The organism is Sphingoaurantiacus capsulatus (assembly GCF_042648405.1).
GTDB classification, from domain to species: domain Bacteria; phylum Pseudomonadota; class Alphaproteobacteria; order Sphingomonadales; family Sphingomonadaceae; genus Sphingoaurantiacus; species Sphingoaurantiacus capsulatus.
Map to the genome: position 1 here is coordinate 834,590 of NZ_JBHRXV010000011.1, position 52,500 is coordinate 887,089.

Below are 52,500 nucleotides of genomic sequence, written 5' to 3' on the forward strand. Positions count from 1 at the left end.
TGGCGCAGACCGCCGAAGGCGCGCTCGGCGAAGTGTCGAACATGCTGCAGCGGGTTCGCGAGCTGGCCGTCCAGTCTTCGTCGGGCACCTACAGCACCACCGACCGCGCCAACCTCGACGCCGAAGTCGATGAGCTGCGTCTGCAGATCGACGACGTCCTCACCAACAGCAAGTTCAACGGCGTCACGCTGTTCAGCAAGACCACGGGCACCGACGTGTCGGTGGCCGTCCAGACCGGCTCGGCCGCGGCGGACAAGGTCACGCTGACGGTGAAGGCGATCGACGGCACCAACCTGACGGCGGCCGGCCTCGACGTGACGTCGGCCACGGCGGCGGGCACGACGATCACCAACGTCGATGCGCTGATGACGGCGGTGAACACCACCCGCGCCACGCTCGGCGCCGGCCAGAGCCGCCTGGAGTCGGTGGTCAACAACCTGACCAACAACGTCACCAACCTGTCCGACGCCCGCTCGCGGATCGAAGACGCCGACTTCTCGTCGGAGACGACCAAGCTGGCGAAGGCGCAGGTGCTCAGCCAGGCTTCGACGGCGATGCTCGCCCAGGCCAACCAGAGCGCCCAGGGCGTGATGAGCCTGCTCCGCTAAACCAAGCGAAGCTTGAAAAGATGAACCCCGCCGTGGCGACACGGCGGGGTTTTTCTTTGCTTAGATACCGAGGCGGCGAATGACTTCGGCCGCGGGCAGGTTCGGATCGGTGAGCGGATTCTCGCCGTTGACCTGCGCGTACCATTGCCGCGCGCCATCGCTGCGCGGCGCCTTCCAATAGTCGAGCCCGACCGAGGGCGGACGCTGCCCCCTCACCCAGTCGACCTCGAACAGCGCATCGACCTTGGCGGTCGTATCGAGCGTGCGGTTCTCTTTCGCCGCATCCTCGGGCGCAGGCGGCACGTCGGGGCTGGTGGTGTAGGCGATAAGGCCGACCTGCATGAACGGGTTCATCTCCATGCGGTAGAAGCGGTCGCGCAGCTGCCAGGGGCCGCCGCCGTCGGGCCGGGCGAGCGCGAACAGCGCGGTGCCGACGCGCACCAGCCGCAGCTCGACCCAGCCGCCGGGGAACGGCCGCAACTTCAGCGACGAATAGCTGTTGTAGGTGCCCTTGGTCTCGATCATCGGCTTGCCGGCCTCATGGCCGACGCCGGCGGTGATGAAGTGCCAGTTCTCGCGCCGTGGCTCCCAATTCTTTTCGGTCATGCCGTTGGGCAGCCGCGCCATCAGCCCGCCGAGCGACCAGGTGCCGCCGGCGATCGGCCCGTCCTTGCCGCGCATGCGGACGCGCGCGCGGATGTCGAAGTCGCCCTCGACGGTCTTGAACAGGAAGGGCGCGTTGAGGTCGCGCACCCAGGCGCCGTGGTAGGGCTCCAGGTGGAGCGCGCCGGCGGTCGAGGTGCCGACATCGAGCGCCTTCAGCTTGTTGGGCCAGCCGTAGCGGTCGTGGAAGATTTGCCAGTCGGCGCTAAGCGCCTTGCCGTCGAACTCATCGCCGAACGCCTCGGGGGCGACCGGCGCCGGTGGCGGCGATGGAGGTGCTGCGGCCAGCAGGAAGGGAAGCGTCGCGGCGAGTGCCGCGCGGCGCAGGATGGTGATGGTCATGGAAGCCCCCGCAATGCGATCGACGGATCGCTGCGATGGCTAGATCAGCGCCGCTTTGCCTCGAAGCGGGCGACGACGAACGGGTCAGCCGTTCGACGAATGGCATTGGCGATCGACGAGAGCGGTCCCCCTCCCCCCACCCGTCATCCTGACGAAAGTCAGGATGACGGACTCTCCTTTAGGCGAGCGCGGAGCGGCGCCGATCAACGCCAGCCGGCGAGCTTTTCGCGCAGGCGGTCGGTGGCGGCTTTCTTCAGCTGGCAGACGCGGGCGGCGCCGACGTCGAGGACCTGGCCGATTTCCTCGAGGTTCATCTCCTCGACGAAATAGAGCTGCAGCACCATCGCCTCGCGCTCGGGCAGTTCGCCGATGCAGCGGGCGAGCGCGACCTTCATCGCGTTCTTCTCGAGCGTGGCGTCGGCGAGTTCCTCCTCGTCGGCGAACCACATCGACTGGTCCGAATAGAGATCGTCGATCGAATTATGCTGCGCCGCCTGGCTGCTATCGACCAGTTCGCGATACGCGGCGGGCGCCAGCTGCATCTCGGCGGCCATCTCGGCTTCGCCCGGCGCGCGGCCGAGGCGGTTTTCGAGGCGCGCGCGGACGGCGGCCAGCTCGCGGCGGCGGACCATCGCCGAGCGGCAGATGGTGGCCTGCCGGCGCAGATGATCGATCATCGCGCCGCGGATGCGGATGGTGGCGTAGGTGGCGAAGGCGTGGCCCTGGTCCTGATAGGAGTTGGCGGCCTCGACCAGCGCAACCATGCCGATCTGGATGAGATCCTCGACCTCGATCGCCGAGGCGACGCTGCCGTGGACATGCCAGGCGATCTTGCGGACCAGCGGCATATGCTGCCGGGCCAGCACCTCGGGGTTCGGGCGCATCGCCGGCCGCCGATGATAGGTCATCGGGGCGTCGATGGGATCACTGAGCGCCATTCACGGCCTCCATGAGAGAATAGGCGTTGCGATCGGTCATGCCGCCAACTCCTGGTGCGAGAGCTGCGGAGCACCGCCGCCGCCGATCACCGCCACCACCTCGACGGGCTTGCCGTCGGGGATTTCGAGGAAGGAGAGCACCGGCACGTCGCGCAGGTGCGGCGCCAAGAGCCGTGCAAGTGCGCGGCGCGCCACCGGCGAGGTGACGATGGCGAAGCGCTGCGCCTGCGACAGCAGCGGCCCCGCCGCCTCGCCGACCGCCTGAACGATTCGCTGGCCGAGCGCCGGCTCGATCGGGTGCGCCGCGCCCTGCCCCGCCCGGATCGCCTGATGGATCAGGCTTTCGAGGCCGGCGTCGAGCGTCAGCACCGGCAGCGGCATGCGGATCGGCACCACCGTCTGGACGATGAGCGCGCCGATGCGGTGGCGCACGCCTTCGAGCAGGCGGATCGGATCGGCGTCCTCCGCCGCCGCGTCGACCATCGCCTCGGCGATGCGACGGAAATCCTTCAGCGGCACGCCTTCGGCGAGCAGCGCACGGCAGAGCGCGGCGATCGAGGCGAGCGGCAGCGGATTGGGCGTCAGGCCCTGGACGAGCTGCGGCGAGATTTCCTTCAGCGCGTCGAGCAGCTTCTGCGCCTCGTCGAGGCCGAACAGGTCGGCGGCGGTCGTCGCGATGATGTGGTTGAGGTGCGTCGCCACCACCGTCGACGGATCGACGACGGTATAGCCGGCGACGACGGCGTCGGCGCGCTTCGACGGCGAAATCCACACGGCGTCGAGGCCGAAGGTCGGGTCGCGCACCTCGCGTCCCTCGACCTTTTCGAGCGCACCGCCGGCGTCAAGCGCCAGCAGATCCTCCGGCCAGATCTCGTCCTCGCCGGCGACGACGCCGGCGACGGTGATGCGGTAGCTGTTCGGCCCGAGGCCGAGTTCGTCGCGGACGCGGACCAGCGGCACCACGAAGCCCAGCTCCTTCGACAGCTGGCGGCGGATGCCGGTGATGCGCGCCATCAGCGGCGCGCCCTTGCGCTCGTCGACGAGGGAGATGAGGCCGTAGCCGAGCTCGAGGCCGATGATCGCATTGTCGCTGACCTCGTCCCAGCCGATGGCGTTGGGCGACGGCGCGGGGGCGAGATCGACCTCGCTGACGACGGGCTTCGCGGTCTCCGCCTTCCGCAGCTTCCACGCGACATAGCCGGCGAGCGCGGCGGCGGGCAGCACGATCAAATGCGGCATGCCGGGCAGCAGGCCGAGCAGGGTCAGGATGGCGGCGACCGGGATCCAGGCGCGGCTGGAGCCGAACTGGCTGGAGATCTGCGTCGACAGGTCCATCGGCGACGACACGCGCGTGACGATGGAGGCAGCGGCGATCGACAGCAGCAGCGCCGGCACCGAGGCGACGAGCGCGTCGCCGATGGCCAGCAGGATATAGGTCTCGGCGGCTTCCGACAGCGACAGGCCATGGCTCATCGTGCCGAGCACGAGGCCACCGACGATGTTGATGATGAGGATGAGCACGCCCGCGACGGCGTCGCCCTTCACGAACTTCGAGGCGCCGTCCATCGAACCGTAGAAATCGGCCTCGGTCGCGACTTCCTGGCGGCGGTGCTTCGCCTCGTCGGGCGTCAGCAGACCGGCGTTCAAATCGGCGTCGATCGCCATCTGCTTGCCGGGCATGGCGTCGAGGGTGAAGCGCGCCGACACTTCGGCGACGCGGCCCGCGCCCTTGGTGACGACCACGAGGTTGATGATCATCAGGATGAGGAAGACGAAGATACCGACGGCATAGTCGCCGCCGATCAGGAAGTGGCCGAACGCCTCGATGACGTGGCCGGCCGCCGCGGTGCCTTCATGGCCGCTGACCAAGACGACGCGCGTCGAGGCGACGTTCAGGGCGAGGCGCAGCAAGGTCGCGAACAGTAGCACGGTCGGAAAGGACGAGAAGTCGAGCGGCTTGGCGGCGTTCAAGGCCACCATCAACACCGCAAGGCTGATCATGATGTTGAGCGTGAAGCCGACGTCGAGCAGCGCCGCCGGGATCGGCACCACCATCAGCATCACGAGCATCAGCGTGGCGACGGGGAGCACCGCGCCCTTGCTAGCGCTGGCCCACACGCGGAGGTTGATCTTGTTGAGCATCAGGCTCCCATCTCCGCGAGCATCAGGTATGCGAGCTTCGCATATTGCGGGGTCAGCGCGTTGGCCGGCATGGCGCTCGCCGCCGCCGTTGCCGCCGGCCGGATCGGCAGGAATTCATTGGTCGCGAGCTGCATCTGTCCGCCGCTGAAGCCGTCGAGGCGCGGCGCGATCGATGGCAGCGGCGCCGAGCCGCCGATCTTGGCGGCGAAGCGGTCGCGGATTTCGGCGAAGCTCTTCGGTGCGCCGTCGCGATCGTAGAAAACGTTGCGATTGGCGCGCGCCGCCGCCGGCATCAGCGCGGCCGCCGAGGCATCGGGGTTCGCGTCATGCGCGCGCAGGAAATCACTGGCGCCGCCGGCGCCGAGGAAATGCGCGAGATAGAGGTCGACCGATTCAACCGGGCGGCCGAGGCTCGATTCAAGGCTGTCCTGATTGTCGCGCGCGAACTCGGCCGCCATCGAACTGGCGGCGTTCGGGTCTTCGCGCAGGTCGAGGATGGCCTGGCGCAGCTCCGGGTCGGCGACGCTATGGCGGCCGCCGTTGCTGCGGATGGCGTTGGCCGCCCACTCAAGCCCGTGCGCGGCGCCGTGCTTCTTGACGGTGCCGAGCCAGGTCTGGTCGATGAACTGGAAGAGGCCGCTGGCGCTCGACGTGCGCGCCTTCGCCTCGGGGTTGAGGCCGCTTTCGACCTTCGCCTGGTTGAACAGGTAGGAGAAGTCGACGTTCGTCCGGGCCGCGGCATTGCGGATCGCGGACCCGATACGGTCGCGCGAACTGCTGACGCCTTCCCTGAACTCCGTCGGTATCATGACACTCCTCTGGCCTTCAGAGGAGCAATCGCAAGGGGCGTGCCAATCGCCTTAAGCGGCGTTAACGCCCGGCCGGGCTACGCCGCCCGGCCGGTCCGGCCATAGACGACAACATTCTCGCGGCCCCGCGCCGCGGCCAGCGCGTCGATGCGCTGCTGATTGAGGTCCGTCAGAAAATTGACTCGGATGCGCGCCGCTTCCGACAGCGCGTGGATGCGCGCGACGCTGTCCAGCACGCCCGCCTGCCCGTGCCAGGCGCCCTTGGCGCGCACGTCGTCGAGCGCCATGCGGAATGCCTCGATCGCTTCTTCCAGCCCGTCGATATCCTGCGCATCCAGCGCATCGATCAGCGCGTGGTGGCAATCTTCAAGCCGCTGCAGCGAAGCCGGGATCATTCGCTGGCCTGACCGAACTTGACCATCGCGTCGGCGATCTTGTCGGGATCGACCGGATAGCGGCCTTCCGCGATCGCCGCTTTGATGGCCGCCACCTTGGCGTTGTCGACGGGCGCTCCTTGCGCCGCCATGTCCGCCGCCGGGCTGACCGGCGCGCCGACCTGGCTCGGCTGACCGCCGACGGGCGCGGCCTTCGCCGTCGCCGCCGTACGGTCGAGGCTGACGCGCGGCGCGTCGACCCTTCCGAACTGCTTGTCACCAACCGACTTGATCATCTGCTTACCCTTCCGAACCCGGAGGAGAGCGCCCCGGTGGAGCGCGTACCTGCCACTATAACGGCGCGGCCGCGCATCCTTTAATTTTTAGTTGAAACGCGAGACGACGACGCGGCCCGGCGAGTCCACCTGCGCGAAGAAAGGCGTCGCCTTCCCGTCGCCCTTCAGGCGGATGCGGTCGCCCGGCGCGCCGTCCTGCTGCGCCACCGCCACCGTGCTGACGGTGAAGGTGGTGCCGACGGCGACGACCTCGACCTGGTCGCCCTTCTTGATCACCGGCTCCTCCTTCACGCGCGCGGCCGCGGCTGCGGGCGACGCGATCATGGTGCGGGCGAGCGGCACATGGATGCGCCAGCCGATGGCTTCGCATTCGAGCGTGGCGGCGCCGGTGAACGACATCGCGATCATCGGGGCGTTCGGGCAGCTCGCGAGGCGCAGGCGGCGGTCGATCGGCCGCTGCGGGCCGCCGGGCTCGCCGATGCCGGCGCCGACGGCGGCGATGACGCGCGCTTCCAGCTTGTCGAGATCTTCGAAACCGGCGGTCGGCGCGGCCGCCAACGGCGTCGCGATCAACAGGGCCGGCAGAATGAGGTGTCGGAAAAGCGTCACTGCAGCGTGCTCCCACGAAGATTACACGCAAAGAGGCAACAGCCGTGCCAACCGGAAAACCGACACTCGGCGGAACGTCGCGCCCCGAGAGAAAGGGCATGGCGCCGCCAGCTCGCACGCCGATGACCACGCAACTGGCACGCGACTTGCTGGACACCTGACCGATCGGGTCCGTCCGTCGGAATAACGACAGATCGGGCCGCGGATTTAGGAGGAATTTTCAAGATGGCGAACGAAGGCTTGTTCGGGGTGCATGGAGCGGCGCTGTCGCTCCGCTCGCAGCGCCTCTCCATGCTCGCGTCCAACATCGCGAACGCGGCCACGCCCAACTACAAGGCGCGTGACCTCGACTTCGAGACCGCGCTGGCGAGCGTGTCGCGCGGCGGCAGCGCCGAGGACGCGGCGGAAGAAGCGGTGTCGTACCGCATTCCGATCTCGCCCTCGCTCGACGGCAATACCGTCGAACTGTCGACCGAGCAGACGCTGTTTGCCGAGAACGCCGTCCAGTACCGGACGACGCTGTCCTTCCTCGAAGGCCGCATCGGCACCCTCAAGCGCTCGCTGAAGGGAGAGTAAGCGATGTCGGGTCCGATGAACGTCTTCGATATCGCCGGCCGCGCGATGTCCGCGCAGCTCGTGCGCCTCAACACCACCGCGTCGAACCTCGCCAACGCCGGCGCGGTCTCGGGCACCAAGGAAAGCGCCTTCCGCGCGCTGAAGCCGGTGTTCGAGACGGTGACCGAGCGCGACGGCGTCGCCACCGTGCAGGTGAAGCGCGTCGTCCAGGCCGAAATCGAGCCGACCAAGCGCCACGCCGAGGGCCACCCGCTTGCCGACAAGGACGGCTTCGTGTGGGACGCCGCCGTCGACAGCTCGGCCGAGCTGATCGAGATGGTCGAGACCGCGCGCCAGTATCAGAACAACGTTCAGGTCCTGCAGACGGCGAAGACGCTGACGCTCGACACGCTGAGGCTCGGCCAGTGACGACCGTCAACGCCAACGCCGCGGCGAACGCCGCCGCCGCGACCGCGGGCACCGCGTCGAAGGGCGCGGGGTCGATGGACCAGAAGGATTTCCTGCGCCTGATGACGGCGCAGCTGACCACGCAGGACCCGTTCAACCCGGTCGACAACACGCAGATGGTCGCCCAGATGGCGCAATTCTCGCAGGTCGCCGGCATCGCCGAGATGAACGCCAGCCTGAAGAGCCTTGTCGAAGGGATGGGCGGCGGTCGCATTTCCGACGCCGCGAGCTGGATCGGCCGCTCGGTGCTCGCCGAAAGCGACGTGGCGATGCCGCTGAAGGACGGCAGCTTCGCCGGCGAGGCGGTGATCCCAGAGGACGCCGACACCGTATCGATCGCCTATGTGAACGCGCAGGGGGCCATCCTCCACGAGGAAACGCGTGGCGCGACCAAGGCCGGCACCATCCAGTTCAACTGGAACGGCAAGAACGCCGAGGGCGACGCCGTCCCCGGCCCGGTCAAGCTCGTCGTCACTGCCCGCAAGGGCGCCGACCAGCTGCCGACTCCGACCGCCACCTGGGCAACGGTCACCGGCATCCAGTCTCCCGCCAACGGCGGCTCCACCAAGCTTCTGACCAGCGTCGGCTCGCTCGACCCCGCCGACGCGCTGCGTCTCGCCTGATTTCAGAGAGGAACCACCATGTCCTTCTACACCTCGCTTTCCGGCCTCAAGGGCGCCCAGACCGAGCTGGCGACCGTTTCGAACAACATCGCGAACGTCGGGTCGTACGGCTTCAAGAAGAGCCGCACCGAGTTCGGCGACATCATCTCGCCGTCGCGCACCTCGCCGGGCAACGGCACGCGGCTGAAGGCGATCGAGCAGCAGTTCACGCAGGGCGGCTATGAGACCACCTCGCGCGATCTCGACGTCGCCATCGCCGGCAACGGCTTCTTCGTTACCCGCGACGCGATCGCCGGCGGCAACACCATGTTCACCCGCAACGGCAAGCTGACGATCGACGGCGGCTATCTCGTCGATTCGAGCGGCGGCTTCGTTCAGGGCCTGCCCGTCGACCCGGATGGCAACGTGACCGCGACCGGCCTTGCCGCCGCCACCAACATCTCGATCCCGCAGCGCTCGGGCGTGCCGCGCGCCACCACCTCGATCGACCTGCAGGTGACGCTGCCGGCCAACGCCGACCTGCCAGCGAGCCGCGCCATGTATTCGGCGTCAAACCCCTATGCGTTCGATCGCCTCGACCCGAACAGCTACAACCACTCGACGCAGACGGTGGTGTACGACAGCGCCGGCAACAGCTTCCCGGCGACGGTCTACTACACCCGCACCGCCGAGACCCCGACCAGCACCTGGCAGGCCCGCCTGTTCGTGGGCGCCGAGGAGGCCACGCCGTCGCCGGTCACCATGACCTTCGACGCCGGCGGCAATCGCACCGCGCCGACCAGCGCCGTCGCCTTCGGCGCGGTCTATCCGTCGGGCGCCGCCGGGCCGCTCACCATGTCGCTGAGCCTTGGCACCACCAACCAGGCCTCGGGTCCGTTCACCCTGCGCGTCGCCGAGCAGAACGGCGCCTCGGCGGGTACGCTGAGCGATGTCAGCATCGACGAGAACGGTCTCGTCAGCGCCACCTTCTCCAACGGCGAGACGCAGGCGATCGCCAAGCTGGCGATGGCGAACTTCCAGAACCCCGCCGGCCTGAAGCAGCGCGGCGACGCCAGCTGGTCGATCACCGGCGACAGCGGCCAGCCGACTGTCGGTGAGGCGGGCCAGGACGGCATCGGCCGCGTCCAGTCGGGCGCGCTGGAGCGCGCCAACGTCGACATCACCGAAGAGCTCGTCGCGCTGATCTCGGCGCAGCGCAACTTCCAGGCGAACGCCAAGGCCATCGAGACCGGCACGACGATGACCCAGGCGATCATCAACATGCGGAGCTAAACGTGGATAAGGTCGCCTACACCTCCCTCTCCGCGCTGCGCGGGGCGATGCAGCGCCAGGCTGCCATCGCCCACAATCTGGCCAACGCCAGCACCACCGGCTTCCGTGCGGAGATGTCCTCCGTGCGGTCGCTGTGGGTGCAGGGCGGCGGGCTGGAATCGCGCGCACCGGCGGCGGAGGAAGTGGTGGCGGCCGACATGAAGGCGGGCACCATCGCCGAGACCGGCCGCGACCTCGACATCGCGGTCGTCGGCAATCAGCTGATCGCGGTGCAGGGCCCGGAAGGCGACGAGGCCTATACCCGGCGCGGCGACCTGCTGCGCGCCGACACCGGCCTCCTGACCACCGGCGACGGCCATCCCGTCATCGGCAATCAGGGGCCGATCACCCTGCCCCCGGCGGACTCGGTGAAGATCGACCCCGACGGCAAGATCTGGATCGTGCCGGTCGGCGGCGACCCGAACGTGCCGCAGGAAATCGACCGGCTGAAGCTCGCGTCGGCCGACGGCTTCAAGGTGAAGAAGTCGCTCGACGGCCTGTTCCGCGTCGAGGGCGAGTTCGGCACCGTCCTGCCGGGCGACCCGACCGCCAAGCTGCAGCCGAAGAGCCTCGAAGGCTCGAACGTCGACGTCACCAAGGCGCTGGTCGACATGATCGAGGCGAGCCGCGCCTGGGACCAGCAAGTGAAGCTCATCAGCTCGGCGCAGGAGATCGATGTCTCCGCCGTCGACCTGATGCGCCTCGATTGATTTTGAAGGGGTAAGCCATGACCACCGCTGCTCTCCACGTTGCGCGCACGGGCCTCGATGCCCAGGCGGCGCGCATGCGCGTGATCGCCAACAATCTGGCGAACGTGAACACCACGGGCTTCAAGCGCGACCGCGCCCAGTTCGAGACGCTCGCCTACCAGACGATGACCGCCGCCGGCGCGCCGTCGTCGGCCGATGCGAAATATGCGACGGGCAATTCGCTCGGCTCGGGCGTGCAGATGACGGGCACCGCCCGCCTCAACACGCAGGGCGCGCTGTCGACCACCGACAACCCGCTCGACGTGGCGATCGAGGGCGACGGCTTCTTCCAGATCCAGATGCCCGACGGCCGTACCGGCTACACCCGCGCCGGCAACTTCAACCTGTCGGCGGAAGGCCTGCTCGTCACCAACGAGGGCTATGCGGTGCAGCCGCAGATCCAGGTGCCCGAGGGCACTGAATCGATCACGATCGGCAAGGACGGCACCGTCTCGGCGAAGATGCCGGGCGAGACCGAATCGAACACGCTCGGCCAGCTCGAGATCGCGCGCTTCGTCAATCCGGCGGGGCTCGAGGCGGTGGGCAGCAATTTGCTCGTCGAGACCGCCGCGTCGGGCGCCGCGCAGACCGGCGTCGCCGGCCTCGATGGCCGCGGCTCGATCCAGCAGGGCGCGCTCGAAGCGTCGAACGTCAACGTTGTCCAGGAACTGGTCGACATGATCGAGACGCAGCGTGCCTACGAGGTCAGCTCGAAGATGATCACCGCCACCGACGAGATGCTGCGCAATGCCAACCAGAACCTCTAAGTCACTGGCGTTCCTGCCGATCCTGCTGCTCGCCGCCTGCGGTGCGGGCCCGCGGCCGTCGGCGGAATACCGCCCGACGCTGTCGGCACCGGCGCCGGTGCAGCAGGTCGCGACCGGTGCGATCTTCCGCGGCGAGAACGGCTATGCGCCGCTCACCAGCGGCACCCGCGCCTCGATGGTCGGCGATGTGCTGACCATCGCGCTGATCGAGCGCACGCAGGCGTCGAAGTCGAACAGCGCCGGTACCAGCCGGTCGGGCAGCATCGGCCTCACCGGGCCGTCGACCGGCCCGCTCGACTTCTTCAACCCGAGCGACGTCAGCGCCAGCGGCAACCTCGGCTTCAACGGCAAGGGCTCGGCCGAACAGTCGAACACACTGTCGGGCGAGATCACCGTCACCGTCGCCGAAGTCTATCCGAACGGCACGATGCTGGTGCGCGGCGAGAAGCTGGTCACGCTCAACCGCGGCGACGAGTTCATCCGCATCTCCGGGCTCGTCCGCCCGCAGGATGTGACCACCGACAACCGCGTCGCCTCCAGCCGCGTCGCCGACGCGCGCATCACCTATTCGGGCAGCGGCGAGATCGCCGTGGCCAGCCGCCAGGGCTGGCTCCAGCGCTTCTTCACCGCGCTCAGTCCCTTTTAAGGATACTCCATGCGCTTCGTTCGCCAGCTGCTGATCCTCCTCGCCGCCATCGCCGTCACGGCGCCGGCGCAGGCGGAGCGCATCAAGGACATCGGCGCCTTCCAGGGGCTGCGCGCCAACCAGCTGACCGGCTACGGCATCGTCGTCGGCCTGGCCGGCACCGGCGACGACAGCCTCGACTATGCGACGCAGGGGTTGAAGGGCGTCACCTCGCGCTTCGGGCTGACCCTGCCGCCGGGGGTGAACCCCGCGGTGAAGAACGCCGCCGCGGTGATGATCACCGCCGAGCTGCCGCCCTTCGCCAAGCCCGGCCAGCGCCTCGACGTCACCGTCTCGGCGATGGGCAAGGCGAAGTCGCTGCGCGGCGGCACCCTCATCATGAGCCCGCTGCGCGGCGCCGACGGGCAGATCTATGCGATGGCGCAGGGCAACCTCGCGGTCGGCGGCCTTGGCATCGAGGCGGCGGACGGCTCCAACGTTTCGGTCAACATCCCGTCCGCCGGCCGCATCCCGGGCGGCGCCTCGGTCGAGCGTGAGGTCGAAGCCGGCTTCGCCACCACGCCGCACCTGATGTTCAACCTCGCCGACGCCGACCTCACCACCGCGCGCCGCGTCGCGCAGGCGATCGACAGCGCCATGGGCGGCGGCACCGCGCAGGCGATCGACGCCGTGTCGATCCGCATCCAGGCCGCCCCCGGCGCCGAGACGCGAACCGCGCTGATGAGCATTATCGAGAATTTGAGCGTCGAACCGGCGGCGGCACCTGCCCGCGTCATCGTCAACGCGCGCACCGGCACCGTCGTCATCAACGGACAGGTCCGCATCGCACCCGCCGCGGTCAGCCACGGCAAGCTCACCGTCTCCGTCACCGAACGCCCGCAAGTCGTTCAGCCGGAGCCCTTTTCGCGCGGCCAGACCGCGATGGAGCAGCGCAGCTCGATCGACGTGCAGGAAGAGGCGCGGCCGATGTTCGCCTTTGCTCCCGGCGCCTCGCTCGGCGAGATCGTCAAGGCGGTGAACGCCATCGGCGCCACCCCGTCCGACCTCGTCGCCATCCTGGAGGCGCTGAAGCAGGCGGGCGCGATGAAGGCGGAGCTCGTCGTCCTGTGATCGGCAAGCTCGCTCCTGTCGCCGGCGCGACGCCTGGCAAGCCCGAGGACAAGCAGCGCGCCAAGCTGGTCGAGGCCGCCAAGGCGTTCGAGGCGGTGTTCGTGCGCCAGATGATCGGGTCGATGCGGCAGGCGAAGCTCGCCGACGACATCTTCGGCAGCCCGTCCACCGACCAGTTCCGCGAAATGCAGGACGCGCAGTTCGCCGACGAGATGGCGAACAAGGGCGGGCTCGGCGTTGCCGAAATGTTAATAAAGCAGTTCGATAAGCAGGTCGGAAAATGAGCGACCTTCTCTCCATCGGCCTGAGCGGCGTTTCCGCCTATCGCACCGCGCTCGCCGCGGTCGGCGACAACGTCGCCAATGCCGAGGTGGAGGGCTACTCGCGCCGGTCGGTTCGCCTGACCGAAGCCGGCATCATCGGCGACGAGGCGATCGGCCAGCCGGCCGGGCTGCGCTTCACCGGCGTCAAGGCGACTTCGGTCGACCGCGCGTGGGACGATTTTCAGGCGGCGGAATCGCGCCTGTCGGCGTCGGCCGACGGCCGCGCCAGCACCCGCGCTTATTGGCTCGGCCAGGTCGAGAGCAAGCTTGGCTTTGGCGAGCTGAGCGTCGGCAGCCGGGTCGGCGCCTTCTTCAACAGCGCCACCGCGCTCGCCGCCAATCCCAAGGACACGCTCGGCCGTGCCGCGATGCTGTCGTCGCTGAATGACGCAGCGACGACGATCCGCACTACGGCCGAAGGGCTGAAGTCGGCCGCGGCGGGCATCCAGGCTTCGGCAACGCGCGAGGTCGATGTGCTGAATGGCGACCTCGAGGCGCTGTCGCGGATGAACGTCGCGCTGCTGCAGGGCCGCCCGGGCAGCAGCAGCTACGCCTCCGCGCAGGACGAGCGCGACCGCATCATCGACCGCATCGCGCAGCAGGTCGACGTGAAGGTCGAGCTGGGCAGCGACGGCACCGCCACGCTGAAGCTGGCCGGCGCGTCGAACGTCACCCTGCTCGACCCGGCGGGGCGTGGCCTTGTCGTCGTCAACGCCGCGGCCGACGGGCGGCTGTCGCTGTCGATCGCGCGCGGCGACAATCTCGATCCGCTGCCGGTGAGCGGCGGCAAGCTCGCCGGCCTCGTCGACGTGTCCAGCTCGACCGCCGCCAAGCGCGGCGAGCTCGATGCGCTGGCGACGAAGCTGGTCGCCGACATCAACACATGGTCCGCCGCCGGCCGCGATCTCGCGGGCAATCCGGGCGGGCCGATGCTGGCGATCACCGCGGGCGCGATCTCGCTGCAGGTGGTGATGACCGACCCGTCGGCGGTCGCCGCCGCGTCATCGACCAGCGACAATGGCAATCTTCTCGACATCAACTCGCTGCGCGGCACCGACGGCGTCGAGGCGAAATGGGCGGCGCTGGTCGCCGGCTCGTCGCAGGCGACGGCGTCGGCGAAGTCGGAATCTGCCGCCGCCGCGACCAAGCGCGACCAGGCCTTCGCCGCCCGCGACGAGACCTCGGGCATCGACCTCGACCGCGAGGCTGCCGAACTGCTGCGCTTCCAGCAGGCGTACGGCGCCAGCACGCGCATCATCCAGGTGGCGCGCGAAACGCTCCAGTCCATCCTCGACCTGTTCTGAAGGCCCGCGCCATGATCAGCGCCACCCGCTATCGCCTCACCGCCGAGATCAACCGCCAGGTGAAGCTCGGCAACGAAATCGCCCGCACGCAGGTCGAGATCTCGACCGGCAAGCGCATCCTCGCGCCGTCGGACGACCCGACCGGCGCGGCGCTCGTCTCCGAGTTGGCGCGCACGCAGGCCGAGGAAGCGACCTGGCTGCGCAATCTCGGCACCGCGCGCACGCTTTCCGATCGCGCCGACACCGCGCTCACCTCGGTGGCGAACAACCTCGACCGCGCCAACGAGCTGCTGATCTCCGCCGCCTCGGGCACGCTGTCCGCCGAGAACCGCGCGACCATCGCCGCCGAGCTGAAGGCGATCGCCGAGGATATCGCCAGCCTCGCCGACACGCGCGACGCACTGGGCGGTGAGCTGTTCCGCACCGGATCGCCGCTCGAAATCCCGGTCATCGCCGGCGGCACCATCGTTCCCGTCGCGTCGCGCGCCGAAGTGTTCGGCGGGGTGCCCGCCTCGGGCGGGCCGACCGACATCGTCACCATCCTCAACAATGCTGCCGCGGCGATCGTCGATCCCGACCCCGCCGCGCGCAAGGCGGGCACCGACACCGCGCTGACCGACCTGCCGATCGCCATCGATCACATCACCAGCGCCCGCGGCGAGCTCGGCGCGCGCGCCAACCGCATCGAGCGGCTTACCGAGCAGCTCGAAACCTCGGCGATCGAGCTCGAAGACCAGCGCGGCGAGATCGAGGGCGTCGATTTGACCGAGGCGATCGCCAAGCTGCAGGCCAAGCAGGTCAGCCTGCAGGCCGCGCAGATGGTGCTCGCGCAGACCGGCAAGACCTCGCTGTTCGACCTGATCCGCTAAACTTCACGCCAACGCCGCCGTTCTGCCGCCCTGGGAACGGGCCGCTATCGTCGCGCCCCCGGCAAGCGCTAACGCTCGCTTAACCATCATAAATTTTCATCTAAAGCTCGGCCGCCAGCCGCCGTTACTGAACTCGACCTGGGGGATTCTCGTCCCTTTCGCCTCTGGCCAGTGGAGTTCTGTTATGTTTGCCGCCATCGGCCTCGCCGTCCTGCTGATCATGGTTTTCGGCGGCTTCATGATCACGGGCGGCGACATTACGCCGGTGCTTCACGCTGTGCCGCACGAGATGATGATCATCGGCGGCGCGGCCGTCGGTGCGACCATCGCCGGCAACTCGATGCCGCAGTTGAAGGCGCTGGGGTCGGCGTTCGGCAAGGTCTTCAAGGGACCGACCTACCAGAAGAAGGATTTCCTCGACCTCATCTTCCTCGTCTCGCGGCTGATGAAGATGATGCGCGCCGACGGCCCCGTCGCGGTCGAGCCGCACATCGAGGACCCGAAGAGCAGCGCGATCTTCGCCGAATATCCGCAGCTGCTGAAGGACCCGACGCTGATCCACCTGATCTGCGACTCCTTGCGCCTCGTCGTCATCTCGTCGGGCAACCTCGACGCGCACGCGGTCGAGGACGTCATGGATAACGCCCTGAAGACGCATCATCACGAATCGATGCAGCCGGCCGACGCGATGCAGACGCTCGCCGACGCCCTGCCCGCGCTCGGCATCGTTGCCGCCGTGCTCGGCGTCGTGAAGACGATGGGCGCCATCGACCAGCCGCCGGCGATCCTCGGCGCGATGATCGGCTCGGCGCTGGTCGGCACCTTCCTCGGCGTGCTGCTCGCCTATGGCATCGTCGCGCCCTTCGCCAACCGCGCGAAGCAGGTGATCGAGGAGGACGGCGCGATCTACCAGGTGGCCAAGCAGATCATCATCGCGTCGCTGCACGGCCATCCGCTGCCGCTGGTCATCGAAGCCGCGCGCTCGGGTATCTCGCACCTGAAGCAGCCGAGCTTCGCCGAAGTGTTCGACGGCGTGCGGGGCCGATAAGCCATGGCCTCCGCAGCAGCCGGCAAGCGCGGCCACAACGAGCCGCCGCGCCCGATCATCGTCAAGAAGATCATCCAGGCCGCGCATGGCGGCCATCACGGCGGCGCGTGGAAGGTCGCCTATGCCGACTTCGTGACGGCGATGATGGCCTTCTTCATGCTGATGTGGCTGCTGTCGATCACCGACCAGCAGAAGCGCCGCGGTCTCGCCGAATATTTCACGCCGTCGCTGATGGAGCTGAAGAAGGACAGCGCGGGTTCCGACGGCATCATGGGCGGCCGGGCCAACATGGACGGTCGCGCCTCGGCCGGCGGCGTCTCCAGCATGGAACTGCCGGCGATCGGCGGGCCGCAGAGCGACCTGAAGCAGAAGGACCGCGCGCAGTTCGCCAAGCTGAAGAAAGTGCTGTCCGACCAGATGAATCAGTCGCCCGAGCTGCGGAAGCTGACGACGCACGTCCGCTTTTCCGAGACGGTCGAGGGCCTGCGCATCGATCTCGTCGACGAGGCCGACTTCTCGATGTTCGGCATCGCCACCGCGCAACTGAACCCGGCGGCGAAGAAGCTGATCGATGAGGTGTCGCGGGTCATCGCCGCCGTGCCGAACGAGGTGATCGTCCGCGGCCACACCGATGCGCGCCCCTATGCGCCGGGCCAGGCGATGAACAACTGGACCTTGTCCACCGCCCGCGCCGAGGCGACACGCGCCGCGCTGGTCAGCGCCGGGCTCGGCATGAACCGCTTCGCGCGCATCGAGGGCGTCGCCGACCGCGAGCCGTTCATCAAGAAGGACGTGCTCGACCCGCGCAACCGCCGCATGTCGGTCGTGCTCGCCTGGAGCAAGGCTTAGGGGAGGAGGCAGGCGATATCGCCGCTGCCGAGCTTCGGCAGGGCGCCGGCAATGTCGCCTGCCTTCAACGCCGTCGCGGCCTCGATCAGCCCGTCATAGGCGCGGCGCTGCAGCCCGCCGCCGAGGCTGACGCGGCGGACGCCGGCTTCGGCCAGCGCCGCCAGCGGCACCGGGCCGGTGCCGGGGCCGACGACGACGTTGACCGGCTTCGGCGATACCGCCTTCACGACCGCGCGGATGGCGTCGAGATCGGGCAGGCCGGGCGCGAACAGCACGTCGGCGCCCGCCTCGGCGAAGGCGACGAGCCGACGGATCGTCTCGTCGAGATCGCGCGGGCCCTTCAGCAGATTGTCGGTGCGGCCGGTCAGCAGGATGCGGCCCTTGGCAGCCTTGGCCGCTGCCTTCACCCGCGCCACCGCGGCCTCGAAACCGTGCAGCGGATCGGCGGGGTTGGCGGTGGTATCCTCGATGCCCAGCCCGGCGAGACCGCCGGCGATGGCGGCCTCGACGGTCGCCACGCAATCCTCGGGGGATGAACCGAAGCCGTCTTCGAGGTCGCCGTTGACCGGCAGATCGGTGAGGTCGCCGATCAGCGCGGCGTTGGCCACCGCCTCCTCACGCGACACCGCGTGCGACCCGTCCTGACGGCCGAGCGCGAAGGCGATGGCGATCGACGACGACGCCAGCGCCTCGAACCCCGCCTGCTTCATCAGCACGGCGGAGCCGCCATCCCAGACGTTGGGCATGATGAAGGCGCCGGGACGGGCGTGCAGCGCCTTGAAACGTTCGTAGCGATCCGCCTGCCCCATCGCCTTGTCCTTCCCTGTCAGGCCGCCTTTCGCTGCGGCAGATAGCTGACGATCTCATACTCGATCCCGTCGGGGTCGAGGAAATAGAAGCGGCGGCCCGGATCATAGTCGCCGTGGTTGAACGGCTCCAGTCCGGCGGCGGCGACCTTCGCCTCGACCGCGTCGAGATCGTCGACCAGCACGCCGATGTGGTTGAGCGGCCGGCCTTTGAGGAAATCATCGTCGTTGGCGGTACCGGGCGGCGTGTAGAGCGCGACATAATCCTCTTCCGATCCGACGTGGATCGACCGGCCGCCGTCGCGCGCCGGCCCTTCCCAGCGGACGTGCCAGCCGAAAATGTCCTGCATCAGCTTCGCGGCGCGGGCGCCGTCGCGGACGGTGATGTTCACATGCTCGATACGCGGGGAATTCATCGTCTCTCCTCTCGGGTTGGCGGCACCGGAGCGCCGTGGTTGCCGAGTCGTACGACCTCAAGCTAAGTTGAGGTCAAGATTTGAATCGAGAGATTGCGCCATGTCCGCCCCTGCCCTGCTGACCATCGGCGAACTCGCCCGCCGCACCGGGCTCTCCGTCTCGGCGATCCGCTTCTATGAGGCGCGCGGGCTGGTCAGTCCGATCCGCACCGGCGGCAACCAGCGGCGCTTCCTGCGATCGGATATCCGCCGGCTGTCGTTCGCGCTGATCGCACAGCAGCTGGGGCTGACGCTCGGCGAGATCGAGGCGGAGCTGGCGACGCTGCCCCACGGTCGTGCCCCGACGCAGGCCGACTGGGCGAAGATCAGCGCACGGGTGCGCGGCGCGATCGACACGCGCATCGCCATGCTGGAGCGGACGCGCGAGTTGCTCGGCACCTGCATCGGCTGCGGCTGCCTGTCGCTCACCAACTGCGCGCTCTACAATCCGGGCGACCGCGCGGCACGCGGCGGCACCGGCCCGCGTTTCCTGATGGGCAACCGCGCCGCCGACTTCGGGCCGGTACCGGAAAGCTGAGGAGATTTGCATGACCGCCATCGAGCCGGCCCGCCCCGCGAACATCGCGCTGCTCGTCGATGCCGATAACGCCTCGCCCGCGACGCTCGACAATGTGCTGACCGTCCTTGCCGAGCTCGGCACCGTCAACATCCGCCGCGTCTACGGCAACTGGAACAAGGCGTCGCTGCGCGGCTGGTCGGCGCTGACCCACCAATACGCGCTGGAGCCGCACCAACAATTCGACGTCACCAAGGGCAAGAACGCCACCGACATGAAAATGACGATCGACGCGATGGACCTGCTGTTCGGCGGGCGTGTGGCGGGGTTCGGCATCATGTCGTCGGACAGCGATTTCGCGCCGCTCGCCATGCGGCTGCGGCAGGACGGGGTGCCGGTCTACGGCTTCGGCACGGCAAGGACGCCGCAATCGTTCCGCCAGGCCTGCACGCGGTTCATCGACGTGGAGGCGTTGCAGTCGGCACCCGAGGTCACGCCCGCACCGGTCGAGGCCGTGCCGCCCGCCCCCGGCACCAAGCCTGCCGTCGATGCCGAGGTGATCAAGCTGCTCGCCGAAGCACTCTCCGCGTCGAAGCGCGACGAGAAGGGCTTTGCCAGCCTGTCCGAGGTCGGCCAGCGCGCGGGCAACCGGTCATCGTTCGATGCGCGCAGCTATGGCTTCCAGCGGCTGTCCGACCTGATCGAATCGATCCCCAACTTCGCGACCGAGCGGCGCGAGGGCGGGCGGATGTATGTTAAGCGGCTGCGCTAGGGCTTCGCGGTCGCGTCCCAGGCGGCGACTTTCGCCTTCGCCTCGCTGAGCATCGTGTCGAGCGCCGCGCGCTCGTAGACGCGGCCTTCCTTCAGCACGGCGTGGACGCTGCGCGTCGCAGCGATGTCCTGAAGCGGGTTGCGGTCGAGGAGCAGGATGTCGGCGGCCTTGCCCTTGGCGATGGCGCCGTAGCGCGCATCCTTGCCGAACCAGGCCGGGCCGGTGCGCGTCGCGGAATCGAGCGCCTGCGCCGGCGTCAGGCCGAGGCGGACGAACAGCGCCAGCTCGTCGTGCAGCCCCTGCCCCGGATAGTTGAACGAGTTGAGGAAGCCGGCGTCGGTGCCGGCCATGATCGGCACGCCCGCCGCCTGCAGCATCGGCAGCACCGCGGCGATGCGGTCGAAGCGGGCGTGGCGGTCGGCGATGGCGGCGGCATCGGCCTGCGCGGCGCGCTGGATGCGCCATTCATAGGTCTTGCGCAGGCCGGGGCCGATATAGGCGAGGAACGGGTCCTTCGAATGATCCTCGCTGTCGAGCCAGGCGATGATGCGGCTGCCGTTGAGCGTCGGCGTCACCGCGAGGCCCTGTTTGGCGTAGCGGCGATAGGCAGCGATAGCGGTGGCCTTGTCGAACGAGGCGTCGATGCGCCGGTTGGCCTCGGCGCGGTCGATGCGGCCGGCGGCGAAGTCGGCGGCGGCGGCGGGCTCGTCGGCGGCGCCGGCGCGATAGGCATATTCGAGATGCTCAATCGAACTGAGCCCGGCAGCGACCGCCTGATCGACGGTGATCGCCAGCGGGATATGGCCCGAGCTGTTAAGGCCGAGCGCCTTGGCGCGGTTGACGGCGTAGAGGAACAGCCTCGGGTCGAGCGTGCTGTCGGTGATCTTCACGAAGTCGGCGCGCGCGGCCTTCAGCTGTGCCAGCGCCTTGTCGGTATCGGCTTCGGAGCCGACCTCGATGGTGCCCTTCCACATCGGCTTCAGCCCTTCGAGCTTCGGCCCAGAGGTAAGCAGGGTCGGGCCGAGCAGGTCGCCGCGCGCGATCTCGTCGCGCCAGGCCAGCACCTCCTGTGCGAGATCGCCGGCACAATCGCGCACCGTGGTGATGCCGTAGGCGAGGTAGAGCGGCAGCAGCGCGCGGTTCTCGGCGATCAGTTCCCGCCCGCCGCCGAAGTGGACGTGCATGTCCCAGAGGCCGGGCATCACGAAGCGGTTGGCGGCGTCAACAGTGCGCTTCGCGGTCCAGCGCCGCGCGATGGCGGCATCGGCGCCGACCGCGACGATATCGTCGCCACGAATGACGATGGCGCGCCCGGGTTCGGTACGACCTTTCGCCACGTCAACGATCGTCGCGTGGCGGATGATGACATCCGCCGTCTGCGGCGCGGCGGTGGCTGCCGTCGCAACGATAAGCGCGAGCAGCGCGGTGCAGAGCCGAATGAACATGGGCAACCTCCGTTCGCCGTCGAATAGGCCGAAATGCGTGGTTCGCAAGGCTCGACGCTCCGCTGAGGCCACGTTATGAGGGCCTATCGGGGCGGTGCCGGATTCGGCGAGCCGCGGGCGGGTGTAGCTCAATGGTAGAGCAGAAGCTTCCCAAGCTTACGACGAGGGTTCGATTCCCTTCACCCGCTCCACTCCCCTGAAAATTCATCGCAAATCAGCCGTTTGACGGCCTTTCGCTTCCGTGAGAGCATCCTTGCCGGGTTGGGAGACGGATGATGGCGAAGCGCTTCCTTTCGGCCGCCGCAGCTTTTGGCGCACTGCTGCTGCTCGGCGCGGCGCAGACGGCGCCGGGTGACGAGGAGATCACCGTCAAAGGCCAGCGGCTGACGCCGGCGCAGGCGCGCGAGCGGGCCATCGCTTATGTCCACGCCACCGGCATCGTCGCCGGCAAGGAGGCGGTGGCGCGCTGGGTCGACAAGGTCTGTCCGCGCATCATCGGCCTGTCGGCGGAGCATGCCGCCGTCGTCGAGGCCCGTTTCCGCAGCATCGCCGGGTCGGTCGGCGCGCCGCTCGCGGCCAAGGGTTGCGCGGCGAACGTCACGATCAATTTCGTCGGCGACGGGCGCGCCTTCACCAAGAACATTGCCGTTCGCGACGGCCGCCGCCTGGGCGAAGTGCCCTATGCGCGACGCGCGGCGCTGATAAACGGCGAGGCGCCGATCCGCTGGTGGTATCTGACCGAGCTGCGCAGCCGCGACGGCAAGCGCATGTTCGGCATGGACCCGTCCTTCGTCGCCGCCGACGGCCAGGCGGCCGGGCAGGCGCTGCCGAACAATGGCGAGAGCAGCATGATGACGCAGTACAGCTCCAGCCATGTCAGCACGCAGATTAACCGCACGCTGGTGAGCGCGACGGTGGTGGTCGACACCAACCGGGCGACCGGCGCGACGCTCGACGCGGTCGCCGCGCACGCCGCCTATGTGGCGCTCGCGGAAATCCAGGCGCTCGATGAACCGCTCGACGGATCGATCCTCGGGCTGTTCGGTGACGCGCCGCCGCGCGGGCTGACCAAGCTCGACGAGGCGTTCCTGCGCGAACTCTATGCGCTGCCGCTCGACCGCAAGGCGCGCCAGCAGCGCACGCGGCTGGTGCGCGCGCTGCAGGCGCAAACGACGACCTTCTAGGCGGGGCTGGACAGCTTCATCAGCACCAGCCCGCCGACGATCATCAGCGCGGCCGCGATGCGCAGCGGGTTGGCGGATTCACCGAGCACCAAGATGCCGACGATGAATGCGCCGACGGCCCCGATGCCGGTCCATACCGTATAGGCGGTGCCGAGCGGCAAGCTACGCATCGACCAGGCGAGCAGCGCGAAGCTGACACCCATCGCCGACAGGGTGATGACCGACGGCCAAAGCCGGGTAAAGCCTTCCGACTGCTTCATCGAAAAGGCCCAGAGAATTTCGAGCAAGCCGGCGATAACGAGCGATATCCACGCCATAGCAGCCTCCTGTTGAGGGTCTGAACTCACCAAGAATGGCATTCGGGATGGCGAGAGGCTGACTGGCGAGGAGAGGTCGCGCAGGCGGGCCTAAAGGCCCCCGGCAAGCGGCGTCGACGACGCCAGTCAGCCTCTCGCTACCACGCTTCGCGCGGCGTGAGGAAGGCCATGGCCACGCGCCAGCCGCAGACCAGCTAGCTTTAGCTAGCTGGTCTGCGCGACCTTACTTGCCATGGCCTTCCTGACGCCGTCCCGAACGCCATTCTTGGTGAGTTCAGACCCTCTAGCTGCCGGGCCGTCCCGGACCTGTACCCATGACTGGGGGAGGACGTGGCCTCGCGCCGCCGATCTAGGTCGGGCGCGCGAGGTGTTCAAGCCTTAGCGTTCGACGCTTTCCTCGAGCTGCTTTGCCGCTTCCTTCGCCTCGTCGCGGACCTGCTTGGCGCGCTCCTCGAAGCGGTCGGCCTGCGCTTCCAGCTTTTCGGCGTCGAGGTCGGCCTTGTCGCGCAGCGCGTCGGCCTTGGCTTCGACGGCAGCCTCGGCGGATTCGCGGGCGGCGTCGAGCCGGGCGCCCATGCGCTCGGCGGGCCCCTGGCCGACAACGGCCGCCTCGCCATTCTTGGCGTCCGTTACTTCGCCGGCGTTTTCGGCGGTGCCGTCGCAGGCGGCGAGCAGCGCGGCGGCGCTCAGCAGGATGAGATGACGCATCGGGACCTCCATTTGCTTTGGGAGGTCAACGCGATGAGGCGCGTTCGGTTCAGGGGTGCGTCAGGGTCACCTGCACGACGTCGATGCCGCCCGAGCGGAAGCCGCCCTCGCAATACATCAGGTAGAAGCGCCAGATCTTGTCGAAACGCGCGTCGAAGCCGGGCGGCAGACGCCCTTCGGTGCGGGCGGCGTCATAGCGGTCGCGCCATTCGTGAAGCGTGCGCGCATAGTCCTGGCCATAGGCGTCGGCGCCGTCCCAGCGCAGGCCGGCGGCTTCCGCGGCGGCGCGCAGCCGCGGTTCGCTCGGCAGCATGCCGCCGGGGAAAATGTAGGTCTGGATGAAATCGGAGCCGAGGCGATAGTCCTCGAAGATATCCTCGTCGATGGTGATGACCTGCAGCGCGGCGCGGCCGCCGGGCTTCAGGACGCGGCGGACGGTGTCCATGTACGGGCGCCAGTAGCGCTCCCCGACCGCCTCGAACATTTCGACCGAGGCGACGTGATCGAACTGGCCCTTCACGTCGCGATAGTCGCAGAGCTGGAAGTCGACCTTGTCGCTGAGCCCGGCCTTGGCGATGCGCGCCTCGGCATAGGCGAGCTGTTCGGCGCTGAGCGTCAGGCCGGTGACGCGCGCGCCATATTCGGCCGCGGCGATCTCGGCGAGGCTACCCCAGCCGCAGCCGATCTCGAGGAGATGGTCGCCGGGTTTCAAGTCCAGCCGGTCGAGCAGCACCCGCACCTTGCGCCGCTGCGCCGCCGCCAGATCGTCGCCCTCGGCATAGACGGCCGACGAGTAGGTCATCGTCTCGTCGAGCCAGGCGGCGTAGAAATCATTGCCGAGATCATAGTGGAAGGAGATGTTGCGACGGCTGCCCTCCCGCGTGTTCTCCTGCAGCCCGCGCAGCCGCTTGTTGAGCCAGCGCAGCAGCGGGTGGCCGCGGTCGGTGGCGCCGAGCGCATGGCGGTTGAGCATGAACAGCCAGGTGATCTGCGTCGGGTCCGCGCTGTCCCAGTCGCCGTCGAAATAGCTGCGCGCGAAGCCGGCCGAGCCGCCGGTGATGACGCGGATCAGCGGCATCCAGTTGCGCAGGGTGATTTCGGCATGCGGGCCGGGCGCGCGACCGCCGAGGCGGCGGGTGCGGCCGTCGGGAAGCGTGGCGTCCATCGTACCGGCGGCGAGGCCCTTGTCGATGCGGTCGAGCCCGCGTTCGAAACCGGGGGCGAGCAGCCGCGCCAGCAGGCCGCCGCCGAGCAGGAATCGCCCGTCGGCGCGAACCAGATGCTTGCCGCGATCGATGCCCGAAGCTTCCATTCGCCCCAATCCTCCCCCGTCCTCAATAATATGCCTGTGCAGTTACGCTTCCAAGCGCGCGTTTGGTGCAGGCGATCACGACTTTCCCACGCGCGACGAAGCCTTTATCTGGCGGGCGTCGCTTTTTCGGGGAGATGATTCATGCCGCGCATCGCCTATGTCGACGGGGCCTATGTGCCGCTGTCCGAAGCGGCGGTGTCGATCGAGGATCGCGGCTTCCAGTTCGCCGACGGCGTCTACGAGGTGGCCGCCGCGTTCGACGGCAAGCTGTTCGACTTCGAGGGCCACGCCGCGCGGCTGCGCCGCAACCTCGCCGAGCTGTCGATCGACGAGCCGATGTCAGCAAAAGCGCTGGAGCTGGTCGGCCGCAAGCTGCTGGCGAAGAACGGCGGCGGCACGGCCCTCCTGTATATTCAGGTGACGCGCGGCCAGGCGCGGCGCGACCACCCCTTCCCCGCCGTCTCGACGCCGACCCTGGTGATGACCGCGCGCGGCTATGATTATGCGCCGCGGGTGAAGCAGCAGCTAAACGGCGTCAAACTGCTGACGCAGCCCGATGAGCGCTGGGGCCGCTGCGATATCAAGTCGGTGGCCCTCCTCGCCAATGTGCTGGCCAAGCAGGCGGCACGGCAGGCCGGCGCGTTCGAGGCGGTGCTGGTCGAGGACGACGGCACCGTTACCGAAGGCGCCTCGACCAATATCTGGATCGTCGACCGCAACGGCATGATCGTCACGCACCCCGCCGGCCGCAAGATCCTGTCGGGCATCGTGCGCGATACGCTGATGCGATTGGCGAAGGCCGACGGCCTGAAGGTGGTCGAGCGCGCGTTCGACGTCGCAGAAATGAACGCGGCGGCGGAGGTGTTCGTCACCTCCACCACCGCATTGTGCATCGGGGTGTCGTCGATCGACGGCACGCCGGTCGGCTCAGGCACACCAGGGCCGGTCAGCCGCCGGCTGGGCGCCCTCGTCTGGGACGAGATCGCCCGTCAGACCGGTTACCGGCCGGCCGTGTAGGCGATCGGCTGCATCGGCAGGAAGTCGTCGAGCACGACCGACCCGGTCTCGCGCTCCTTCATGCGCTCGCGGATGCGCTTTTCCATTTCTTCCATGCGTTCGCGCGACTTCTTCAGGCTGTCGAGCATGCGCTCCTCACGGTCGCGCATGCCGCCGGCAAACGCCTTGCGGTCGGCGGCGGACAGCTTCTGATAGGCGGCAAGCATCGCGGCCTGCTGCCGCTCATGCTGCTTCACCACCAGGTCGCGCTCGGCGGCTTGTGCGCTGCGCACCGCCGAAACGTCGAGCCGGTCGGCTGCGATCAGCCCCAGCACCTTCTTGCGCGCGGCCTTCACCGCCTCGCGGTCCTGCGGCGTCACCTGCGGCTTCATCGCCTCGCGCAGGATGGCGCGGCCCTCTGGCGACATGCCCTCGAAACGGTCGCCGTGGAACTGCATGCCGGGCGAAAGGCGGCGAATCTGCATTTCCTTGGTCGGCGCGCCGGGCGCCGGCGGCGGGGTCTGCGCGAACAGCGGGGCGGCGACGACAAGCACAAGCGTCGCGGCGGCCACCTTCAGGGTGGAACGGATCATATCAGCGATTCCTCTTCGGGAGTCAGGGTGAACACGGTGCCGTACAGCGCCACGTCCTGCTCGACCTGGGCGAGCTGGATGGGCGCGGCGGCGGGCACCGACGACTGGGCGATCTGGGTGGCGGCGTCGGGGGCGGGATCGCTCCCCGGCGCTGGCAGGATCATCACCGCCGCGAACAGCGACGCGGCAATCGATCCGCCGAGAATGGCGGTGGGCAGCCAGCGGCGCGGCTGCGGAATAGCGGCCAGCGCGGCATCGGCCGCGGCGGTCGCCGCGACATCGCCCGTGTGAACCGTCGCCATCGCCCAGACGGCGAGTTCCCGGTCGAGCGACGCCGCGACGTCCTGTTCGGCGCGAAGCGCCTTGTCTTCGGCAATCAGCGCCAGCGCGGCGTCGCGCTCGGCGGGCGGCCAGCGGCCGGCATCCGCGCCATAGGCGGCGATGATCTCCTGTGCCCTGTTCCGGTCCATCACAATTACTCCTTTGTCCCGGCCAGCATTCCCGCGAGCTCCGTTCGGGCCCGCGCGAGCAATCCTTCAACAGCCTTCGGCGTCGTCTCCAGCGCCTCGGCAATCTCCGCCATCGTCGCGCCTTCCAGATGGAAGAGCGCGATGGCGGCCCGTTGGCGCGGATTGAGCCGCGCCATCGCCGCGTGCAGCCGCGCCGCGCGATCGTTCGCCTCCGCCGCCTCGTAGGGCGTCGCGTCGGGCGACGCCGCGTCGGCCGCCGCCTCGATCGGCGCCACCGCCTTGATCGAACGGCGCCGGTCGATGCAGGCGTTGACCACCACGCGGCGGAACCAGCCCTCGACCGAGCCGCGCTTCGGATCGAACCGCGACGCGCTCTGCCACAGCTTGACCAGCGCGGCCTGCACGGCGTCCTCGCCCTCGGCGCGATCGCCGAGAACCTTCGCCGCGAGGCGAATCGAGGGGCCGTAGAGCCGGCTGGTCAGGAGACGGAACGCCGTCCGGTCGCCATGAGCGATCCGCGCCATCAGCGCGTCGTCGGGCAGTTCGGGAGCTTCCATCGCCTTCAGCATATGCCGAGGTTTACGCGGGGGGCGAGCGCAATCCCCCGCGCGATGTGACGACGATGTTAAATGGCCTGACGCCGACGCTAGGCGGCGTGGCGAACCCTCACCGGGGCGCTCGTCAGCGAGCGCAGTTCGCCTGCTACCGGCAGCGTCACGCCGGGCGCGAGCCGGGCGAGCAGGCGACGCCGTTCGACCGGGCCGGGTACCGCCCAAGCAGCGGTCGGCGCGGCTTCGAAACCGAAGCGGCCATAATATTCGGGATCGCCGATCAGGATGATCACGCCGTGGCCGGCCGCATCGGCCTGCGCGAGCGATTCCGTCATCAACTGCTTGCCGAGACCGGTGCCCTGAAGATCGGGCGCGACGGCGACGGGGCCGAGCAAGGTCAGCGCATGCGCGCGCTCGCCGTCCCACAGCTCGCAGGGCCAATATTGGATCGAGCCGACGAGGCGGCCGCGCTCACGCCCGATCAGGCTGAGGTCGGCATAAGGCGTCACGCCCTGCCGCAGCTTGTAGGCGGTGCGCAAATGCCGGCCCGGTTCGAAGGCCGCGTCCAGCAGGAGATCGATGTCGGCGCTATCCGCAGCGCCGGCGGGGTGAAGATGCATCCTCGATGGGTCCGTTCGTTCTGAAGTTCCGACAGGCTGGACGGCCGTCAACCGCCCCCCGCCGCGCGTGCCTGCGCGGCGGTCAGCCTCGTCGCGAAATCCGAACGTCGAACATCAAGGGAAACCCCGTTTCCGAAAAGAGCGCCGCGTTTATCATGCAGTTGCCCCTCGTGCAAAAGCTATCGAAAGCCCGAGCCAGCCAAGCATGACATGCTGATGTTGCATGTAGGTGTAACCGGCCCCGCGACAAGGAGCGGCAGATGAAACTCTACGACATGGTGAAGGCGCCCAACCCGCGCCGGGTGCGTATCTTCCTCGCCGAGAAGGGTATCGAGGTCGAACGCGTCGAGGTCGACATTCCCGGTGGCGCCAACCTCGCCGATGATTATCTGGCGGTGAACCCGCGCGGGCTGGTGCCGACGCTGGTGCTCGACGACGGCACGCGCATCGACGAGTCGATCGCCATCTGCCGCTATATCGAAGCGCTGCACCCCGAGCCGAACCTGTTCGGCCTCAAGCCGCTGGAGGTGGCGCGGGTCGAGCAATGGCAGCGGCGCTGCGAGTTCGAGGGGCTGTTCAACATCGCCGCGGCGTTCCGCAATACCGCCGCCCCCTTCGCCAACCGCACGATGCCGGGGACCAGCCCGGCGTTCGGGCAGAACGCCGATCTGGCGGAGCGCGGGCGGGTGATGACCGGGCGCTTCTTCGATGCGCTGGAGGCGCGGCTTTCGGAGAGCAGGTTCTTAGCGGGCGATCGCTTCACGGTAGCGGACATCACCGGGATGGTGTCGGTCGATTTCGCCAAGTGGGTGCAGCTGCGGGTACCGGAGAGCCACGCGAATGTGCAGCGCTGGTATGGCGAGGTGGCGGGCCGGCCGAGCGCGCGGGCTTAGGGCCCTTCCCCGCTCCTCACACCGTCATACCGGCGAAAGCCGGTATCCAGACCGGCCGTCGACTGGATACCGGCTTTCGCCGGTATGACGGATGGTGGGTGTTGATGGGGAGAGGCTTCCCCCAAAAAGCAAACGGCCCGGCGGTGAGGCCGGGCCGTTCGGTTGGGCGGATACCGCGACCTTAGTGGAGGTCGGCGATCGCCTGATCCGTCAGCTTCTTCTTCGTCTTCGCGTCCGACTGCTCGGCGATCACGGTCGCGGCAGCGCCGGTCGCCGCATCGATGATCACGCCGCGCACCTTGGCGATGGCGGTGCGCTCAGCGGCGCCGATCTTCGCGTCCGCCGAGGTGCGGCGGCGGGCGATGAGCGCGGTGGCGTCGGCCTTCGCCTTGGCGACGAGGCCGTCGGCCTCGGTCTTCGCGGCGGCGAGGATCGCCTTGCTCTCGGCTTCGGCGCTGGCGAGCTGCGCCGCCATCTTCGCCTTCAGCGCCTCGGCTTCGGCACGCAGCGAGGCGGCTTCGTCGAGCGAGGCGCGGATCGTCGCGATCTGGCCATCGAGCGCCTTGCCGATGACGGCGGGCACGCGCTTCCAGAGCATGATGATGATGACCACCAGCATGGCGATCGCCACCCAGCCGGTCGCATCGAAACCGAGCGCCCGGTCGGCGCCGACCGGCACTTCTTCCTGCGCCGTCACGGTGGCGGCATCGGCCGGCGTGGTGGCCGGCAGCGCTGCATCCTGGGCGGGGCCGCGACCGGCAGCTTGTGCGGACATGCTCATGTTCTTCCTCAGGCTGCCTTGTCGACGGCAGCCGCCACGGTCGCCGGGTCGGCGGCCTTGCCGGTCAGACGCTCGACGATCTCGGCCGCAGCCGCGGTCGCCTGACCGCGCACGTCCTTCATCGCCGCCGCGACCTTCGCGTCGATGTCCGCCGTGACGGCGTTCATCTTGGCGTCGAGTTCGGCATCGGCCGCCGCGACCAGCTTCGCCACCTCCGCCGACACGTCGGCCTTGGCGCCCGCGACGGCCTTCACGGCCTGGTCACGCGCCGCCGCGACCCGCGCGGCATAGGTCGACTCGTCGGTGGTGGCCGCGTCGCGGGCCGCCTGCGCCGCCGCGAGATCGCCGGCGATCTTGGCGCTGCGCGCGTCAATGGTCGCCCCGACGTGCTTCACCGCACCCCGCGCAATGACGAAGTAGATGAGGCCGAAGACGATGAGCAACCAGAATGCCTGACTGGCATAGGTGGCCGCGATCTGTGCGAGCTGAGGCATGGATCGTCCAATTAGGGGCCGGGGCGCCGGGGCGCCCCAGCCTTCGATCAGAAGACGAAGAGGATGATCATCGCCACGACGAACGCCAGCAGGCCGAGAAGCTCGGCAGCGGCGAAGCCGATGAACAGACGGCCCTGCTGGCTGTCGGCAGCGGCCGGGTTGCGCAGCGCGCTCTCAAGGAACGAGCCGAAGACGTTACCAACGCCGAGGGCGGCGAGGCCGACGCCAATCGCGGCGAGACCGGCACCGATGAGCTTTGCAGTTGCTGCGTCCATGGAAGAACTCCTTTTGGGTATCTGATTTCGGTTAGTGAAGATTGACTGCGTCGTTCAGGTAGAGCGACGTCAGAAGCGCGAACACATAAGCCTGGATGGCGCACACCAGCAGCTCGAGCGCGGTGATGCCGAGCATCAGCGCGAAGGTCGCGCCGCCGATCAGGACACCCGCGCCGACGCCGGCGGCGGCGGCCTTGATGATGAAGCCGGCCAGCACCTTCAGCAGGATGTGGCCCGCGGTCATCGCCACGAACAGTCGCAGCGCGAGGCTGAACGGGCGGACGAGGAACGACACGAACTCGACCGGCACGATGATCGGCATCATCCACCACGGCGCGCCCTGCGGCACGAAGAGCGAGAAGAAGTGGAAGCCGTGACGGGCGAAGCCGACGATCAGCACGGTGCCGAACGACAGGATCGCGAGGATGCCGGTGACGGTCAGGTGGCTGGTGACGGTGAAGGGATGCACGCCGGGGACGATGCCGAAGGGCAGCATGCCGACGAGGTTCGCGACGAGGATGAACATGAACAGCGAGAAGATCAGGGGGACGAACTTCTTCCCCTCCGGCCCGATGTTCTGGCTGATCATCGATGCGATGAAATTATAGACGCCTTCGACAGCGACCTGCCAGCGGCCCGGCACCACCGCGCCGCGCATTCCGCCGAGCATGAAGATCCACAGCGTGCCGAGGACGATCAGCATCCACAGCGACGAATTGGTGAACGAAATGTCGTAGCCGGCCACGTCCAGTCGAGCGATCGGCTCGATCATGAACTGGTGCATCGGGTCGATTTTGCCTTCGGTCGCCACGATCTGCTCTGTCCTATGCGCCACCGGCGTCCGGATTATTGTCCGGACGCTTGGTCGAAAGCCGAATGATGCTCCTGAAGGCGGCTGCGATTCCGAGGAACATCACCACCAACAGACCTGCGGGACTGGTGCCGAACCAGCGGTCGATCAGCCAGCCGATCAACGCGCCGCCGGCAATGCCGCCGATCAGCAGGGCGATCACCTGGTTGCCGAGGCCATAGCCCTCAGCCGCCGAAGGATCCCGCACCTTCCCCTCACGCGCCGCCTGGCCGGCCTGCGCCGCCTTCAACCGCTCGTCGAGCCGGTCGAGACGGGCGCTGTCGTCCGCGTCGCTGTTCGGATCCTGCTGACCATTGACCGTGCCCAAGCAAAGGCTCCTTGCACCGCCACCCCGAAAGCGCGCGTTCTTTAGGAAAGCCCCCCTGGCAAGTCAACCATAGCGACACCGCGCTGCAGCATTGCGCCTGTAGGCTGGCGCCGCGTTTCGCGTCCGCCGGCGGGAGATCGCGGATCCTCCCGCCTCGCGCACAAGAAAAGGGCCGGCGCGGGCCGGCCCTTCTCCCATCGATTCAACGACGATCAGCGCTGCTGATTGTCGCGGCGGTGTTCGTCACCGCGCTTCTGATTCTCGTCGCGGCGCTCCGAATTGCCGGCCTCGAAATTCTGGCCGCCGTCCTGCTGCTGTTGCTGCTGGTCGTCGCGGCGCTCGTTCGGGCGCTGCTCGTTGCCGGCCTTGAAATTCGGATCGCGACGCTGTTCGTCCTGGCGCTGATTGTCAGCCATTGTTCGCTCCTGGGTTTCAATTGGCCCACCGCCAGAAGTTCAACCCGCAAAGCGGGACGACGTTCCGCGAAAGTACCCCGACTCAACGGGATAGTCTCATCTTCAGACCGCTTCGCCTCACTCGGCGGCGAGCAGCATTCCGGCGCGCTCCAGATCGACGGAGACGAGCTGGCTGACGCCGCGCTCGGCCATGGTCACGCCGAACAGCCGGTGCATGCGGCTCATGGTCACCGCATTGTGGGTGACGATGAGGAAGCGCGTGTCGGTCAGCTCGGTCATGCGGTCGAGCAGGTCGCAGAAGCGCTCGACATTGGCGTCGTCGAGCGGCGCGTCGACCTCGTCGAGCACGCAGATCGGCGCCGGGTTGGTGAGAAACACGCCGAAGATGAGCGCGACGGCGGTCAGCGCCTGTTCGCCGCCCGACAGCAGGGTCAGCGACTGCAATTTCTTGCCCGGCGGCTGCGCCATGATCTCCAGCCCCGCCTCCAGCGGGTCGTCCGATTCGATCAGCTCGAGATGCGCGGCGCCGCCGTTGAACAAGGTGGTGAACAGCTCGCGGAAATGGGTGTTCACCGCCTCGAACGCCGCAAGCAGCCGCACCCGCCCTTCGCGGTTGAGGCTGCCGATGCTGCCGCGCAGGCGGGCGATGGCGGTTTCGAGCTCGGCCCGCTCGCTTTCGGAGCTGGTGCGCGTCTCGTCGAGCTCGGCGAGCTCGGTTTCGGCGCGGAGGTTGACCGGGCCGATGCGTTCGCGGTCGAGCGTCAGCCGTTCCATCTCGACGGTCAGCGCCTCTGCAGCGGGGACGTCTTCCTCGTCGAAACCCAATTGGCCGGGAAGCAGCGGCGGCGGGCATTGGAAGCGCTCGCCGGCCAGCCGCGCGACCTCGATGCGGCGCAGCTCATGCTGCTCGGCGAGCGTCGCAAGGCGCGCGCGCTCCTCGCGGGCCTGCGCCTGCCGCTCGCTGGCGGTGCGCAGCTCGGCCTCGACACCGCGCAAGCCGGTCTCGGCGGCGGCCAGCGCGTCGGCGGCGGCGCGGCGGCCGGCTTCGGCGGCGTGGATGTCATCGGCGAGGCGCGCCTGCCGTTCGGCGATCTGCGCCGGACGCTCGGCGAGCCCGGCCAATTCCTCGGCGATGGCGCCCTGACGGGCATCGAGTTCGGCGCGTTGGGTGGCGCTGCCGGCGAGGCGGCGCTCCCAGCCGGCGCGCTCGCTGCCGACCGAACCGAGCCGCGCGACGTCGCCTTCGAGACCGCGCGACAGGCCGGCATGGTCGGCGCGGGCCGACGCCAGTGTGGCACGGCTGGTATCGACGGCGCGCCGAGCCTCGGCGGTGACGGCGCCGAGCGCGGTGACATCGGGCAGCTTGTCGCGATTGGCCTCGCCCTCGGCAACGCCGGCCTCGGCAGCAGCCAATTCCTCGCTGGCGCGCGCGAGGCCGTGCTCCAGCGATTCGAGGCGGCTGTTGCGGCGTTCGAGGGCGGCGGCGAGCTGCGCCAGCCGCGACCGGGCGGCCTCGCGGCGGCGCTCGGCCTGCGTGCGCGCCTCGCGGCCCGCGCGTTCGTCGGCCTGCGCGGCGTCGAAACGGGCGCGGGCGTCGTCGAGCTTGTTCTGCGATTCGCCGACACGCGCCTGTGCCGGCGGCAGCTGCGCCTCGATCTCGGCGAGACGATTGCGCTGGACCAGCCGCTCGGCAGCCGCCGCCGACTGCCCGCCGTGCGCGACGAAGCCGTCCCAGCGCCACAGGCGGCCGTCGCGGCTGACCAGCCGCTGGCCGACGGCGAGTTTTGATACGAGCGCGGGCGCGGCGTCGGTGTCGGCGACGCCAACCTGCGCGAGGCGCCGCGCCAGTTCGGGCGGCGCATCGACCTGCGCGGCAAGCGGGGTGACACTGGCGGGAAGCGCGGGATCGCCCTTCCCCGCTTCGGCGCCGGCCCAGGTCCGGCCGGTGGTCGCAGCACCAATGCCCGCCGACAGATCATCGCCGAGCGCGGCGGCGAGCGCCGCCTCATAGCCTGAGTTCACCCGGATCGAGTCGAGCGCGCTTTTGCCGCCGCCCGAGGCCGGCGTGGCGAGCATGCGGGCGAGCGCATCTCGTTCGGTGGACAGCGCCGCGGCCGCGGCGCGGGCTTCGGCGAGCAGGCGGGTGGCGTCGTCGCGGGCGGTTTCGGCTTCGATACGCGCCGCGTCGGCGGCTTCGATGCGCGCAGTGGCGGAGCCGATGGTCGCTTCGGCCTCGGCGAAGTCGGCTTCCGCTTCCTCGCGAGCCCCTTCCTCGCCGTCGTCGGCGCGCAGCGCATCTCGCTCGCGTTCGAGGCGGGCGACCTCGTCATGGGCGCGGCGCAGGCGGGCGGCGGCGGCGGCGAGCGCCGATTCGGCGGCGCGGTGCAGCGCCTGCGCTTCGGCCTGCGCCTCGATATGCGCGTTCAGCTCGCGCTCGTCCTGCGTCGCGGCGGTTTCGGCGGCGGCGACGCGCTGCGCGGCGATCTCCAGTCCCTCGCGCGCTTCGCCGATGCGCGTGTCGAGCGCAGCGGCCTCGGCGGCGAGCCGTTCGAGCGCGGCGCCGGCGTCCTCGGCGAGTCCCGCCTCACGATCGAGGTCGCGGGCGGTGGCGTTGCGGCTGGCGGCCAGTTCCTGCTGACGGCGCTCGACCTGCTGCAACTTGGCGATGAGCGACTGGCGTGCCTGATTGAGCGCCTGCAAGCCCGCCGCCGCTTCGGCCTCGGCCTGCCGCAGCCCCGGCAAGCCAGCCGCGGCCTCGGCCTGCGCCGCCGACAGGCGGGCAGCGTCGCGGGTGGCCTCGGTCACCTTGCCCTCGATCACGGTGGAGGCGCGCTTGGCATCCTCCGCCGCCTGCGCCGCTTCGCGCCAGCGCGCGAACAGGGTCTGCCCTTCGATGCGGCGGATACGGTCGGACAGCAGGCGGTATCGTTCTGCCTGTTTGGCCTGACGGCGCAGCGCGTTGGCCTGCGCTTCCATCGTCTGGAGCACGTCGTCGAGCCGCGAGAGATTGGCCTCGGCGGCGCGCAGCCGCTGTTCGGCATCCTTGCGGCGGACATGGAGGCCAGCGATGCCGGCGGCCTCCTCGAGCATTGCGCGCCGCTCCTGCGGCTTCGCGGCAATGATCGCGCCGATGCGGCCCTGGCTGACCAGCGCCGGCGAGTGCGCGCCGGTCGCTGCGTCGGCGAACAGCAGCTGCACGTCCTTCTGACGGACATCCTTGCCGTTGATCCGGTAGGCGGAGCCGAGGCCGCGCTCGATGCGGCGCGTCACCTCGATCTGGTCGCCGTCGTTGAACTGCGCCGGCGCGGTGCGGTCGTCGTTGTCGAGCTGCAGCGTGACGTCGGCGAAGTCGCGGCTGGGGCGCGACTGGGTGCCGGCGAAGATCACATCCTCCATGCCGCCGCCGCGCAGCGACTTGGGCGAGGATTCGCCCATCACCCAGCGGATGGCTTCGAGGAGGTTGGACTTGCCGCAGCCGTTGGGGCCGACCACGCCGGTCAGGCCGTCCTCGATCCGCAACTCGGTCGGATCGACGAACGACTTGAAGCCGGCGAGTCTTAGACGCTTGAAGCGCAAGGCGGCCCCGATTTTCCTACCGCTAGAGGGCGGCCTTGATCTTCGGTTCCAGCGCCGGCCAGCTCGACACGCCCTCCAGCGTCTCGCCGTTCAGCACGAAGGTCGGCGTACCGGTGAGGCCGTGCTTGTTGACGCCGTCGTTGCGAATCTTGCCGAGGAAATCGATCTGCTTGGTATCGGTCATGCACTGCTTCAGCTTGGCGCCGGGCAGGCCGCGGGCCGCGAAGAAGCTGTCGAGACCGGCAATGCGCAGCAGGCCGACGAGCTGGTCCGCCTGCGGCTGGCCCTCAAGCTCGGCGAGCTTCGCCTGGTTGTCGAACGCGGTCTGCATCCAGGTTTTCTGGGTGCGGAAGATATCGTCGGTGAGGCGGAAGAACGGCGCCGCGCCCTGGCAGCGCACCGCCAGCGACACCGGCGGGTCGAGCGGGCCGCCGAGCAGGAAGGTGCGCATCTCGTAGGAGACGTTGCCGGTGCGGATGTAATTCTCCAGCGGCACCTTCGAGGTGGCGTGGAAATCGGCGCAGTGCGAGCAGGACACCGAGGCGAACTCGATGATCTTCACCTTGGCGTCGGGGTTGCCCATCAGGAAGCCGCCGTCGGCGGTCGCGACGGTGGCCTGCGTCCAGTCCTTCGAGGCCACGGCGCCCGCCTTGGCAGCGCCGGCAGGCGCTTCGCCGGCAACGGCGTCCGACGGCGTGCTGCTGTCGCAGGCGGCGATCATCATGATGAGCGAGGCCGCGATGAGCGAACGCATCGGCCGACGGGCGGTGAACATGCTGGTCTTCCCCATTTGCCGCCCGCCGTGCGCGGGCGTGATCGAGCGGTTTATGCCGCTCCGGTTTCGGCTAGTCAAAGCGCGGCGGGCCCTTGGTGACGCCGATCTGGCGGGCGAGCGCCTCCAGCGAGCCGCGCAGGCCGGCATCGCCGATCGGTTTGAGCATGGCGGTGACCTCGGCGGAGAGCGGCTGAAGCTCGGGCTTCGCCTCGCGCTTCGGGCGCGGCGGCAGCTCGCCATGCTTCAAACTGACGCGCGTGACGGCGGCATAGCCGAAGAAGCGGTTCACCCGCTCGATCACCTGCGGCTCGACATGCTGAAGCATCGTCGCGAAGGGACCTGAGCAGAGGATAGTCAGCGTCCCGCCGCTGCGCTTGCCCGCCGGGAAGGATAGCGCGTCGGGCGCCGAGTGGCGGGCATAATCCTCGCCGACGATCTCCGGCCAGCGCGCGACGATCGCCGACTGGACGAAGCCGAAGCGGCGGAAGGCGGCGCGGCTGACACCGGGCACGATATCGGCGACGGAGCGAACCTGCCCCGTCCGTCCGCTGCCCGCCTTCTTGGTGCGGGCGCGTGCAATCTTGTCCGATTCCGCCATGCGCCGATTAATGCCATAGGCGGACGATGCCCGTCGACTCCGCGGCCCGCGAAATTCTTGCCTGGTACGATGCCAACGCTCGCGCGATGCCGTGGCGGCGGGCGCCGGGCGCCAATGTGCCGGTCGACCCCTACCGGGTGTGGCTGTCGGAGGTGATGCTCCAGCAGACGACGGTGGCGATGGCGACGCCCTATTTCGAGAAGTTCACCGGCATGTGGCCGACCGTCGAGGCGCTTGCGTCGGCCGAGGATGCGGCGGTGATGAGCGCCTGGGCGGGGCTCGGCTATTATGCCCGCGCCCGCAATCTCCTCGCCTGCGCGCGGGCGGTGGCCGAACGCGGCGGGTTTCCGGGGTCGGAGGCGGAGTTGCTGACCTTGCCGGGGGTCGGCCCCTACACCGCGGCGGCGGTGGCCTCGATCGCCTTCGATGAGGCCGCGCCGGTGGTCGACGGCAATGTCGAGCGGGTGATGTCGCGGCTGTTCGCGGTCGAGACACCGCTCCCCGCGGGTAAGCGCGAGTTGCGCGCCCATGCCGCGGCGCTGACCCCGACGATGAGGCCCGGCGACTATGCGCAGGCGGTGATGGACCTTGGCGCGACAATCTGCACGCCGAAGAAGCCGCGCTGTGGAGCTTGCCCATGGCAGGGCCGATGTGCGGCGTTCGCGGCGGGCAATCCGGAACGCTATCCGCTGAAGGCGCCCAGGGCGGCGCGGCCGACACGATACGGCACCGCGTGGTGGATCGAGGCGGAGGGGCATGTGCTGCTGGTGCGGCGGCCACCGAAGGGCCTGCTCGGCGGAATGGTGGCGTTGCCGGCGAGCGAGTTCGCGCTGGAGCGGGTGGAAGGTGGCGCGCCGGTCGAGGCGGCGTGGTCGCGGGTGCCGGAGCCGGTGCGGCATGCCTTCACGCATTTCGATCTGGTGCTCGATGTGGCCGCAGTTCGGTTGCCGCGCCGCCCCGACGTCGAGGGCGAATGGCATCCGATCGCGACGATCGATGCCGCCGGGCTCCCCACGCTCTTCCGCCGCGCCGCTGACGCCGCGATGACGCCGTGCCTCCTGTAGAATCGTCATCCCGCGAAGGCGGGGATCCATTCCCCGTGACGCCTGAGCGAATGGATCCCCGCCTGCGCGGGGATGACGATGTAGGTGTGGGACGCTACATGCGCCCCATGACCCATCCTGATCCCGTTCATGTCATCGGCGGCGGCCTCGCCGGTTCGGAAGCCGCGTGGCAGCTGGCCCGCGCTGGCGTTCCCGTCGTGCTCCACGAGATGCGCCCGGTGCGCGGTACCGATGCGCACCACACCGATGGTCTGGCCGAACTGGTGTGTTCGAACAGCTTCCGCTCCGACGACCCCAACAACAATGCCGTAGGCCTGTTGCACGAGGAGATGCGGCGGCTGGGGTCGCTGATCCTGTCGGCGGGCGATGCGGCGCGCGTGCCGGCGGGGTCGGCGCTCGCCGTTGATCGCGATGACTTTTCGGCGCGCGTGACCGCGGCGCTGGAGGCTGAGCCGCTGGTCGAGATTCGCCGCGAGCTGGTTGACGACCTGCCGCCGGCCGACTGGTCGAGCGTGATCGTTGCGACCGGGCCGCTGACCGCCGCGCCGCTGGCCGAGGCGATCCGGGCGTTCACCGGCGAGGACAGCCTCGCCTTCTTCGACGCCATCGCGCCGATCGTGCATTTCGACAGCGTCGACCAGGACATCGCCTGGTTCCAGAGCCGCTACGACAAACTTGGTCCGGGTGGGGGCGACGGCAAGGATTACATCAACTGCCCGCTCGACAAGGAGCAGTACGAAGCGTTCATCGACGCCCTGCTCGCCGCCGAGAAGACCGTGTTCAAGGAATGGGAGGCGAACACTCCCTATTTTGAAGGCTGCATGCCGATCGAGGTGATGGCCGAGCGCGGGCGCGACACCTTGCGCTTCGGGCCGATGAAGCCGGTTGGCCTGCGCGACCCGCGCACCGAGCGGCGGCCGTGGGCGGTCGTCCAGCTCCGCCAGGACAACAAGCTCGGCACGCTCTACAACATCGTCGGATTCCAGACGAAGCTGAAGCATGGCGAGCAGACGCGCATCTTCCGGATGATCCCCGGATTGGAGAACGCGCAGTTCGCCCGGCTGGGTGGCCTCCACCGCAACACCTTCATCAAGTCGCCGGTACTGCTCGACGCAAGCCTGCGCCTGCGCGCCGACACACGGCTGCGTTTCGCCGGGCAAATCACCGGGTGCGAGGGCTATGTAGAGAGCGCCGCGGTGGGCCTGCTCGCGGGCCGCTTCGCCGCCGCCGAGCGGCTGGGCGCCGAACCGTCGCTGCCGCCGGAGACGACCGCGCTCGGCGCGCTGCTCGGCCACATCACCAGCGGCGCGGAGGCGGACAGCTTCCAGCCGATGAACGTCAACTTCGGCCTGTTCCCGCCGCTGACCGAGAAGGTGCACAAGAGCCAGCGCAAGCAGACGATGGCGGCGCGCGCGCTGGCCGATCTGGATGCGTGGATCGGGCGGAAGGAAGCGGCGGAATAATCAGGCGTCGTCCGCTTCCGCCACCGGCGGGCAGGCCGCCTTCGGTTTGCGCTGCACCGCCGTGGTCGCGAACTCGGGCGCCGAGAGCCGGCCGCTGCGGTCGCCGTCGGCGCCCTTGAATTTGTCGATGGTCTTCACCGCATATTCGTCGAAATCGAGCCGGCCGTCGCCGTTGACGTCGAGCTTGGCGAAGGCGCGCTGGCGGGCGCGGAGATATTCGTCGCGGCTGACGGCGCCGTCCTTGTCGCGGTCGTAGCGGGCGAGGCGCTTTTCCTCGCGGCTCGGTTCGCGCTCATCGGCGGCGGGCGGGGCGGGAAGCGCGCCGCCATCGGGCGCGACCCGGAAAGACCCGTCGGGCGGCGGGGGCAACGCGGAGTCGTTATCGGCCGAAGCAAAGGCAACGAGCGCGCCGCCCATCAGGATTACCGCCGCACCGCCTGCCAGCCACCGGATCATCACGCCCTCCCCTGCGCTATCTCCCGCTGATTATGCTCCACAGCAAGCGCGCCTGTCGACCGGGTGACCCCCGGTGGCCGGGACGCCGGCCGGCGCGCAGGGCGGCGAGGTCGCGGCGGGCGAGCGCGGCGAGGCCGATGAGCGGTCGCGCCGTCGCGGCGGGGGCGAGCAGATCGGCTGCGCGGTTCAGCAGCGTCGCATCGACGTCGCTGCCCCGCCGCGCCGCTTCGACGAGCGCCCAGCCTTCGCCCAGCCGCTTCGCGTTCGCCGTGTCGCCGCCGAGCAAGGTTGCCGCTGCCTCGAACAACCGCGAGCGCGAGACGGCATAGGCCGCGAGGTCGCCTTCGAGCAGCGCCAGATAGGCATCCTCCAGCGGCTCGAGGCTGGCGCCGCTGATCCCGGCGGGCAGGATATGATCGGCGACGGCCGCGAGCACCGGCTGCGCGGGGCGCTTGCCGGCGTCGAGTCCCTCCAACTGCTCGCGCCACCACGCCAGCCTGATCTGGCCGAGCATCGGCTCGGTGGTGGTGCGCGCCACCTCGGCCATTTCGAGGTCGAGCGCGTGCAGTGCGAGCAGCCCGGTGCGCGCTGCCGGCGGCGCATAGAGCGACGCCAGATAGCGATCGAGGTCGCGTTCGCGCACCAGCGCGAAGACGGGGTCGGCGGTATCGGTCACGGGCGCGCCTTAGCGGCTAAACGGCGGAAAGGCGATGTTAACCGCGTCTCTCAATCTTTCCTTACCCGCGCCCGTGCCAAAGCTGCTGCGATGGGATGCTTGGGGCGTCCCCGGTAGATTGGAACGAGGATGGCGAACCGGCTTGGCGGTCGCTTTCGCGCCGCGCTCGGGCGGCTGCGGCAGGACACACGCGGCAATGTGATGCTGTTCATGGCGGCGGGCGTCATCCCTGTCACCGCCGCGGTCGGCGGCGGGGTCGACCTGACGCGCGCCTACATGGCGCAGGCGCGGCTGCAGCAGGCGGTCGATGCCGCGACTCTCGCCGGTCGCAAGGCGATGACCGACGGCCAGTTGGCGACCGCGGCGCCGGAGATCACCAAGTTCCTGCAGAACAACTATCCGGCGAACATGGCCGACGGCACCGGGCTCTCGGTCGCCGAGCCGATTTTCCAGTCGGAATCGATCGACGTCGATTCGGAGATCACCGAGCAGGGGGCGCTCTGCGTCACCGCCAGCACCTCGGTGCCGACCCTGGTGATGGGCGCGTTCGGCAAGCAGTCGATCGGCATTTCCGCCGATAGCTGCGCGCGCCGGTCGGGCACCAACATCGATGTGGTGCTGGTGCTCGACGTGACGGGATCGATGGCGGGATCGCGCCTCACCGCGCTGAAGACCGCGACCACCGACTTCCTCGAAACGCTCGACGATACGCGCACGCAGCTCGCGGTATCGGGCCTGCGCGTCCGCGTCGGCATCGTCCCCTATTCGCAGGCGGTGAACATCGGCCGGCTGCTGCACGAGGAGAACAGCGCCTATATCGCCACCAGCGGCGACTATTGGACCGATATCGGCACGCCCTACCGCCCGTGCACGAACGACAGCGATGACGACTGCAATTGGCGGAACCGCACCAGCGATGACAACGCGCGCGCCGTCGCGCTCGATCTGTCGAGCTTCATCACCAACGGCGGCGCCGCCGGCACGAGCTTCAACAATGCCTACGCCTGGAAGGGCTGCGTCGAGATGCGTCCCTCGATCAAGACGATCGGCTCCTCCACCAGCATCAGCTCGATCCCGGCCGGCGCCTGGGACATCATCGACGCCGCGCCGGGCGTCGTCGTCAACGGCGGCACCGCGCCGGCGTGGAAGCCCTATTTCTCGTCGCCGACCAAGAGCGAGAACCGCTTTGGCACCAGCCCGCGCACGACGCAGCCGACCGCCGCGCCGTGGAGCGCGATGAAGTGGGAGGTCGACGACCGGCCGACCTGGCGAACCACGCGAGCCTCGGCGACCACGACCGGCGCCAATCCCAATGCCAGCTGCCCCGCCGAGGCGAAGAAGCTCGGCGAGCATAGCGCGACGTCGTTGGCGAGCTATGTCAGCGGCCTCGTCGCCGAGGGCGGCACCCTGCACGACGTCGGCATGTACTGGGGCCTCGCGATGATCAGCCCGCAGGCGCCGTTCGTGAACGAGACCGAGTATCTGGCCGCCGGCCATACCGGATCGAAGCGCGATGTGAAGAAATACATCGTCTTCATGACCGACGGCGAGCTGGCGCCGCCCGGCACCTATTCGGCCTGGGGCAAGGAGAGCTGGGACAAGCGCATCCACAGCGACTCCGACAGCACCACCGAGCATCGCAAGCGCTTCCAGATGCTGTGCGAGGCGGGGAAGCAGCAGAACGTCAACATCTCGACGATCGCTTTCGGGGATTCGATGGGATCGAGCGATGCCACCGCGCTGCAGAACTGCGCCACCAACACCGACCAATATTACAAGGCGGCCAACTCCGCCGACCTGATCGCGGTGTTCCAGGTGATCGCTAACAACATCGGCTATCTGCGCCTGTCGGAATGAGCGGGCGCATACCCATCCTCCGCCGCCTGCGCCGCGACCAGCGCGGCGCGGCGGTCGTCGAGTTCGCCTTCATGGTGATGCCGATGCTGATGATGCTGCTCGGCGGCATCGAGCTCGGTTATCTCGCTTACTCGAAGACCGTGCTCGAAGGCGCGATCCGGCAGGCGTCGCACATGGCGGCGACCGGGCAATATTCCGCCGACGATATCGGCGACGAGGTGCGCGAACGGCTGGCGCGCATTGGGGCCGTCGATGACGATGTCGAGATCGTCACCCGCGCCTATGGCAGCTTCGAGGATGTGCAGAAGCCCGAGCCGCTGACCTCCGATGTCGAGCCGCTGGGTGGTGCGCCGGGGCGCGGCGACTGCTTCATCGATCTGAACGGCGACGGCCAGTGGAGCGAGGACGCCAGCCAGGCCGGCCTCGGCGCCTCGGAGGACATCGTCTATTTCGAGGTGACGGCGACCTATCCGCTGCTGTTCAAGATGATGGGCAAGCTGCTCGACGCGGACGAGGGACGGATGACGCTGGTCGCCAACGCGACGGTCAAGAACGAGCCGTTCGGTGACGAGCGCGAGCCGGCGGTCGAGCGATGCATCTCCTGAAGCGCCTCGCCCGGCTGCGCCGCGACAACCGCGGCGTCGCGATGCTGGAATTCGCGCTGATCGCGCCGGTGTTCGTGACGACCCTGCTGTTCGGGCTGGAGATCGTGATGTTCGCACTGGCGCATTCGCAGGTCAGCCGCGTCGCCAATTCCACCGCCGACTTGGCCGCGCGCTATCGCGCCAGCATCGACGAGGCCGACGTGCAGCAGCTGTTTCTCGGCGCGCGGCTGTCGGCGGAGGGCATCGACTTCGCCGAGCATGGCCGGCTGCTCTTGAGTTCGATCACCCGCAACCAGACCGCCAACGGCCACTGGATCCGCTGGCAACGCTGCGAGGGCGACCTCGACGAGGAAAGCGCGTTCGGCGAACAGGGCGACGGGCAGACCGGCACCGCCATCGAGACGGTGAACGGCATGGCGATCAACACCGGCGACAACATCATGGTCGCCGAAGCGGTGTTCGAATATCAGCCACTGATCTACCCCGACGCGCTGTTCGAGGAGATCTTCGGCGGGCGGAAGATCGTCTACACCTCGTCCTACATGGCGCGCGAGATCGCGCTGCCGACGATCACCAACACCACGGGTATTCCGGCGGCGGCGTGGCAGACCTTGGCGAACGACTGCCCGGCATCGAGCTGAGGACCTTCAGTCCCACAATCACCCGTCATCCTGACGAAGGTCAGGATCTCCCACCCCGTTCGCGCCCGCTCTCGATGAGATCCTGACTTTCGTCAGGATGACGGTGCGGAAGGAGGTTGCCGGGCGCAGCGATCTCCCCCGCGCCGCGCTCCCCCGAAAAAACGCGTCGCCCCGGCGAAGGCCGGGATCCACAACCGCGGTCGGCATGGATCCCGGCCTTCGCCGGGATAACGGAATGGTAGGGCTGAAGGCCCGCTGCGGCCGGCGCGCGCCTTAGCGCGTCAGCTTCTTGTAGGTCATCCGGTGCGGGCGATCGGCCTCGTCGCCGAGGCGGCGGCGCTTGTCTTCCTCATAGGCTTCAAAATTGCCTTCGAACCATTCGACGTGGCTGTCGCCCTCGAACGCGAGAATGTGCGTGGCGAGGCGATCGAGGAAGAAGCGATCGTGGCTGATGACCACGGCGCAGCCGGCGAAGCTCTCCAGCGCCTCTTCGAGCGCACGAAGCGTCTCGACGTCGAGATCGTTGGTCGGCTCGTCGAGCAGCAGCACGTTGCCGCCCTGCACCAGCATCTTGGCCATGTGGACGCGGTTGCGCTCACCGCCCGACAGCTGGCCGACCTTCTTCTGCTGGTCGCCGCCCTTGAAGTTGAAGGCGCCGACGTACGCGCGCGACGAGACTTCGTTCTTGCCGAAGTAGAAGCGCTCGCTGCCGCCCGAGACTTCTTCCCAGACGTTCTTGTTGGCGTCGAGCGCGTCGCGCGACTGGTCGACGTAGCCGAGCTTCACCGTCTCGCCGACCTTGATCTCGCCGCCGTCGGGCTGCTCGGCGCCGGTGATCAGCTTGAACAACGTGGTCTTGCCGGCGCCGTTCGGGCCGATGACGCCGACAATGCCGCCCGGCGGCAGGGTGAAGTTCAGATCCTCGAACAGCAGCTTGTCGCCATAGGCCTTGCTCAGCCCCTTCGCCTCGATGACGTTGCCACCCAAGCGCGGCGGAATCTGGATGAGGATCTGCGCGCCATCGGGGCGGCGCTCGTTCTGCGCCTCGACCAGCTCGTCAAACGCCTTGATGCGCGCCTTCGACTTCGACTGGCGCGCCTTCGGCGACTGGCGAATCCACTCGAGCTCGCGGGCCATCGCCTTCTGCTTGGCGTCGCTCTCCGACTGCTCCTGCTCGACGCGCTTGGCCTTCGCCTCCAGCCACGCCGAGTAATTGCCCTCGAACGGGATGCCCTTGCCGCGGTCGAGTTCGAGCACCCAGTTCACGACATTGTCGAGGAAGTAGCGATCGTGGGTGACGAGGATGACGTTGCCCTTGTAGTCGACGAGATGCTTTTCCAGCCAGGCGACGCTCTCGGCGTCGAGGTGGTTGGTCGGCTCGTCGAGCAGCAGGATTTCGGGCTTTTCGAGCAGCAGGCGGCAGAGCGCGATGCGGCGCTTCTCACCGCCCGACAGGCTGGTCACCGGCCAGTCGCCCGGCGGGCAGCGCAGCGCGTCCATGGCGATCTCGACCTGGTTGTCGAGCGTCCAGCCGTCGACAGCGTCGATCTTCTCCTGCAGCTCGCCCATCTCCGCCATCAGCGCGTCGAAATCGGTGTCGTCCTTCGGGTCGCCCATCTCCGCCGAGATGGCGTTGAAGCGGTCGATCATGTTGGCGACGTCGCGGACGCCGTCCATGACGTTCTCGCGGACATTGCGGCTCTCGTCGAGGCGCGGCTCCTGCGGCAGATAGCCGACGCGGACGCCGTCCGCCGCCCAGGCCTCGCCCTGATATTCGGTGTCCATGCCGCCCATGATCTTCATAAGCGTCGACTTGCCGGCGCCGTTGACGCCGATGATGGCGATCTTGGTGCTCGGCAGGAACTGCAGGTGGATGTTGTTGAGCACCGGCTTCGGCGCACCGGGGAAGGTCTTGGTGAGACCCTTCATCACAAAGGAATATTGATAGCCGGCCATGGGTGCTCCGCAGATCGTACGTGTCGGGAAATTGCGCGCGGCGTTTACCCGAGGCGAGACCGCTTGGCAAACCGCGCGAGGGTGAGATAGGCATCGCGCACCCCCGATGAAAGGTCTGTCATGCGCCGGATTGCCGCCCTCCCCCTGATCGCCCTCGCCCTCATCGGCGCGAAGGCGGATGACGGCACCGCGACGGCGGCGAAGCTGCGCGACGCGGCGCTGGAGAAGAATGTCGCCTGGGAGCTGGTCGAGAGCCTGACCACCGAGGTCGGCCCGCGCCTGGCCGGCACCCCCAAGGAAGCGCAGGCGCGCGCCTGGGGGGCGGCGAAGCTGAAGGCGCTCGGCTTCCAGAATGTGCGCATCGAGACCTATGACATGCCGACCTGGGTGCGCGGCGAGGAAGAGGCCTGGGTGCTCGGCGAGCATTCGCAGCCGCTCGCCGTCACCGCGCTCGGCCGCAGCGGCGCGACGCCGGCCGCCGGTATCGAGGCGGAGATCGTGCACTTCGCCAACGTCGAGGCGCTGGAGGCGGCGCCCGCGGGCAGCCTGACCGGCAAGATCGCCTTCGTGACGCATGCGATGGCGCGCACGCAGGATGGCTCCTCCTACGGGTATTTCGGCGTGGTCCGCCGCTCGGCCCCGTCGATCGCCGCGACCAAGGGCGCGGTGGCGACGCTGATCCGGTCTATGGGTACCGACATGCACCGCAATCCGCACACCGGCGGCACCAACTGGGCAGCGGGGCAGACACCGATCCCGGCGGGCGCGCTGTCGCTGCCGGACAGCGACCAGCTCGAGCGGCTGCTGAAGCGCGGCAAGCCGGTGCGGCTGAAGCTGGTGATGACCCCGCGCTTCATCGGCAACCAGCAATCTGGCAACGTCGTCGGCGAGATCGTCGGCCGCGAGGCGCCCGACGAGGTGGTCATCATCGGCGGCCACCTCGACAGCTGGGACCTCGGCACCGGCGCGATCGACGACGGCGCGGGTATCGCGATCACCACCGCCGCCGCCAAGGTCATCATGGACGGCAAGCAGCGCCCGCGCCGCACCATCCGCGTCGTCATGTGGGGCGCCGAGGAGGTCGGGCTGCTGGGTGCGGCCGCCTATGCCAAGGCGAATAGCGGCGACAAGATCGTCGCGGCGGCGGAATCGGATTTCGGCGCCGGCAAGGTCTGGAAGTTCGGCTATCGCGTCGCCGAAGGCGCGAAGCCGCTGATGGCGACGATCGCCAAGGTGCTCGCGCCGCTGGGCATCAGCCACGACACCGCCAACACCAACCGTGGCGGGCCCGACGTGCAGCCGCTGGCGACGCTCGGCGTGCCGACCTTGGCCCCCGAGCAGGATGGCAGCGACTATTTCGACCTGCACCACACGCCCGACGACACGCTCGACAAGATCGACCCCAAGGCGCTCGACCAGAATGTCGCGACCTATGTCGCGATGACCTGGCTGGTCGCGAACAGCGATGTTCAGCTCGGCCCGGTTGCCGCCGGCCCGGCCCGGTAATGCGGAACGCCTTCGCGGCTGACGCGTAGATTAGCTGAAAGCGCGCCAGTGTATGGGCGCGTCAGTAAGGTGATTTATGGCTTATGACGCGAACCGCGCGGAGCGGTTCGCATCGCCGGGGATGTACTCGGCGGGCGATTTCGCTCCGCTTTTCAATCAGATGTCCTACCCGCTCGACCGCGGGCTGATCAGGGACGGGATGGCGACGCTCTCGCGCCGCCTCGGAACGATCCGTCCCGCCTATTCCCGCTTCTAGCCGAGCATCGAGCGCAGCATCCACGCCGTCTTCTCGTGGGCCTGCATGCGATCGGACAGCAACCCGGCCGTTGGCTCGTCATGCGCGTCGTCGGCGGTCGGGAACACCTCGCGCGCCGTGCGGGCGACGGTTTCATGGTCGGCGACGAGCTGGCGCAGCATTTCCTCGGCCGAGGGCACATCCTCGGCTTCCTTGACCGTCGACAGGCGCGAGAAGGCGGCGTAGCTGCCCGGCGCCGGCTCGCCCAGCGCGCGGATGCGCTCGGCGATCTCGTCCACCGCCAGCGCCAGCTCGTTGTAGTGCGTCTCAAACATCAGGTGCAGCGTGTTGAACTGCGGCCCGGTGACATTCCAGTGGAAATTGTGGGTCTTCAGATAGAGCGTGTAGGTGTCGGCGAGCAGCCGCGACAGCCCGTGCGCGATCGCCTTCCGCTGGTCGTCCGGAATGCCGATATTGATCTTGCTGGCCATGGTCAGTCTCCTGATGTCTTGCGGCTGATGTGCGCCCGGGAGGGGGTTCGGTCCAACGGCTTTTGCCGCTGACCGTCATCGATACGATCGATCAATCACACGCAAAAATCACTAAGACTTTCGGATAGCTGGCTGGCACGCGAACGGCCGCCGCCCCTGCCTGCCGAGCTATCGGTGGCAGGGACGGCGGCCCCGTCGCGCGGTAACGCGCCGGCGTCAGGCGGCCGGCGTGGCCTTCGGCGCCGCCGGCTTCCGGGCAGCAGCTTTCTTCGCGGCCGGCTTCTTCGCCGGTGCCTTCTTCGCGGCGGGCTTCGCAGCCGGCTTGACGGCAGCCTTCGGCGCCGCGGCCTTCTTCGCGGCAGGCTTCTTCGCCGCCGGCTTCGCAGCCGCTGCAGCCTTCGGCACCGCCTTCTTCTTCGGCGCGGCCTTGGCGATGGCGTTGCCGGCGCTCTTGGCGCCATCGACGACCGCGGTGCGGACGCGCTTCGAGCTCAGCGCGGCCGCCGCAGCGGCGGTCGCGACGACCGGCGCGGCGATCGCGGCATTGCGCTTGGTGAACAGCTTCTCGCCGAGCTTCTTCGCCTTGTCGACGAGACCCGGCTTCTTGGTTTTTTCAGTCATAAGGTCCTCACTAGTCGGTTATTCGTTACGGTTGGGTAATGTATGACTCGCCGGCGCGGTTCCGCCAAGCACCGGGAACGGGTTCAGCGGCACACCCTCGTGCCAGCGCTTGTCGGGTCCGAGCTTGTAGATACCGAAATGGAGATGCGGCCCCTCGGGCGAGGCGTTGCCGGTAAAGCCGACATAGCCGATCACCTGCCCGCGCTTCACCGCCTGTCCCTCCGCCAGATCGTCGGCGTAGCGGTCGAGATGCGCGTAGTAATAGCTGTAGGTGCGCGTCGGATCGAACTGATAGACGGTCAGCCCGCCCTGATCGCTGGTGAACAGCTTTTCGATGCGACCGTCTTCGGTGGCGACCACCGGTGTGCCGCGCGGCGCCATGATATCAAGCGCCTGGTGCGCTCGGGCACCGCCGCCGCGATCATCGCCGAAGGTGTCGGTCAGATGCGTTGCCATCATGCCCGAAACCGGAATGGTCAGCCGCTTCGCCGCCAGCACACGATAGTCGGCGGGGTCCGATGCCGTTACCGCGGGTCGTGGCGGCGGCGTAACCTGCGTGGCGGGTCGCGTCGCCGACACCTCATTGACGATGACCGGCGCGTCGCCGCGCTCAGTCTCGCTGAGGTTGAAGATCACCAGCCACACAGCGCTCGTCACCGCGGCGGTGACGATCGCTGTGATGATGACGGCGCCGACCGTTGCTGCGCGCATGCGGGACTATTCCTGCAGGATCGCGGGCGTGCCCGGATCGACCATGGTGGCGAGACGCGCCGCGTCCCAGTTGGACAGGCGGATGCAGCCGTGGCTCTCCGTCCGGCTGATGTTCTGCGGCTCAGGCGTGCCGTGGATACCGTAGTGCTTCTTCGACAGGTCGATCCAGACGACGCCAACCGGGCTGTTCGGCCCCGCCGGCAGCAGCGTCTTTTCGTCTTTCGAATCCGCGTCCCAGAACAGGTCCGGGTTGTAGTGGAAGGGCGGCAGGTAGGCGCGGCCCTTGATCGTCCACTTGCCGATCGGCAGCGGATCCTTCTCGCTGCCGATCGTCGCAGGGAAGAAGGCGATGGTCTTGCCGGCCTTGTCGACGGCGCGCACCGAGGTGTCCGACTTGTCGACGATCACCCGCGCCGCCTTGGGCAGATTGGGCTGCACCGACAGTTCGTTGAGCATTTCCTCCCACGTCACCGGGTTCGCCGCGGCGCTCGCCGTGCCGATCTGCGCGCCGTCCGCGATGGACGCCTGCCCGCGGACGTTGGGCACCCAGATCAGCGTGCCGGGCCGCGAGAAATCGGCGGCGGGGTTGAGCGTCTTCAGGAACGCCGGGGTGGTATGGAATTTCTCGGCGAGCGCTTCCTCGATCGAGGTGTAGTGCAGCGCCTTCAGCTTCGCCTTTTCCATCATGTCGGTCGGGATCTTGGCGACGAACGGCCCGGCGGCATCCTCGCCGCTGATCGCGGTGCGGACGAGCGGCGGGTGCTGCTCACGCGGCAGCGCGCCCCAGGTGGCGGCGTCGAGCTTGCCGGTGACGGTCAGGCCGTTCGCCTGCTGATAGGCGCGCAACGCCTTTTCCATCAGCATGCCGAAGCCGCCGTCGAGCACGCCCGGGCCAAAGCCGGCGCGGTCGAGCATCACCTGCGCGCGCAGCACGGACGGGCCGCTCGACCCGCGCGTCAGCGCCGGCGTCGTCGTCGCATTGACGGTCGCGGCGGTGAAAGATGGTTTCGGAGCCGTAGCGTTTTTCTGAGCGGTATCAGTGCGTTGCGCGTTCGCCATACCGGCGATTCCAAGACCGGCCGTGGCAAGACTGAGACAAACGAATGCAACCCGCGATTTACAACGCATGCTATACTCCCAATATTCGTGGGGTAACGCCGGGAGGGGTGGATTTTCTCCCGCGAGCGTAACGAGCAGCGTAGGGGCTCAGTTTTATGATCGATCTTGCGGCTTCGAGCCGCCGTCGCTTTTTGACGGCTGGCGCAGGACTTGTCGGTGCGGCGATGCTGCCGAGAGCGGCGCTCGCGATCCCGATGCAGGGCGAGCGTCGCCTCAGCTTTTACAACACGCACACCAGCGAGAAGGTGAGCACCGTCTATTGGGCCGAGGGACAATATGTCCCCGAGGGCCTGCGCGACGTGAACAAGATTCTGCGCGACTGGCGCACGGGCGACGTGGAGCAGATCGACAAGAATCTGCTCGACCTGCTGACGCATCTGCGCGGCGTGACCGAGGCCGGCAACAAGCCGATCCACATCATTTCGGGCTATCGCTCGCCGCACACCAATGCAGCGCTGGCGTCGAAGTCGAACGGCGTGGCGAAGAAGAGCCTCCACCAGCTCGGCCAGGCGATCGACATCCGCATTCCGGGCATCCAGCTCGACCATCTGCGCAAGGCGGCGTTGAGCATGAAGGAAGGCGGCGTCGGCTATTACCCTTCGCAGGACTTCGTTCACGTCGACACCGGCCGCGTCCGCTTCTGGTAGGCGGTCGCCTCTGACCATTCGCTGACGGGCGCTGTGGCAACACGGCGCCCGTTGCATTTCGGGCAACGGAACTCTCGCCGCCGCCCCCGGTTGATCCGGCAAGTAGGGAGTTGCGTGAATGGCCAGCCAGCCCGTTGCCGAAAGCGTTGCCGATATCCTCGAGCTGATGCGCGAGGACCATGGTCGGTTCGAGAAATTGTTCAGCGCCTATGCCGAGGCGGATGATGCCGAGGCGAAGCGGGTCGCTGTATGCCGCATCCATTGCGCGCTGGCCGCGCATACGCAGGCGGCCGAGGAGCTGCTGTTCGACGCGATCGTCGATGCGGGCGCCGACGATGCCGCCGTCGAGGAGGCGCGTGCCGAGCATGAAGGGATGCGCAAGACCTTGCAGAGCATCCTCGCCGTCAAGGCGGACGACCCGACCTACGACATGAAGGTGCGCATGCTGCAGAAGGAAATCATGCACCATGCCCGCGAGGAGGAAGGCGAGCTGTTCGCGCAGGCCCGCGAGGCCAGCCTCGACCTCGCCGGCCTCGGCGAGCGCTACACGCGGCGGCGCGACGAACTGACCCCGCAGTTCGAGCGCGAGACCGGGCTGGCCTGATCCGCGCCAATACGGCACGATGCCCCGCAACGACGGGGAGAGAGCGCAATGTCGATTAGCTGGTTCGTGATCGCGCTGGCGGTGTTCGCGGTGCTGGTGGTGTTCAGCGCCGCCACCGTCGTCCGCCAAGGCTATGAATATACGCTGGAGCGCTTCGGCCGCTTCGTCACCGTGCTGCGCCCCGGCTTCAGCCTGATCATCCCGTTCATCGACCGCATCGGCCGCAAGATCAACATGATGGAGCAGGTCCTCGACATTCCGGGGCAGGAGATCATCACCAAGGACAACGCGATGGTCGCGGTCGACGGCGTGGTATTCTTCCAGGTGCTCGACGCCGCCAAGGCCGCCTATGAGGTGTCCGACCTCTATGTCGCGATCATGCAGCTCACCACCACCAACCTGCGCACGGTGATGGGCTCGATGGACCTCGACGAGACGCTGTCGAAGCGCGACGAGATCAACGCCCGGCTGCTGATTGTCGTCGATCAGGCGACGCACACCTGGGGCGTCAAGATCACCCGCGTCGAGATCAAGGACATCCGCCCGCCCGCCGACATCGTCAACGCGATGGGCCGCCAGATGAAAGCCGAGCGCGAGAAGCGCGCCGCCATCCTCGAGGCGGAAGGCCTGCGCGCCTCGGAAATCCTGCGCGCCGAAGGGCAGAAGCAGTCGCAGATTCTGGAGGCTGAAGGCCGCCGCGAGGCCGCTTTCCG

The 52,500-nt window shown here is 68.4% G+C and carries 62 protein-coding genes and 1 tRNA gene (2 of these 63 only partly in view); 30 read left to right on the forward strand and 33 right to left on the reverse strand.

Features of this window, described 5'->3' with window-relative positions; genetic code table 11:
* Positions 1 to 608: the 3' portion of a flagellin N-terminal helical domain-containing protein gene (locus ACFOMD_RS16275; RefSeq protein ID WP_380863273.1), read on the forward strand. Its footprint begins 217 nt before the window's first position; only the last 608 of its 825 coding nucleotides appear in the window; its start codon lies beyond the left edge, outside the window; the stop codon is at positions 606 to 608.
* 60 nt (positions 609 to 668) lie between these two features.
* Here the strand turns inward: ACFOMD_RS16275 and ACFOMD_RS16280 are convergent, their stop codons facing one another.
* The 7 genes from ACFOMD_RS16280 to ACFOMD_RS16310 all read right to left on the reverse strand — a co-directional run bounded on the left by ACFOMD_RS16280 (position 669) and on the right by ACFOMD_RS16310 (position 6,781).
* The gene (locus ACFOMD_RS16280; protein WP_380863275.1) at positions 669 to 1,613 is read right to left on the reverse strand and encodes a hypothetical protein; all 945 of its coding nucleotides are present in this window, start codon (positions 1,611 to 1,613) and stop codon (positions 669 to 671) included.
* 203 nt (positions 1,614 to 1,816) lie between these two features.
* Entirely contained in the window at positions 1,817 to 2,521 is a 705-nt protein-coding gene (locus ACFOMD_RS16285) for a sigma-70 family RNA polymerase sigma factor (protein WP_380863476.1), read from the reverse strand.
* 66 nt (positions 2,522 to 2,587) lie between these two features.
* Positions 2,588 to 4,693, reverse strand: coding sequence for a flagellar biosynthesis protein FlhA (gene flhA, locus ACFOMD_RS16290; protein WP_380863277.1), 2,106 nt, complete (start codon positions 4,691 to 4,693; stop codon positions 2,588 to 2,590).
* Entirely contained in the window at positions 4,693 to 5,502 is an 810-nt protein-coding gene (locus tag ACFOMD_RS16295; RefSeq protein ID WP_380863279.1) for a transglycosylase SLT domain-containing protein, read from the reverse strand. The genes flhA and ACFOMD_RS16295 overlap by 1 nt, the downstream gene beginning before the upstream one ends.
* Positions 5,503 to 5,579: 77 nt before the next feature.
* Positions 5,580 to 5,897, reverse strand: coding sequence for a hypothetical protein (locus ACFOMD_RS16300; RefSeq protein ID WP_380863281.1), 318 nt, complete (start codon positions 5,895 to 5,897; stop codon positions 5,580 to 5,582).
* Positions 5,894 to 6,172 carry a flagellar biosynthesis anti-sigma factor FlgM gene (gene flgM / locus ACFOMD_RS16305; RefSeq protein ID WP_380863283.1) on the reverse strand — a complete coding sequence of 93 codons (279 nt, stop codon included), beginning with the start codon at positions 6,170 to 6,172 and terminating at the stop codon, positions 5,894 to 5,896. The genes ACFOMD_RS16300 and flgM overlap by 4 nt, the downstream gene beginning before the upstream one ends.
* A gap of 87 nt (positions 6,173 to 6,259) precedes the next feature.
* Positions 6,260 to 6,781: a flagella basal body P-ring formation protein FlgA gene (locus ACFOMD_RS16310; protein ID WP_380863285.1), complete on the reverse strand. Its 522-nt coding sequence runs from the start codon at positions 6,779 to 6,781 to the stop codon at positions 6,260 to 6,262.
* Positions 6,782 to 7,006: 225 nt separating this feature from the next.
* Between ACFOMD_RS16310 and flgB the strand changes: the two genes are divergently transcribed.
* From flgB to ACFOMD_RS16375, 13 genes are all read left to right on the forward strand, one after another.
* Positions 7,007 to 7,357 (forward strand): flagellar basal body rod protein FlgB, encoded by a 351-nt coding sequence (flgB, locus tag ACFOMD_RS16315; protein ID WP_380863287.1) that lies wholly within the window; start codon positions 7,007 to 7,009, stop codon positions 7,355 to 7,357.
* Positions 7,358 to 7,360: 3 nt separating this feature from the next.
* Positions 7,361 to 7,765, forward strand: a complete 405-nt coding sequence (flgC, locus tag ACFOMD_RS16320) for a flagellar basal body rod protein FlgC (protein ID WP_380863289.1) — start codon at positions 7,361 to 7,363, stop codon at positions 7,763 to 7,765.
* Complete coding sequence (locus tag ACFOMD_RS16325) at positions 7,762 to 8,427, forward strand: flagellar hook assembly protein FlgD (protein WP_380863291.1); 666 nt, start codon at positions 7,762 to 7,764, stop codon at positions 8,425 to 8,427. The genes flgC and ACFOMD_RS16325 overlap by 4 nt, the downstream gene beginning before the upstream one ends.
* Before the next feature lie 18 nt (positions 8,428 to 8,445).
* Positions 8,446 to 9,699: a flagellar hook protein FlgE gene (locus ACFOMD_RS16330; protein WP_380863293.1), complete on the forward strand. Its 1,254-nt coding sequence runs from the start codon at positions 8,446 to 8,448 to the stop codon at positions 9,697 to 9,699.
* 2 nt (positions 9,700 to 9,701) lie between these two features.
* Entirely contained in the window at positions 9,702 to 10,448 is a 747-nt protein-coding gene (locus ACFOMD_RS16335; protein ID WP_380863295.1) for a flagellar basal body rod protein FlgF, read from the forward strand.
* A gap of 17 nt (positions 10,449 to 10,465) precedes the next feature.
* Positions 10,466 to 11,254 (forward strand): flagellar basal-body rod protein FlgG, encoded by a 789-nt coding sequence (gene flgG / locus ACFOMD_RS16340; RefSeq protein ID WP_380863297.1) that lies wholly within the window; start codon positions 10,466 to 10,468, stop codon positions 11,252 to 11,254.
* Positions 11,235 to 11,900, forward strand: coding sequence for a flagellar basal body L-ring protein FlgH (locus tag ACFOMD_RS16345; protein WP_380863299.1), 666 nt, complete (start codon positions 11,235 to 11,237; stop codon positions 11,898 to 11,900). The genes flgG and ACFOMD_RS16345 overlap by 20 nt, the downstream gene beginning before the upstream one ends.
* A gap of 9 nt (positions 11,901 to 11,909) precedes the next feature.
* Entirely contained in the window at positions 11,910 to 13,010 is a 1,101-nt protein-coding gene (locus ACFOMD_RS16350; protein ID WP_380863301.1) for a flagellar basal body P-ring protein FlgI, read from the forward strand.
* Entirely contained in the window at positions 13,007 to 13,294 is a 288-nt protein-coding gene (locus tag ACFOMD_RS16355) for a rod-binding protein (RefSeq protein WP_380863303.1), read from the forward strand. Before ACFOMD_RS16350 ends, ACFOMD_RS16355 begins: the two co-directional genes overlap by 4 nt.
* Positions 13,291 to 14,637 carry a flagellar hook-associated protein FlgK gene (flgK, locus tag ACFOMD_RS16360; RefSeq protein WP_380863305.1) on the forward strand — a complete coding sequence of 449 codons (1,347 nt, stop codon included), beginning with the start codon at positions 13,291 to 13,293 and terminating at the stop codon, positions 14,635 to 14,637. The genes ACFOMD_RS16355 and flgK overlap by 4 nt, the downstream gene beginning before the upstream one ends.
* Positions 14,638 to 14,648: 11 nt before the next feature.
* A complete protein-coding gene (locus ACFOMD_RS16365; RefSeq protein WP_380863307.1) occupies positions 14,649 to 15,506 on the forward strand; it encodes a flagellin N-terminal helical domain-containing protein in 858 nt (285 codons plus the stop codon).
* A 184-nt stretch (positions 15,507 to 15,690) separates the two neighbouring features.
* Positions 15,691 to 16,554 (forward strand): flagellar motor stator protein MotA, encoded by an 864-nt coding sequence (motA, locus tag ACFOMD_RS16370; RefSeq protein WP_380863309.1) that lies wholly within the window; start codon positions 15,691 to 15,693, stop codon positions 16,552 to 16,554.
* Between the two features lie 3 nt (positions 16,555 to 16,557).
* Positions 16,558 to 17,403, forward strand: a complete 846-nt coding sequence (locus ACFOMD_RS16375; protein WP_380863311.1) for a flagellar motor protein MotB — start codon at positions 16,558 to 16,560, stop codon at positions 17,401 to 17,403.
* Here the strand turns inward: ACFOMD_RS16375 and ACFOMD_RS16380 are convergent.
* Positions 17,400 to 18,212: an isocitrate lyase/PEP mutase family protein gene (locus tag ACFOMD_RS16380; RefSeq protein ID WP_380863313.1), complete on the reverse strand. Its 813-nt coding sequence runs from the start codon at positions 18,210 to 18,212 to the stop codon at positions 17,400 to 17,402. The two genes, ACFOMD_RS16375 and ACFOMD_RS16380, sit on opposite strands and share 4 nt — an antisense overlap.
* A gap of 17 nt (positions 18,213 to 18,229) precedes the next feature.
* Complete coding sequence (locus ACFOMD_RS16385; protein WP_380863314.1) at positions 18,230 to 18,625, reverse strand: VOC family protein; 396 nt, start codon at positions 18,623 to 18,625, stop codon at positions 18,230 to 18,232.
* A 100-nt stretch (positions 18,626 to 18,725) separates the two neighbouring features.
* On the opposite strand from ACFOMD_RS16385, the gene soxR reads away from it, so the two are divergent.
* Together soxR and ACFOMD_RS16395 are read left to right on the forward strand one after the other, a co-directional pair.
* On the forward strand, positions 18,726 to 19,202 hold the full coding sequence (gene soxR / locus ACFOMD_RS16390) for a redox-sensitive transcriptional activator SoxR (protein ID WP_380863316.1): 477 nt from the start codon (positions 18,726 to 18,728) through the stop codon (positions 19,200 to 19,202).
* Between the two features lie 10 nt (positions 19,203 to 19,212).
* Positions 19,213 to 19,953, forward strand: a complete 741-nt coding sequence (locus tag ACFOMD_RS16395) for an NYN domain-containing protein (protein ID WP_380863317.1) — start codon at positions 19,213 to 19,215, stop codon at positions 19,951 to 19,953.
* Here the strand turns inward: ACFOMD_RS16395 and ACFOMD_RS16400 are convergent.
* On the reverse strand, positions 19,950 to 21,398 hold the full coding sequence (locus ACFOMD_RS16400) for an amidohydrolase family protein (RefSeq protein ID WP_380863319.1): 1,449 nt from the start codon (positions 21,396 to 21,398) through the stop codon (positions 19,950 to 19,952). The two genes, ACFOMD_RS16395 and ACFOMD_RS16400, sit on opposite strands and share 4 nt — an antisense overlap.
* Positions 21,399 to 21,515: 117 nt before the next feature.
* Here ACFOMD_RS16400 and ACFOMD_RS16405 point away from each other — a divergent pair.
* Positions 21,516 to 21,589, forward strand: a tRNA-Gly gene (locus tag ACFOMD_RS16405).
* 84 nt (positions 21,590 to 21,673) lie between these two features.
* A complete protein-coding gene (locus ACFOMD_RS16410) occupies positions 21,674 to 22,582 on the forward strand; it encodes a hypothetical protein (protein ID WP_380863321.1) in 909 nt (302 codons plus the stop codon).
* Here the strand turns inward: ACFOMD_RS16410 and sugE are convergent.
* From sugE to ACFOMD_RS16425, 3 genes are all read right to left on the reverse strand, one after another.
* Positions 22,579 to 22,899: a quaternary ammonium compound efflux SMR transporter SugE gene (gene sugE, locus ACFOMD_RS16415; protein ID WP_380863323.1), complete on the reverse strand. Its 321-nt coding sequence runs from the start codon at positions 22,897 to 22,899 to the stop codon at positions 22,579 to 22,581. The genes ACFOMD_RS16410 and sugE overlap by 4 nt on opposite strands.
* A gap of 378 nt (positions 22,900 to 23,277) precedes the next feature.
* Positions 23,278 to 23,607, reverse strand: a complete 330-nt coding sequence (locus ACFOMD_RS16420; protein WP_380863325.1) for a hypothetical protein — start codon at positions 23,605 to 23,607, stop codon at positions 23,278 to 23,280.
* A 49-nt stretch (positions 23,608 to 23,656) separates the two neighbouring features.
* A complete protein-coding gene (locus ACFOMD_RS16425; protein WP_380863327.1) occupies positions 23,657 to 24,919 on the reverse strand; it encodes a class I SAM-dependent methyltransferase in 1,263 nt (420 codons plus the stop codon).
* A gap of 141 nt (positions 24,920 to 25,060) precedes the next feature.
* On the opposite strand from ACFOMD_RS16425, the gene ACFOMD_RS16430 reads away from it, so the two are divergent.
* Positions 25,061 to 25,936, forward strand: a complete 876-nt coding sequence (locus ACFOMD_RS16430) for a D-amino-acid transaminase (protein ID WP_380863329.1) — start codon at positions 25,061 to 25,063, stop codon at positions 25,934 to 25,936.
* Here the strand turns inward: ACFOMD_RS16430 and ACFOMD_RS16435 are convergent.
* The 4 genes from ACFOMD_RS16435 to ACFOMD_RS16450 form a co-directional block, all read right to left on the reverse strand.
* The gene (locus ACFOMD_RS16435; RefSeq protein WP_380863331.1) at positions 25,918 to 26,508 is read right to left on the reverse strand and encodes a periplasmic heavy metal sensor; all 591 of its coding nucleotides are present in this window, start codon (positions 26,506 to 26,508) and stop codon (positions 25,918 to 25,920) included. The two genes, ACFOMD_RS16430 and ACFOMD_RS16435, sit on opposite strands and share 19 nt — an antisense overlap.
* Positions 26,505 to 26,978 carry a hypothetical protein gene (locus tag ACFOMD_RS16440; RefSeq protein WP_380863333.1) on the reverse strand — a complete coding sequence of 158 codons (474 nt, stop codon included), beginning with the start codon at positions 26,976 to 26,978 and terminating at the stop codon, positions 26,505 to 26,507. The genes ACFOMD_RS16435 and ACFOMD_RS16440 overlap by 4 nt, the downstream gene beginning before the upstream one ends.
* Positions 26,979 to 26,983: 5 nt before the next feature.
* Complete coding sequence (locus ACFOMD_RS16445) at positions 26,984 to 27,547, reverse strand: sigma-70 family RNA polymerase sigma factor (protein WP_380863335.1); 564 nt, start codon at positions 27,545 to 27,547, stop codon at positions 26,984 to 26,986.
* A 77-nt stretch (positions 27,548 to 27,624) separates the two neighbouring features.
* Positions 27,625 to 28,149 carry a GNAT family N-acetyltransferase gene (locus ACFOMD_RS16450; RefSeq protein WP_380863337.1) on the reverse strand — a complete coding sequence of 175 codons (525 nt, stop codon included), beginning with the start codon at positions 28,147 to 28,149 and terminating at the stop codon, positions 27,625 to 27,627.
* Between the two features lie 260 nt (positions 28,150 to 28,409).
* Between ACFOMD_RS16450 and ACFOMD_RS16455 the strand changes: the two genes are divergently transcribed.
* Positions 28,410 to 29,042, forward strand: a complete 633-nt coding sequence (locus ACFOMD_RS16455; protein ID WP_380863339.1) for a glutathione S-transferase family protein — start codon at positions 28,410 to 28,412, stop codon at positions 29,040 to 29,042.
* Between the two features lie 181 nt (positions 29,043 to 29,223).
* Here the strand turns inward: ACFOMD_RS16455 and ACFOMD_RS16460 are convergent, their stop codons facing one another.
* The 9 genes from ACFOMD_RS16460 to ACFOMD_RS16500 all read right to left on the reverse strand — a co-directional run bounded on the left by ACFOMD_RS16460 (position 29,224) and on the right by ACFOMD_RS16500 (position 37,135).
* Positions 29,224 to 29,823: a F0F1 ATP synthase subunit B family protein gene (locus ACFOMD_RS16460; RefSeq protein WP_380863341.1), complete on the reverse strand. Its 600-nt coding sequence runs from the start codon at positions 29,821 to 29,823 to the stop codon at positions 29,224 to 29,226.
* A gap of 8 nt (positions 29,824 to 29,831) precedes the next feature.
* The gene (locus ACFOMD_RS16465; RefSeq protein ID WP_380863343.1) at positions 29,832 to 30,317 is read right to left on the reverse strand and encodes a F0F1 ATP synthase subunit B family protein; all 486 of its coding nucleotides are present in this window, start codon (positions 30,315 to 30,317) and stop codon (positions 29,832 to 29,834) included.
* Between the two features lie 47 nt (positions 30,318 to 30,364).
* A complete protein-coding gene (locus ACFOMD_RS16470) occupies positions 30,365 to 30,592 on the reverse strand; it encodes a F0F1 ATP synthase subunit C (RefSeq protein WP_380863345.1) in 228 nt (75 codons plus the stop codon).
* A gap of 31 nt (positions 30,593 to 30,623) precedes the next feature.
* Positions 30,624 to 31,406, reverse strand: coding sequence for a F0F1 ATP synthase subunit A (locus tag ACFOMD_RS16475; protein ID WP_380863478.1), 783 nt, complete (start codon positions 31,404 to 31,406; stop codon positions 30,624 to 30,626).
* Positions 31,407 to 31,416: 10 nt separating this feature from the next.
* Complete coding sequence (locus ACFOMD_RS16480) at positions 31,417 to 31,770, reverse strand: AtpZ/AtpI family protein (RefSeq protein ID WP_380863347.1); 354 nt, start codon at positions 31,768 to 31,770, stop codon at positions 31,417 to 31,419.
* A 212-nt stretch (positions 31,771 to 31,982) separates the two neighbouring features.
* On the reverse strand, positions 31,983 to 32,186 hold the full coding sequence (locus ACFOMD_RS16485) for a hypothetical protein (protein ID WP_380863349.1): 204 nt from the start codon (positions 32,184 to 32,186) through the stop codon (positions 31,983 to 31,985).
* Positions 32,187 to 32,303: 117 nt separating this feature from the next.
* Entirely contained in the window at positions 32,304 to 35,762 is a 3,459-nt protein-coding gene (gene smc / locus ACFOMD_RS16490; RefSeq protein WP_380863351.1) for a chromosome segregation protein SMC, read from the reverse strand.
* A gap of 22 nt (positions 35,763 to 35,784) precedes the next feature.
* On the reverse strand, positions 35,785 to 36,537 hold the full coding sequence (locus tag ACFOMD_RS16495) for a thioredoxin domain-containing protein (RefSeq protein ID WP_380863352.1): 753 nt from the start codon (positions 36,535 to 36,537) through the stop codon (positions 35,785 to 35,787).
* A 70-nt stretch (positions 36,538 to 36,607) separates the two neighbouring features.
* Entirely contained in the window at positions 36,608 to 37,135 is a 528-nt protein-coding gene (locus ACFOMD_RS16500) for a DUF721 domain-containing protein (RefSeq protein ID WP_380863354.1), read from the reverse strand.
* Positions 37,136 to 37,161: 26 nt separating this feature from the next.
* Here ACFOMD_RS16500 and mutY point away from each other — a divergent pair, with 26 nt between their 5' ends.
* Positions 37,162 to 38,199, forward strand: a complete 1,038-nt coding sequence (mutY, locus tag ACFOMD_RS16505; protein ID WP_380863356.1) for an A/G-specific adenine glycosylase — start codon at positions 37,162 to 37,164, stop codon at positions 38,197 to 38,199.
* Positions 38,200 to 38,306: 107 nt separating this feature from the next.
* Positions 38,307 to 39,662: a methylenetetrahydrofolate--tRNA-(uracil(54)-C(5))-methyltransferase (FADH(2)-oxidizing) TrmFO gene (gene trmFO, locus ACFOMD_RS16510; RefSeq protein ID WP_380863358.1), complete on the forward strand. Its 1,356-nt coding sequence runs from the start codon at positions 38,307 to 38,309 to the stop codon at positions 39,660 to 39,662.
* Here the strand turns inward: trmFO and ACFOMD_RS16515 are convergent, their stop codons facing one another.
* A complete protein-coding gene (locus ACFOMD_RS16515; protein WP_380863360.1) occupies positions 39,663 to 40,118 on the reverse strand; it encodes a histidine kinase in 456 nt (151 codons plus the stop codon).
* Positions 40,119 to 40,134: 16 nt separating this feature from the next.
* Entirely contained in the window at positions 40,135 to 40,794 is a 660-nt protein-coding gene (locus ACFOMD_RS16520; protein WP_380863361.1) for a squalene/phytoene synthase family protein, read from the reverse strand.
* Positions 40,795 to 40,923: 129 nt separating this feature from the next.
* Between ACFOMD_RS16520 and ACFOMD_RS16525 the strand changes: the two genes are divergently transcribed.
* From ACFOMD_RS16525 to ACFOMD_RS16535, 3 genes are read left to right on the forward strand one after another with little or no spacing between them, the layout of a single operon-like run.
* Entirely contained in the window at positions 40,924 to 42,651 is a 1,728-nt protein-coding gene (locus ACFOMD_RS16525) for a TadE/TadG family type IV pilus assembly protein (protein ID WP_380863363.1), read from the forward strand.
* Entirely contained in the window at positions 42,648 to 43,256 is a 609-nt protein-coding gene (locus tag ACFOMD_RS16530; protein WP_380863365.1) for a TadE/TadG family type IV pilus assembly protein, read from the forward strand. Before ACFOMD_RS16525 ends, ACFOMD_RS16530 begins: the two co-directional genes overlap by 4 nt.
* Positions 43,244 to 43,897 carry a TadE/TadG family type IV pilus assembly protein gene (locus ACFOMD_RS16535; protein ID WP_380863367.1) on the forward strand — a complete coding sequence of 218 codons (654 nt, stop codon included), beginning with the start codon at positions 43,244 to 43,246 and terminating at the stop codon, positions 43,895 to 43,897. Before ACFOMD_RS16530 ends, ACFOMD_RS16535 begins: the two co-directional genes overlap by 13 nt.
* A gap of 273 nt (positions 43,898 to 44,170) precedes the next feature.
* Here ACFOMD_RS16535 and ettA read toward each other — a convergent pair whose 3' ends face one another.
* Entirely contained in the window at positions 44,171 to 45,853 is a 1,683-nt protein-coding gene (gene ettA / locus ACFOMD_RS16540; RefSeq protein ID WP_380863369.1) for an energy-dependent translational throttle protein EttA, read from the reverse strand.
* A gap of 120 nt (positions 45,854 to 45,973) precedes the next feature.
* On the opposite strand from ettA, the gene ACFOMD_RS16545 reads away from it, so the two are divergent.
* Both ACFOMD_RS16545 and ACFOMD_RS16550 read left to right on the forward strand, forming a co-directional pair.
* On the forward strand, positions 45,974 to 47,359 hold the full coding sequence (locus tag ACFOMD_RS16545) for a M20/M25/M40 family metallo-hydrolase (protein ID WP_380863371.1): 1,386 nt from the start codon (positions 45,974 to 45,976) through the stop codon (positions 47,357 to 47,359).
* 76 nt (positions 47,360 to 47,435) lie between these two features.
* Complete coding sequence (locus tag ACFOMD_RS16550; RefSeq protein ID WP_380863373.1) at positions 47,436 to 47,615, forward strand: hypothetical protein; 180 nt, start codon at positions 47,436 to 47,438, stop codon at positions 47,613 to 47,615.
* Here the strand turns inward: ACFOMD_RS16550 and ACFOMD_RS16555 are convergent.
* The 4 genes from ACFOMD_RS16555 to ACFOMD_RS16570 all read right to left on the reverse strand — a co-directional run bounded on the left by ACFOMD_RS16555 (position 47,612) and on the right by ACFOMD_RS16570 (position 50,476).
* On the reverse strand, positions 47,612 to 48,085 hold the full coding sequence (locus ACFOMD_RS16555) for a Dps family protein (RefSeq protein ID WP_380863375.1): 474 nt from the start codon (positions 48,083 to 48,085) through the stop codon (positions 47,612 to 47,614). The genes ACFOMD_RS16550 and ACFOMD_RS16555 overlap by 4 nt on opposite strands.
* A 216-nt stretch (positions 48,086 to 48,301) precedes the next feature.
* Entirely contained in the window at positions 48,302 to 48,706 is a 405-nt protein-coding gene (locus ACFOMD_RS16560; RefSeq protein WP_380863377.1) for a hypothetical protein, read from the reverse strand.
* Between the two features lie 18 nt (positions 48,707 to 48,724).
* On the reverse strand, positions 48,725 to 49,417 hold the full coding sequence (locus tag ACFOMD_RS16565) for a M23 family metallopeptidase (RefSeq protein WP_380863379.1): 693 nt from the start codon (positions 49,415 to 49,417) through the stop codon (positions 48,725 to 48,727).
* Between the two features lie 6 nt (positions 49,418 to 49,423).
* Entirely contained in the window at positions 49,424 to 50,476 is a 1,053-nt protein-coding gene (locus tag ACFOMD_RS16570) for a L,D-transpeptidase family protein (RefSeq protein ID WP_380863380.1), read from the reverse strand.
* A gap of 224 nt (positions 50,477 to 50,700) precedes the next feature.
* Between ACFOMD_RS16570 and ACFOMD_RS16575 the strand changes: the two genes are divergently transcribed.
* From ACFOMD_RS16575 to ACFOMD_RS16585, 3 genes are all read left to right on the forward strand, one after another.
* Entirely contained in the window at positions 50,701 to 51,183 is a 483-nt protein-coding gene (locus ACFOMD_RS16575; RefSeq protein ID WP_380863382.1) for a DUF882 domain-containing protein, read from the forward strand.
* A 118-nt stretch (positions 51,184 to 51,301) separates the two neighbouring features.
* Positions 51,302 to 51,787: a hemerythrin domain-containing protein gene (locus ACFOMD_RS16580; RefSeq protein WP_380863384.1), complete on the forward strand. Its 486-nt coding sequence runs from the start codon at positions 51,302 to 51,304 to the stop codon at positions 51,785 to 51,787.
* Between the two features lie 48 nt (positions 51,788 to 51,835).
* On the forward strand, positions 51,836 to 52,500 hold the 5' portion of the coding sequence (locus tag ACFOMD_RS16585; protein ID WP_380863386.1) for an SPFH domain-containing protein. It continues 319 nt past the right edge of the window; only the first 665 of its 984 coding nucleotides appear in the window; the start codon lies at positions 51,836 to 51,838; the stop codon falls past the right edge of the window.

Excerpts from the sequence above, each read along its gene's own strand:
- ACFOMD_RS16560 (WP_380863377.1), bottom strand. The coding sequence starts at position 48,706 with ATGACTGAAAAAACCAAGAAGCCGGGTCTCGTCGACAAGGCGAAGAAG.
- ACFOMD_RS16345 (WP_380863299.1), top strand. The coding sequence starts at position 11,235 with ATGCCAACCAGAACCTCTAAGTCACTGGCGTTCCTGCCGATCCTGCTG.
- flgC (WP_380863289.1), top strand. The coding sequence starts at position 7,361 with ATGTCGGGTCCGATGAACGTCTTCGATATCGCCGGCCGCGCGATGTCC.
- ACFOMD_RS16575 (WP_380863382.1), top strand. The coding sequence starts at position 50,701 with ATGCTGCCGAGAGCGGCGCTCGCGATCCCGATGCAGGGCGAGCGTCGC.
- ACFOMD_RS16445 (WP_380863335.1), bottom strand. The coding sequence starts at position 27,547 with ATGCTGAAGGCGATGGAAGCTCCCGAACTGCCCGACGACGCGCTGATG.
- ACFOMD_RS16365 (WP_380863307.1), top strand. The coding sequence starts at position 14,649 with ATGATCAGCGCCACCCGCTATCGCCTCACCGCCGAGATCAACCGCCAG.
- flgM (WP_380863283.1), bottom strand. The coding sequence starts at position 6,172 with ATGATCAAGTCGGTTGGTGACAAGCAGTTCGGAAGGGTCGACGCGCCG.
- flgG (WP_380863297.1), top strand. The coding sequence starts at position 10,466 with ATGACCACCGCTGCTCTCCACGTTGCGCGCACGGGCCTCGATGCCCAG.
- ACFOMD_RS16465 (WP_380863343.1), bottom strand. The coding sequence starts at position 30,317 with ATGCCTCAGCTCGCACAGATCGCGGCCACCTATGCCAGTCAGGCATTC.
- ACFOMD_RS16385 (WP_380863314.1), bottom strand. The coding sequence starts at position 18,625 with ATGAATTCCCCGCGTATCGAGCATGTGAACATCACCGTCCGCGACGGC.
- ACFOMD_RS16545 (WP_380863371.1), top strand. The coding sequence starts at position 45,974 with ATGCGCCGGATTGCCGCCCTCCCCCTGATCGCCCTCGCCCTCATCGGC.
- ACFOMD_RS16485 (WP_380863349.1), bottom strand. The coding sequence starts at position 32,186 with ATGGCTGACAATCAGCGCCAGGACGAACAGCGTCGCGATCCGAATTTC.
- ACFOMD_RS16555 (WP_380863375.1), bottom strand. The coding sequence starts at position 48,085 with ATGGCCAGCAAGATCAATATCGGCATTCCGGACGACCAGCGGAAGGCG.
- ACFOMD_RS16565 (WP_380863379.1), bottom strand. The coding sequence starts at position 49,417 with ATGCGCGCAGCAACGGTCGGCGCCGTCATCATCACAGCGATCGTCACC.
- ACFOMD_RS16430 (WP_380863329.1), top strand. The coding sequence starts at position 25,061 with ATGCCGCGCATCGCCTATGTCGACGGGGCCTATGTGCCGCTGTCCGAA.
- ACFOMD_RS16500 (WP_380863354.1), bottom strand. The coding sequence starts at position 37,135 with ATGGCGGAATCGGACAAGATTGCACGCGCCCGCACCAAGAAGGCGGGC.
- sugE (WP_380863323.1), bottom strand. The coding sequence starts at position 22,899 with ATGGCGTGGATATCGCTCGTTATCGCCGGCTTGCTCGAAATTCTCTGG.
- ACFOMD_RS16285 (WP_380863476.1), bottom strand. The coding sequence starts at position 2,521 with ATGACCTATCATCGGCGGCCGGCGATGCGCCCGAACCCCGAGGTGCTG.
- ACFOMD_RS16380 (WP_380863313.1), bottom strand. The coding sequence starts at position 18,212 with ATGGGGCAGGCGGATCGCTACGAACGTTTCAAGGCGCTGCACGCCCGT.
- soxR (WP_380863316.1), top strand. The coding sequence starts at position 18,726 with ATGTCCGCCCCTGCCCTGCTGACCATCGGCGAACTCGCCCGCCGCACC.
- ACFOMD_RS16300 (WP_380863281.1), bottom strand. The coding sequence starts at position 5,897 with ATGATCCCGGCTTCGCTGCAGCGGCTTGAAGATTGCCACCACGCGCTG.
- ACFOMD_RS16435 (WP_380863331.1), bottom strand. The coding sequence starts at position 26,508 with ATGATCCGTTCCACCCTGAAGGTGGCCGCCGCGACGCTTGTGCTTGTC.
- ACFOMD_RS16550 (WP_380863373.1), top strand. The coding sequence starts at position 47,436 with ATGGCTTATGACGCGAACCGCGCGGAGCGGTTCGCATCGCCGGGGATG.
- ACFOMD_RS16535 (WP_380863367.1), top strand. The coding sequence starts at position 43,244 with ATGCATCTCCTGAAGCGCCTCGCCCGGCTGCGCCGCGACAACCGCGGC.
- ACFOMD_RS16375 (WP_380863311.1), top strand. The coding sequence starts at position 16,558 with ATGGCCTCCGCAGCAGCCGGCAAGCGCGGCCACAACGAGCCGCCGCGC.
- ACFOMD_RS16410 (WP_380863321.1), top strand. The coding sequence starts at position 21,674 with ATGGCGAAGCGCTTCCTTTCGGCCGCCGCAGCTTTTGGCGCACTGCTG.
- motA (WP_380863309.1), top strand. The coding sequence starts at position 15,691 with ATGTTTGCCGCCATCGGCCTCGCCGTCCTGCTGATCATGGTTTTCGGC.
- ACFOMD_RS16330 (WP_380863293.1), top strand. The coding sequence starts at position 8,446 with ATGTCCTTCTACACCTCGCTTTCCGGCCTCAAGGGCGCCCAGACCGAG.
- ACFOMD_RS16530 (WP_380863365.1), top strand. The coding sequence starts at position 42,648 with ATGAGCGGGCGCATACCCATCCTCCGCCGCCTGCGCCGCGACCAGCGC.
- ACFOMD_RS16455 (WP_380863339.1), top strand. The coding sequence starts at position 28,410 with ATGAAACTCTACGACATGGTGAAGGCGCCCAACCCGCGCCGGGTGCGT.
- flgK (WP_380863305.1), top strand. The coding sequence starts at position 13,291 with ATGAGCGACCTTCTCTCCATCGGCCTGAGCGGCGTTTCCGCCTATCGC.
- ACFOMD_RS16420 (WP_380863325.1), bottom strand. The coding sequence starts at position 23,607 with ATGCGTCATCTCATCCTGCTGAGCGCCGCCGCGCTGCTCGCCGCCTGC.
- ACFOMD_RS16440 (WP_380863333.1), bottom strand. The coding sequence starts at position 26,978 with ATGGACCGGAACAGGGCACAGGAGATCATCGCCGCCTATGGCGCGGAT.
- ACFOMD_RS16400 (WP_380863319.1), bottom strand. The coding sequence starts at position 21,398 with ATGTTCATTCGGCTCTGCACCGCGCTGCTCGCGCTTATCGTTGCGACG.
- mutY (WP_380863356.1), top strand. The coding sequence starts at position 37,162 with ATGCCCGTCGACTCCGCGGCCCGCGAAATTCTTGCCTGGTACGATGCC.
- flhA (WP_380863277.1), bottom strand. The coding sequence starts at position 4,693 with ATGCTCAACAAGATCAACCTCCGCGTGTGGGCCAGCGCTAGCAAGGGC.
- ACFOMD_RS16280 (WP_380863275.1), bottom strand. The coding sequence starts at position 1,613 with ATGACCATCACCATCCTGCGCCGCGCGGCACTCGCCGCGACGCTTCCC.
- ACFOMD_RS16570 (WP_380863380.1), bottom strand. The coding sequence starts at position 50,476 with ATGGCGAACGCGCAACGCACTGATACCGCTCAGAAAAACGCTACGGCT.
- ACFOMD_RS16495 (WP_380863352.1), bottom strand. The coding sequence starts at position 36,537 with ATGTTCACCGCCCGTCGGCCGATGCGTTCGCTCATCGCGGCCTCGCTC.
- trmFO (WP_380863358.1), top strand. The coding sequence starts at position 38,307 with ATGACCCATCCTGATCCCGTTCATGTCATCGGCGGCGGCCTCGCCGGT.
- ACFOMD_RS16580 (WP_380863384.1), top strand. The coding sequence starts at position 51,302 with ATGGCCAGCCAGCCCGTTGCCGAAAGCGTTGCCGATATCCTCGAGCTG.
- ettA (WP_380863369.1), bottom strand. The coding sequence starts at position 45,853 with ATGGCCGGCTATCAATATTCCTTTGTGATGAAGGGTCTCACCAAGACC.
- ACFOMD_RS16460 (WP_380863341.1), bottom strand. The coding sequence starts at position 29,823 with ATGAGCATGTCCGCACAAGCTGCCGGTCGCGGCCCCGCCCAGGATGCA.
- ACFOMD_RS16470 (WP_380863345.1), bottom strand. The coding sequence starts at position 30,592 with ATGGACGCAGCAACTGCAAAGCTCATCGGTGCCGGTCTCGCCGCGATT.
- ACFOMD_RS16295 (WP_380863279.1), bottom strand. The coding sequence starts at position 5,502 with ATGATACCGACGGAGTTCAGGGAAGGCGTCAGCAGTTCGCGCGACCGT.
- ACFOMD_RS16515 (WP_380863360.1), bottom strand. The coding sequence starts at position 40,118 with ATGATCCGGTGGCTGGCAGGCGGTGCGGCGGTAATCCTGATGGGCGGC.
- flgB (WP_380863287.1), top strand. The coding sequence starts at position 7,007 with ATGGCGAACGAAGGCTTGTTCGGGGTGCATGGAGCGGCGCTGTCGCTC.
- ACFOMD_RS16525 (WP_380863363.1), top strand. The coding sequence starts at position 40,924 with ATGGCGAACCGGCTTGGCGGTCGCTTTCGCGCCGCGCTCGGGCGGCTG.
- ACFOMD_RS16395 (WP_380863317.1), top strand. The coding sequence starts at position 19,213 with ATGACCGCCATCGAGCCGGCCCGCCCCGCGAACATCGCGCTGCTCGTC.
- ACFOMD_RS16450 (WP_380863337.1), bottom strand. The coding sequence starts at position 28,149 with ATGCATCTTCACCCCGCCGGCGCTGCGGATAGCGCCGACATCGATCTC.
- ACFOMD_RS16425 (WP_380863327.1), bottom strand. The coding sequence starts at position 24,919 with ATGGAAGCTTCGGGCATCGATCGCGGCAAGCATCTGGTTCGCGCCGAC.
- ACFOMD_RS16350 (WP_380863301.1), top strand. The coding sequence starts at position 11,910 with ATGCGCTTCGTTCGCCAGCTGCTGATCCTCCTCGCCGCCATCGCCGTC.